The organism is Nocardia sichangensis (genome assembly GCF_047200615.1).
GTDB classification, from domain to species: Bacteria; Actinomycetota; Actinomycetes; order Mycobacteriales; family Mycobacteriaceae; genus Nocardia; species Nocardia sichangensis.
In genome coordinates, this window is record NZ_JBJZOK010000037.1 from 1 (window position 1) to 57,671 (window position 57,671).

The 57,671-nt window shown below is 69.0% G+C and carries 54 protein-coding genes (1 of these 54 running past the window's edge); 22 read left to right on the plus strand and 32 right to left on the minus strand.

What is annotated here, in order from left to right; all coding sequences use genetic code 11:
* Positions 1–139: 139 nt before the first annotated feature.
* Both ACL03I_RS34305 and ACL03I_RS34310 read right to left on the minus strand, forming a co-directional pair.
* Entirely contained in the window at positions 140–1,090 is a 951-nt protein-coding gene (locus ACL03I_RS34305; RefSeq protein WP_412808030.1) for an alpha/beta fold hydrolase, read from the minus strand.
* Positions 1,091–1,273: 183 nt separating this feature from the next.
* Positions 1,274–2,104 (minus strand): SDR family NAD(P)-dependent oxidoreductase, encoded by an 831-nt coding sequence (locus ACL03I_RS34310; protein WP_412808054.1) that lies wholly within the window; start codon positions 2,102–2,104, stop codon positions 1,274–1,276.
* A gap of 296 nt (positions 2,105–2,400) precedes the next feature.
* On the opposite strand from ACL03I_RS34310, the gene pip reads away from it, so the two are divergent.
* Both pip and ACL03I_RS34320 read left to right on the plus strand, forming a co-directional pair.
* Positions 2,401–3,384 carry a prolyl aminopeptidase gene (gene pip / locus ACL03I_RS34315; protein ID WP_412808031.1) on the plus strand — a complete coding sequence of 328 codons (984 nt, stop codon included), beginning with the start codon at positions 2,401–2,403 and terminating at the stop codon, positions 3,382–3,384.
* A gap of 139 nt (positions 3,385–3,523) precedes the next feature.
* A complete protein-coding gene (locus ACL03I_RS34320; RefSeq protein ID WP_355070811.1) occupies positions 3,524–4,408 on the plus strand; it encodes a universal stress protein in 885 nt (294 codons plus the stop codon).
* A gap of 27 nt (positions 4,409–4,435) precedes the next feature.
* On the opposite strand, the gene ACL03I_RS34325 is transcribed toward ACL03I_RS34320, so the two are convergent.
* From ACL03I_RS34325 to ACL03I_RS34335, 3 genes are all read right to left on the minus strand, one after another.
* Positions 4,436–6,670 (minus strand): serine/threonine-protein kinase, encoded by a 2,235-nt coding sequence (locus tag ACL03I_RS34325; protein ID WP_412808032.1) that lies wholly within the window; start codon positions 6,668–6,670, stop codon positions 4,436–4,438.
* A gap of 820 nt (positions 6,671–7,490) precedes the next feature.
* Entirely contained in the window at positions 7,491–7,715 is a 225-nt protein-coding gene (locus ACL03I_RS34330; RefSeq protein WP_364431257.1) for a hypothetical protein, read from the minus strand.
* Positions 7,712–8,170 (minus strand): DNA-directed RNA polymerase subunit beta, encoded by a 459-nt coding sequence (locus tag ACL03I_RS34335; RefSeq protein ID WP_067801851.1) that lies wholly within the window; start codon positions 8,168–8,170, stop codon positions 7,712–7,714. Before ACL03I_RS34335 ends, ACL03I_RS34330 begins: the two co-directional genes overlap by 4 nt.
* 557 nt (positions 8,171–8,727) lie before the next feature.
* On the opposite strand from ACL03I_RS34335, the gene ACL03I_RS34340 reads away from it, so the two are divergent.
* A complete protein-coding gene (locus ACL03I_RS34340; RefSeq protein ID WP_364431263.1) occupies positions 8,728–9,960 on the plus strand; it encodes a helix-turn-helix domain-containing protein in 1,233 nt (410 codons plus the stop codon).
* 138 nt (positions 9,961–10,098) lie between these two features.
* On the opposite strand, the gene ACL03I_RS34345 is transcribed toward ACL03I_RS34340, so the two are convergent.
* The gene (locus tag ACL03I_RS34345) at positions 10,099–10,731 is read right to left on the minus strand and encodes a TetR/AcrR family transcriptional regulator (protein WP_412808033.1); all 633 of its coding nucleotides are present in this window, start codon (positions 10,729–10,731) and stop codon (positions 10,099–10,101) included.
* 75 nt (positions 10,732–10,806) lie between these two features.
* Between ACL03I_RS34345 and ACL03I_RS34350 the strand changes: the two genes are divergently transcribed.
* From ACL03I_RS34350 to ACL03I_RS34360, 3 genes are all read left to right on the plus strand, one after another.
* Entirely contained in the window at positions 10,807–11,694 is an 888-nt protein-coding gene (locus tag ACL03I_RS34350; protein WP_355070800.1) for an alpha/beta hydrolase, read from the plus strand.
* Positions 11,695–11,710: 16 nt separating this feature from the next.
* The gene (locus tag ACL03I_RS34355) at positions 11,711–13,273 is read left to right on the plus strand and encodes a class I adenylate-forming enzyme family protein (protein WP_355070799.1); all 1,563 of its coding nucleotides are present in this window, start codon (positions 11,711–11,713) and stop codon (positions 13,271–13,273) included.
* A 73-nt stretch (positions 13,274–13,346) separates the two neighbouring features.
* Entirely contained in the window at positions 13,347–13,916 is a 570-nt protein-coding gene (locus tag ACL03I_RS34360; protein WP_412808034.1) for a flavoprotein, read from the plus strand.
* 13 nt (positions 13,917–13,929) lie between these two features.
* Here ACL03I_RS34360 and ACL03I_RS34365 read toward each other — a convergent pair whose 3' ends face one another.
* Positions 13,930–14,721, minus strand: coding sequence for a transporter substrate-binding domain-containing protein (locus ACL03I_RS34365; RefSeq protein WP_412808035.1), 792 nt, complete (start codon positions 14,719–14,721; stop codon positions 13,930–13,932).
* A 3-nt stretch (positions 14,722–14,724) separates the two neighbouring features.
* Positions 14,725–15,075 carry a hypothetical protein gene (locus tag ACL03I_RS34370; protein ID WP_355070793.1) on the minus strand — a complete coding sequence of 117 codons (351 nt, stop codon included), beginning with the start codon at positions 15,073–15,075 and terminating at the stop codon, positions 14,725–14,727.
* A 61-nt stretch (positions 15,076–15,136) separates the two neighbouring features.
* On the opposite strand from ACL03I_RS34370, the gene ACL03I_RS34375 reads away from it, so the two are divergent.
* Positions 15,137–16,102: a quinone oxidoreductase family protein gene (locus ACL03I_RS34375; protein WP_355071051.1), complete on the plus strand. Its 966-nt coding sequence runs from the start codon at positions 15,137–15,139 to the stop codon at positions 16,100–16,102.
* 41 nt (positions 16,103–16,143) lie between these two features.
* Here the strand turns inward: ACL03I_RS34375 and ACL03I_RS34380 are convergent, their stop codons facing one another.
* Positions 16,144–16,746 (minus strand): TetR/AcrR family transcriptional regulator, encoded by a 603-nt coding sequence (locus tag ACL03I_RS34380; protein WP_356961802.1) that lies wholly within the window; start codon positions 16,744–16,746, stop codon positions 16,144–16,146.
* Between the two features lie 84 nt (positions 16,747–16,830).
* Between ACL03I_RS34380 and ACL03I_RS34385 the strand changes: the two genes are divergently transcribed.
* Positions 16,831–18,246, plus strand: a complete 1,416-nt coding sequence (locus ACL03I_RS34385; RefSeq protein ID WP_412808036.1) for an FAD-dependent monooxygenase — start codon at positions 16,831–16,833, stop codon at positions 18,244–18,246.
* On the opposite strand, the gene ACL03I_RS34390 is transcribed toward ACL03I_RS34385, so the two are convergent.
* A complete protein-coding gene (locus ACL03I_RS34390) occupies positions 18,239–19,228 on the minus strand; it encodes a heme o synthase (protein ID WP_355070787.1) in 990 nt (329 codons plus the stop codon). The genes ACL03I_RS34385 and ACL03I_RS34390 overlap by 8 nt on opposite strands.
* Positions 19,229–20,013: 785 nt before the next feature.
* Between ACL03I_RS34390 and tkt the strand changes: the two genes are divergently transcribed.
* The 7 genes from tkt to ACL03I_RS34425 all read left to right on the plus strand — a co-directional run bounded on the left by tkt (position 20,014) and on the right by ACL03I_RS34425 (position 29,492).
* Positions 20,014–22,155 carry a transketolase gene (gene tkt, locus ACL03I_RS34395; protein WP_412808037.1) on the plus strand — a complete coding sequence of 714 codons (2,142 nt, stop codon included), beginning with the start codon at positions 20,014–20,016 and terminating at the stop codon, positions 22,153–22,155.
* A gap of 6 nt (positions 22,156–22,161) precedes the next feature.
* A complete protein-coding gene (gene tal, locus ACL03I_RS34400) occupies positions 22,162–23,298 on the plus strand; it encodes a transaldolase (protein ID WP_412808038.1) in 1,137 nt (378 codons plus the stop codon).
* A 3-nt stretch (positions 23,299–23,301) separates the two neighbouring features.
* On the plus strand, positions 23,302–24,876 hold the full coding sequence (gene zwf, locus ACL03I_RS34405) for a glucose-6-phosphate dehydrogenase (RefSeq protein ID WP_355070781.1): 1,575 nt from the start codon (positions 23,302–23,304) through the stop codon (positions 24,874–24,876).
* Positions 24,873–25,781 carry a glucose-6-phosphate dehydrogenase assembly protein OpcA gene (gene opcA, locus ACL03I_RS34410; protein WP_379251893.1) on the plus strand — a complete coding sequence of 303 codons (909 nt, stop codon included), beginning with the start codon at positions 24,873–24,875 and terminating at the stop codon, positions 25,779–25,781. Before zwf ends, opcA begins: the two co-directional genes overlap by 4 nt.
* Complete coding sequence (gene pgl / locus ACL03I_RS34415; RefSeq protein WP_356961795.1) at positions 25,774–26,529, plus strand: 6-phosphogluconolactonase; 756 nt, start codon at positions 25,774–25,776, stop codon at positions 26,527–26,529. The genes opcA and pgl overlap by 8 nt, the downstream gene beginning before the upstream one ends.
* Positions 26,530–26,645: 116 nt before the next feature.
* The gene (locus ACL03I_RS34420) at positions 26,646–28,964 is read left to right on the plus strand and encodes a thiamine pyrophosphate-dependent enzyme (protein WP_412808039.1); all 2,319 of its coding nucleotides are present in this window, start codon (positions 26,646–26,648) and stop codon (positions 28,962–28,964) included.
* Positions 28,965–29,012: 48 nt separating this feature from the next.
* Positions 29,013–29,492, plus strand: a complete 480-nt coding sequence (locus ACL03I_RS34425; protein ID WP_355070773.1) for an SRPBCC family protein — start codon at positions 29,013–29,015, stop codon at positions 29,490–29,492.
* 9 nt (positions 29,493–29,501) lie between these two features.
* Here ACL03I_RS34425 and ACL03I_RS34430 read toward each other — a convergent pair whose 3' ends face one another.
* Together ACL03I_RS34430 and ACL03I_RS34435 are read right to left on the minus strand one after the other, a co-directional pair.
* A complete protein-coding gene (locus ACL03I_RS34430; RefSeq protein ID WP_355070771.1) occupies positions 29,502–30,104 on the minus strand; it encodes a DUF7691 family protein in 603 nt (200 codons plus the stop codon).
* 61 nt (positions 30,105–30,165) lie between these two features.
* Positions 30,166–31,113, minus strand: coding sequence for an alpha/beta fold hydrolase (locus tag ACL03I_RS34435; protein ID WP_459561396.1), 948 nt, complete (start codon positions 31,111–31,113; stop codon positions 30,166–30,168).
* Between the two features lie 96 nt (positions 31,114–31,209).
* On the opposite strand from ACL03I_RS34435, the gene ACL03I_RS34440 reads away from it, so the two are divergent.
* Positions 31,210–32,064 (plus strand): SDR family NAD(P)-dependent oxidoreductase, encoded by an 855-nt coding sequence (locus tag ACL03I_RS34440; RefSeq protein ID WP_355070768.1) that lies wholly within the window; start codon positions 31,210–31,212, stop codon positions 32,062–32,064.
* Here the strand turns inward: ACL03I_RS34440 and ACL03I_RS34445 are convergent, their stop codons facing one another.
* A complete protein-coding gene (locus ACL03I_RS34445; RefSeq protein WP_412808040.1) occupies positions 32,065–32,898 on the minus strand; it encodes a LysR family transcriptional regulator in 834 nt (277 codons plus the stop codon).
* Between the two features lie 69 nt (positions 32,899–32,967).
* Between ACL03I_RS34445 and ACL03I_RS34450 the strand changes: the two genes are divergently transcribed.
* Entirely contained in the window at positions 32,968–34,101 is a 1,134-nt protein-coding gene (locus ACL03I_RS34450) for a YbfB/YjiJ family MFS transporter (RefSeq protein WP_412808041.1), read from the plus strand.
* Here the strand turns inward: ACL03I_RS34450 and secG are convergent.
* From secG to ACL03I_RS34465, 3 genes are read right to left on the minus strand one after another with little or no spacing between them, the layout of a single operon-like run.
* Complete coding sequence (secG, locus tag ACL03I_RS34455) at positions 34,088–34,321, minus strand: preprotein translocase subunit SecG (RefSeq protein ID WP_014351691.1); 234 nt, start codon at positions 34,319–34,321, stop codon at positions 34,088–34,090. The two genes, ACL03I_RS34450 and secG, sit on opposite strands and share 14 nt — an antisense overlap.
* A gap of 55 nt (positions 34,322–34,376) precedes the next feature.
* Positions 34,377–35,975: an MFS transporter gene (locus ACL03I_RS34460; protein WP_397275784.1), complete on the minus strand. Its 1,599-nt coding sequence runs from the start codon at positions 35,973–35,975 to the stop codon at positions 34,377–34,379.
* Between the two features lie 10 nt (positions 35,976–35,985).
* Positions 35,986–36,930 (minus strand): EamA family transporter, encoded by a 945-nt coding sequence (locus tag ACL03I_RS34465; RefSeq protein WP_412808042.1) that lies wholly within the window; start codon positions 36,928–36,930, stop codon positions 35,986–35,988.
* Between the two features lie 254 nt (positions 36,931–37,184).
* On the opposite strand from ACL03I_RS34465, the gene ACL03I_RS34470 reads away from it, so the two are divergent.
* Positions 37,185–37,967 carry an META domain-containing protein gene (locus ACL03I_RS34470; RefSeq protein WP_412808043.1) on the plus strand — a complete coding sequence of 261 codons (783 nt, stop codon included), beginning with the start codon at positions 37,185–37,187 and terminating at the stop codon, positions 37,965–37,967.
* A 9-nt stretch (positions 37,968–37,976) separates the two neighbouring features.
* On the opposite strand, the gene ACL03I_RS34475 is transcribed toward ACL03I_RS34470, so the two are convergent.
* From ACL03I_RS34475 to ACL03I_RS34520, 10 genes are all read right to left on the minus strand, one after another.
* Complete coding sequence (locus ACL03I_RS34475; RefSeq protein ID WP_355070755.1) at positions 37,977–38,618, minus strand: DUF1579 family protein; 642 nt, start codon at positions 38,616–38,618, stop codon at positions 37,977–37,979.
* 139 nt (positions 38,619–38,757) lie between these two features.
* Positions 38,758–39,543, minus strand: a complete 786-nt coding sequence (gene tpiA, locus ACL03I_RS34480; RefSeq protein WP_355070754.1) for a triose-phosphate isomerase — start codon at positions 39,541–39,543, stop codon at positions 38,758–38,760.
* 2 nt (positions 39,544–39,545) lie between these two features.
* On the minus strand, positions 39,546–40,760 hold the full coding sequence (locus ACL03I_RS34485; protein WP_412808044.1) for a phosphoglycerate kinase: 1,215 nt from the start codon (positions 40,758–40,760) through the stop codon (positions 39,546–39,548).
* 5 nt (positions 40,761–40,765) lie between these two features.
* Positions 40,766–41,785 (minus strand): type I glyceraldehyde-3-phosphate dehydrogenase, encoded by a 1,020-nt coding sequence (gene gap, locus ACL03I_RS34490; RefSeq protein WP_040867484.1) that lies wholly within the window; start codon positions 41,783–41,785, stop codon positions 40,766–40,768.
* 199 nt (positions 41,786–41,984) lie between these two features.
* The gene (gene whiA, locus ACL03I_RS34495) at positions 41,985–42,968 is read right to left on the minus strand and encodes a DNA-binding protein WhiA (protein ID WP_043693711.1); all 984 of its coding nucleotides are present in this window, start codon (positions 42,966–42,968) and stop codon (positions 41,985–41,987) included.
* Positions 42,959–44,005, minus strand: coding sequence for a gluconeogenesis factor YvcK family protein (locus ACL03I_RS34500; protein ID WP_355070747.1), 1,047 nt, complete (start codon positions 44,003–44,005; stop codon positions 42,959–42,961). Before ACL03I_RS34500 ends, whiA begins: the two co-directional genes overlap by 10 nt.
* Positions 44,002–44,982 carry an RNase adapter RapZ gene (gene rapZ / locus ACL03I_RS34505; RefSeq protein ID WP_355070745.1) on the minus strand — a complete coding sequence of 327 codons (981 nt, stop codon included), beginning with the start codon at positions 44,980–44,982 and terminating at the stop codon, positions 44,002–44,004. The genes ACL03I_RS34500 and rapZ overlap by 4 nt, the downstream gene beginning before the upstream one ends.
* Before the next feature lie 111 nt (positions 44,983–45,093).
* The gene (gene uvrC / locus ACL03I_RS34510) at positions 45,094–47,103 is read right to left on the minus strand and encodes an excinuclease ABC subunit UvrC (protein WP_412808045.1); all 2,010 of its coding nucleotides are present in this window, start codon (positions 47,101–47,103) and stop codon (positions 45,094–45,096) included.
* A 57-nt stretch (positions 47,104–47,160) separates the two neighbouring features.
* Positions 47,161–47,586, minus strand: coding sequence for a hypothetical protein (locus tag ACL03I_RS34515; RefSeq protein WP_412808046.1), 426 nt, complete (start codon positions 47,584–47,586; stop codon positions 47,161–47,163).
* Between the two features lie 124 nt (positions 47,587–47,710).
* A complete protein-coding gene (locus ACL03I_RS34520; RefSeq protein ID WP_356961777.1) occupies positions 47,711–48,400 on the minus strand; it encodes an HAD family hydrolase in 690 nt (229 codons plus the stop codon).
* A 153-nt stretch (positions 48,401–48,553) separates the two neighbouring features.
* Here ACL03I_RS34520 and ACL03I_RS34525 point away from each other — a divergent pair, with 153 nt between their 5' ends.
* A complete protein-coding gene (locus ACL03I_RS34525; RefSeq protein ID WP_412808047.1) occupies positions 48,554–50,506 on the plus strand; it encodes a gamma-glutamyltransferase family protein in 1,953 nt (650 codons plus the stop codon).
* 89 nt (positions 50,507–50,595) lie between these two features.
* On the opposite strand, the gene ACL03I_RS34530 is transcribed toward ACL03I_RS34525, so the two are convergent.
* The 5 genes from ACL03I_RS34530 to ACL03I_RS34550 form a co-directional block, all read right to left on the minus strand.
* Positions 50,596–51,135 (minus strand): GNAT family N-acetyltransferase, encoded by a 540-nt coding sequence (locus ACL03I_RS34530; RefSeq protein ID WP_412808048.1) that lies wholly within the window; start codon positions 51,133–51,135, stop codon positions 50,596–50,598.
* Between the two features lie 62 nt (positions 51,136–51,197).
* Positions 51,198–51,689, minus strand: coding sequence for a PH domain-containing protein (locus tag ACL03I_RS34535; RefSeq protein WP_412808049.1), 492 nt, complete (start codon positions 51,687–51,689; stop codon positions 51,198–51,200).
* A 2-nt stretch (positions 51,690–51,691) separates the two neighbouring features.
* Positions 51,692–52,171: a 6,7-dimethyl-8-ribityllumazine synthase gene (gene ribH, locus ACL03I_RS34540; protein ID WP_355070733.1), complete on the minus strand. Its 480-nt coding sequence runs from the start codon at positions 52,169–52,171 to the stop codon at positions 51,692–51,694.
* 30 nt (positions 52,172–52,201) lie between these two features.
* Entirely contained in the window at positions 52,202–53,446 is a 1,245-nt protein-coding gene (locus ACL03I_RS34545) for a bifunctional 3,4-dihydroxy-2-butanone-4-phosphate synthase/GTP cyclohydrolase II (protein WP_355070731.1), read from the minus strand.
* 621 nt (positions 53,447–54,067) lie between these two features.
* Entirely contained in the window at positions 54,068–54,691 is a 624-nt protein-coding gene (locus tag ACL03I_RS34550) for a riboflavin synthase (RefSeq protein ID WP_355070729.1), read from the minus strand.
* A 563-nt stretch (positions 54,692–55,254) separates the two neighbouring features.
* On the opposite strand from ACL03I_RS34550, the gene ACL03I_RS34555 reads away from it, so the two are divergent.
* Positions 55,255–55,725, plus strand: coding sequence for a hypothetical protein (locus tag ACL03I_RS34555; protein WP_412808050.1), 471 nt, complete (start codon positions 55,255–55,257; stop codon positions 55,723–55,725).
* A 6-nt stretch (positions 55,726–55,731) separates the two neighbouring features.
* Here ACL03I_RS34555 and rpe read toward each other — a convergent pair whose 3' ends face one another.
* A complete protein-coding gene (rpe, locus tag ACL03I_RS34560; protein WP_355071047.1) occupies positions 55,732–56,388 on the minus strand; it encodes a ribulose-phosphate 3-epimerase in 657 nt (218 codons plus the stop codon).
* Positions 56,389–56,484: 96 nt separating this feature from the next.
* Here rpe and ACL03I_RS34565 point away from each other — a divergent pair, with 96 nt between their 5' ends.
* Positions 56,485–56,907 (plus strand): anti-sigma factor, encoded by a 423-nt coding sequence (locus ACL03I_RS34565; RefSeq protein WP_355070725.1) that lies wholly within the window; start codon positions 56,485–56,487, stop codon positions 56,905–56,907.
* A protein-coding gene (locus ACL03I_RS34570) for an RNA polymerase sigma factor SigF (protein WP_355070723.1) crosses the window boundary here: on the plus strand, positions 56,907–57,671 show its 5' portion. The gene runs 99 nt beyond the window's last position; 765 of the gene's 864 nt are visible here — the first part of the coding sequence; its start codon is at positions 56,907–56,909; the stop codon falls past the right edge of the window. The genes ACL03I_RS34565 and ACL03I_RS34570 overlap by 1 nt, the downstream gene beginning before the upstream one ends.

The window sequence follows — 57,671 nt, forward strand, 5'->3', positions numbered from 1 at the left end:
TTGTTCTGTGGTGTGCTGTGCCGATAGCGGCGGGGCCCCCCCCCCCCCCCCCCGCGTCCCCCACCCCCCCCCCCCCCGCCCCGGGGGGGGGGGGGGGCGGGGGGGGGGGGGCCCCCCCCCCCCCCGCCACGGGTGTGAGCTAGCGCGGTGCGAGGAATCCGGTCAGTTCGAGCGCGACCGCGGCGGGATCGTCCTCATGGACATTGTGTCCGGCGCCCGGAATGATCCGCAGTGTCGAGTGGGGGATCAGCTGAGCGAGCGGCCGAGCCTGTGACAGGTCGACGACATGGTCGTTCTCGCCCCACAGGATCAGCGTGTCGGCTTCGATCGCGCTCGATTCTCGCTGTACTACGGCCAGATCGAGAGTGCGCGGCTGCTTCCACATCGCGGTCCGGTTCTCCGTGCGGCTGAGCGGAGTCCAATACGTGTCCGCCAGCTCATCGGTGAGAATCTCCGGGTGCGCGTAGGCCCCGCGCAGGCCCGCCACGTAGATCTCCTCGGTCATGACGGAGGCGGCGAGCTCGCCCGCACCGGGCTGGCGCATCAGCCGCATGTTCATGTTGAGGTCGGTGTCCAACACGAGCGGCGCGATGAGGACCAGACGATCGACCTGTTCGGGATGCCGTGCGGCCGAATCCACTGCGACCGAACCGTTCAGTGAGTGCGCGACGATGGACGCGCGGGTAATCCCGACCGCGGACATGAACTGCCGCAACGCGTCCGACATGGCCCCCACGTCGTATCCGAAGTCGGCATCGTGCGGCACGGTGTACCCGCTGCCGGGCAGGTCGACGGCATACACGGTGTGCGCGGTGGCGAGAGCCGGAATGATGTCGCGATAGGTATAGGACCACAGCGAGCCGCCTGGCAGGAGAATGAGCGGCGGTCCTTCGCCCGCTTTCCGGTAGTGGAAACGTGCCGTCGCGGTCTCGACGTACTGCCCCTCTGCGAGAAACGTCGAATCGGGCGCTCGGGCTCCGCTCGGTTCGGCCCCGGCCGGCGCCGCCATGTTCACCACCAGCAGAGCCGGCACTATTACGAGCACCTGCCACCATCGAAACCGCTGACGCGGAGACCTGACGACCGACATTCGCACTCCTTCGCTTCGATGCTCACGCCGCTTCGCGAGCCGTACCGGAATGGGGTCGAGTGGACCCCGCTGTTCCACCCACTAGACGCGGGTGCCCGCCGTTTTGTGACGCCGCGGGTGCACCTCCCCCACCCGGAACACGTGTCCAGGTGGGGTTCTGCAGGCCGGTCGCGTCGCACCGAGTCAGGCTGCGGGCGTGTGGCCTTGAGCCGCCGCCGAAAGCTCCTTCCACTCCGCCCAGGTCTCGAGCCGGTCGGCGTAGACCTGCGGAAGGATTTGATTTCCCCCGGAACCGAAGAACACGCGCAAAGGCGGGTTGGCGGAGTCCGCGATCTCGAGCAACGCCCGGCCCGCGGCGGACGGGTCGCCGGAATCGAGGCTCTGCGCGTAGGCGGCGAACGCCGCGCGGAGTCCCTCGTAGCGCGGGTCGGCCTGGGCGTGGACCGCTCCGGCGGCGCCGTCGGTCGCGTAGGAGCCGGGTTCGACCAAGGTCACCTTGACACCGAAGCCGGCGACCTCCTGGGCGAGGGAGTCACTCAGGCCTTCCAGCGCCCATTTGGAAGCGTGGTACGCACCACCGAGCGGCCAGGCGGCGAGACCACCCACCGACGAGATCTGGATGATGTGCCCTCTCCCTTGCTCCCGCAGATATGGCAGCGCGGCCTGGACGACCCATACCGTGCCGAAGAAGTTGGTTTCCAACTGATCTCGCAGTTGCTGCTCGGTCAGTTCCTCGACCGCGCCGAGTAGCCCGTAACCCGCGTTGTTCACGATGACGTCCAAGCGGCCGAAATGCGCGTGGGCATGCTTCACGCTCTCGAAGACTCCTGCCCTGTCGGTCACATCCAGCTCGAGCGGGAGCACCGCGTCGCCGTAGGCGGTGACCAATTCCGCGAGATGTTCGGTACTGCGAGCGGTCGCGGCCACCTTGTCGCCGCGAGACAACGCGGCCGCGACGAAGTTTCGGCCCAGACCGCGAGAGGAGCCGGTGACGAACCAGACCTTGCTCATGATGTCCTTCCGTTCTTTCTGCAGTGGCGAGCGCAGCGAGGAGGACCCCTCACTGCCGATGTCCCGTGCTGCCGCACCGGACGAACACAAGATGTCGCCGACCCGCTCTTCGTAACGAAACCGCGGGGTGACGTGCGTCACCGCCGCCATGTCCGGAGCCGGGCCGACCTGCCGAACACCAGCGGCGGGGCGTGCATCATCCGGCCGGGTCCGATCACGATTCCGACCTACCCTGGCCCGGCAGCGCCCGCTTGCCGAACACCAGATCACCTGGTCGCTCGGCGGTAGTGTGGTCGACCGTGTCCACGCCCGAGCAGCAATCCGATGCGCCGCAGCCTTTTCCCGATATAGAGCCGTATGCCCGCGGGCTTCTGGACGTCGGGGACGGACAGCGCGTCTACTGGGAGACCAGCGGTAACCCGCACGGTAAACCGGCGTTGGTCGTGCACGGCGGACCGGGCGGCGGCGGGCGGCGCGGCTCGCGGAAGAGTTTCGACCCGGCCGCCTACCGAATCGTCCTGTTCGATCAACGTGGCTGCGGCGAGAGTCTGCCGCATGCCTCCGACCCGTCGGTCGACCTCACGCACAACACCACGCATCACTTGATCGCGGACATGGAACGTCTGCGCGAACACCTCGGAATCGACCGGTGGTTGCTCTTCGGCGGTTCCTGGGGATCGACGCTGATCCTCGCCTACGCCCAGCGCTACCCCGAGCGGGTCAGCGAGATCATGCTGGTGGGGGTGACCATGACCCGGCAAGAGGAGATCGACTGGCTCTACCGCGATGTCGCGAAACTCCTGCCCGCACAGTGGGAGACCTTCCGCACCGGCGTTCCCCTCGCCGACCGCCACGGCGACCTCGTCGACGCTTATCACCGACTGATCGAGAGCCCCGACGCGCCGACCCGCGAATCGGCGGCGCGGCGGTGGTGCGCGTGGGAGGACGCGGTGATCGCGCACGAGAACCTCGGCAGCCCAGGGCAATACAGCGCGAAGCCGGACGCGGCGCGAATGGCCTTCGTGCGAATCTGCACGCATTACTTCGCCAACGCGGCCTGGCTGGAGGACGGGCAGTTGCTACGTGACGTGCACCGGCTCACGGGCATTCCCGGCGTGCTGATCCACGGCCGACTCGACCTGAGCGCCCCGCTGTATACCGCCTGGCAGCTGGCCCAGGCGTGGCCCGACGCGGAACTACAGGTCATCGACGATTCCGGGCACACGGGCAGCACGGCCATGAGCGCCGCCGTCCTGCGGGCGATCGCCCGATTCGCTCGGTAGCTCGCTCCGGCCTCGGCCGGGAATTCCGCCCGGTGAGGGTCTTAAGTCCCGACCATCAGGGGCCACCGCCCCCGGTGCGGACCGGGTCCCCGCTGCGAATGTGGAAGACGATCCTGTCGCAGCCGCAAACGGAGACGAAATGAGCACACCAGCCGACCGTCAGTCGATCGTCGTCGGAATCGACGGCAGCCCGACCGCTGTGGGTGCAGCGCGCTGGGCCGGAGCCGTCGCGAATCGGCAGCGCGCCACGCTGGTGCTGCTGGGCGTGGTTCCCGCCCTCGATCACCCCATGACCTCCTCCGCTCTGGCCGAGGTCAATCTGCTACCCGAACTCCGAGCGGCGGCGAAGCAGAAGGTCGAGGAGGCATTCGACGCCGTGCGCGCCGATCAGCCGGACATCGAGATCCACCGGACCGTCGAGGACGGCTCGCCCGCGCGCGAGTTGATCAAGCACAGCGCGGAAGCGCGCATGGTCGTCGTCGCGGCGAAACACCAGGACCGGCTCTCCACGCTGTTGCTGGGATCGACCGCGCTCACGGTCGCGAACAAGGCGGCCTGTCCGGTGACCGTGTGGCGAGGCAGGCTCGACCGGCCACAGCCGGACGAGCGGCCCGTGCTCGTCGGCGTCGACGGGAGCCCGGGTAGTTCCGCGGCGCTCGGCGAGGCGTTCGAGCTGGCGTCCACACTCGGCGTCGAAGTGACCGCCTTGCACGCGTGGAACGACCCGGACCTGCTGCAGTGGACCCCGGTGCCCGACGCGTGGGATGTGCTGGCTCAGCAGGAGGAGGCACTACTGTCCGAATGCTTGGCCGGATGGTGCGAGAAATACCCGGACGTCACGGTCACCAAAGTGGTCGAGAAGAACACGCCCGCGCAGGCGCTGCTCGCACACGCCGAGAAAGCCCAACTGCTGGTGACCGGCAGTCGTGGGCACAACCGCCTCACCGGACTCGTCCTCGGATCGACGAGCCAGAACTTGCTGCATCACGCCGCGAGCCCGGTGGTGATCTGCCGTGAGCGGTAGGACAGCGGTCGTGGGCGTGCGCGCGGATCAGTCCACGTCCGCCGCTGACGCCTGGACCACCCGCTGGAGCGCGCGCAAGTCCGCGTCCAGCGTGCGGAACAGCCAGTACACGGCGACGAACGCGAGCCCGCCGACCGCGCACAACCCGAGGACCGAATCGCGCACCAACGGAAGTTCCTCGGGTTCGAGCAGGCTGAATCCGGCCAGCACCCCGACCAGTGGCACGGACGCCGTGACCGCGAGATAGATCGTGGTTCTGCGGCGCAGCGTGCGGATGACGCCGAAGTCGTGCGCCGTCGTGCGGCTGTAACGCAAATAGATCGGATAGACACAGCGGACGATGTAGAACGTCGACAGGAAGAACGTGTAGGCGACGGAGATGACAGCCGCCATGAAAACGGTCATCGCCGCGTGGATCACCAGTCGCGCCGGAAGATCGGTGAGCCATAGGCAGAGGAACACCCCCGTCACCGTTGCCGTAATCCCGGTCTGAAAGGTGTTCAGCGCACACATGTCCCCCCAGAACAATGTTCGCGACCGCACTCGCGCGAGCAGTGCCTCGTCGTAGCGTCTGCCCTCGCGCAAGCCGCGCGGAATCGCGAGCAGATCACGCGACATATACGCGTAGATCACGATGGACAGCGGGCAGGCGATGAGGACGAAGACGTACACACCCATGTTGAGCTGCGAGTTGGTCGCATCGGGCAGGCGCTCTCTGATCAGGTCCTGGACGTGCACGGCCATGTAGATCGTCGCCAGGCCGACACCGACCAGCGAGGACAACCACAGAACCGGAGTGGGCCTGCTCGCGAGCCGTGCGCGCCAGCTGTCCGGGGGCGGATAGACGAGATCGCGGGCCCGCTGCTCCAGGCACAGGTCGAGTTGTTGCGCCAATTCCGAGCCGGACGAGTAGCGGTCCGCACGGTCGGGCGACAGACATTTCAACAGCACGCGCCGCAGCGCCATGGGGCAGTCCGGGGGCAGCTCCGACAGGAACGCCGGACCGATGGGCCTGCGCCGCAGTGCGATCATGCGGGCCAGCGACGTCTGCGAATCGCCCGCCGACGTCTCGTCCGCGAAGGGGCGGCGCCCGGTGAGCAACTCCCACAGCATGACGCCGAGCGCGAAGATGTCGCTTCGCGTATCCAGTTCCACGGCGGTCGCGGGCAGGTCGGGGTGGCAGGCCTCGAGTTGCTCCGGCGACATGTATGCCAGCGACCCGCCGAAGTACGCCAACGGGCTGGTGCCCCGGACACGTTTGCTGAAGCTGACGTTGAAGTCGGCCAGCTTCGGAATTCCCTCGGCGCTCAGCAGCACGTTCGCCGGTTTGATGTCGCGATGCAGCACCCCACGTTCGGACGCGTGCTCCAGCGCGTCCGCGAGCCGCCGCCCCAGCCACACCACGGTCTCCGGCCAGGTCAGTCCGGCGATCCTGGTCCGGACAGCCGACTCGGTCGGCCGCACCTCGCCCTTGTCGGCGAGCACCTTGTCGATGGCGTCCAGCAGCAGTTGCCCACTGCGACGTTCGGGCGGCGTCGTACGCGACAAGCGCAGCACGTCGAGCAGCGTTCCGCCGGGCAGATACTGCATGTAGAGCAGTTTCAGCTCGCCGTCGGCGATGAGTCGCTGGTCGAAGATGCGCACGATGTACTCGTGGTCGAGCTGGGCGAGCGTCTGCGGCTCGTTGCCGTGGTTGTGCGAGATCTTGACCGCGACCAGTCGCTGCATCGACTGCTGCCGCGCCAGGTACACCTGGGCGAAGGCGCCGACCCCGATGCGCATCAGGAGGTCGAAATCGTCGACTCGATCGCCGACGTCGATGGCGTCGAGCGCGACCTGGGCGCTGGGACGAGCGATCATCGTGCTGCGGTAGTCGCTGGTGATCCGGTCGAGCTCCGGATCGGCCGCCGTCGCGGTGGCGGTGCCGTCCGAATCGGCGGCGTCGCGGCGGCCGCTGCGGCGCATGGCGTGGAATTCCTCGTAGACCAGATCGGCCGGGAACGGAGCGCTGCGCAGCTCGGGGAATTCCGCGCGGTAGTCGATCAGCCGTTTGGGGAAGTGGTAGCGAAGCCAGCGGAACTCAAGGTCCACCTTGATCAATTCGATCAGCATCGTGTGCCGATCGGCCGGTTCGCGGGGCAGATAGGAGGACAGATCGGGCGGGAATCCCGACGCCCAGGCCTCGGAGAATCGCGCCACGGCGGCGGCGAGCGCCGCACGGGTCCGTTCCGCCGAATCGGCGAGATCGATCGGTTCGCGCATCGGTAGCTCGGAGTCAGCCGTTGCCGGTCAGACGGCGGCTACACACGATGCGCCCTTGCCTCGCAGGTGTTCCACATCAGCTCCTTGACGTCGAATTACCCTGCTCAAGGGTATCGCTCCGCGCGCGGGTGTCGCGGCATCCGCGCAAACGCCGCCGATGGATTGCTCAGCGGGCACTCGCGCCCCGCGCTCGACTCGGGTTCGGTCGCCGTCCGATCGTCCGAACTGCCGGGAATGGCAGCGCCGGGGTGGTGCTCGAGACCACTGGTATCCGCTCATCCGGCGGGAACGGGCGGCGAAAACCTCCCACGAGTAGAACGCGCGCCGCGACACCTAGGACACCGCCCCGCACATCTGCACGGCGGCCGATATGCCCGGCAAACCTCGACTTCCTAGGTGCGGCGGGGCCAGCGCTCGACCTGGACACAACGATCCGTCTCCGAGTACACCGGGGCGGTCGACGGAAGACCGGCCGACAGATCGGACGCCGGGCAGCGCCGAGAACACCGGAAGCGCGGTGAGCATGTCCGCCGCGCGCCCGTCGGCCCGGTGAACGCAGCGCTGAGGAAAAGCGCAACCGGGACCGCCCATAAGCGGCGCAACCGGGACCGCCCATAAGCGGACAGGGTGACGCGACGAGTTGGGCCAGGACGGGAACCGGACGCGGACCGCCGGACCTGCGTCAGCGCCTTCGCATCCTGACCCAGCCGAGTGGGCACGATGATGCGGCCGGGTCCCGATTGCACGGGCAGCGCGTCACCCCGCCGAGTCCGGCTCGGCGCTCGGACGCCGCCGCGTGCGCTGCCAGGCCGAGCGCTGCTCACGGGTCGAGGAACAACCGCTCGTTCGGCAGGCGGGGCAGGCCCGTCGGATCGCCCGGGAGCACCGTGGCCGCGTCCTCGTAGTGGCGGGCGCGCCACTCCTGGACGAAGAGTGCGGCAGCGCTCGCACAGGCCACGAAGTTCAGACGCACGTCGTGGAATTGGACCGACACATGGACATCGGGCTCTTCCGGGCGCGGCGACCGCTGCTGCGGCCCGGTCACCACCGGCGTCCCGCGCGTACCCGGATCGCCGCGACGACGACCGAACCCGACGGCCGGAACGTATCGCGCGGCGGTTCGACCCAGACCCGGAAGCACGGCGACCGGTCCGCGGGCGACGGCAGGGCGATCTGCGCGCCGCAGCGCGCGACCGACACGTCCAGCCGGAACAGCTCGGCGAACAAGCCGACTTCGTCGGGCAGGTCCGGCCGCACCAAATAGGTCCAGCGCTTCGAGCGTGGATGCGAGATGATCGGCCCGAGCGCAGACCGCCGGACCTGCAGCAGCGCCTTCACCTCTTGGCCGAGCCGAGCGGGCATGGTGATCGCGCCGACTCTGCCCGCGGGCACGACGATGCGGCCGAGTTCCGGTTGCACGGCCGCCGGAAGCCCGCACTGCCGGTAGAAACGGCACCGGCTGGCCGGGGTGTCGGCCGCCGGATCGCACAGATCGCTCACCGCGTGCCCTCCCGCCCCGCCGCGCCGGGATCACCGACGCGGTGCGAGGCCGTCGCGCGCCGATCGTGTCCGCGCAGCGGTCGCGACGGCATCACGTCGAGGCGCGGTCGGTTGCTATCGGTGCGTCGCGGGCGGCGACGGTGGAGTCGATGTGCGTGGCACTGGACGGCTCGCGCCCGGAAACCGTTGCGACCCAGGTGATCCGCTAGGGATAGCGTGGAGCCGGGCGCGGACGACGACACCGCGCGAATCGCACCGAATTCGTTTCGATCACCGGTCGCCACCGTCGCGATCGCGTCACCATGCCGCTTCACGAACGTGTCGTTCCACGCGAAATCGACTGCCACTCCCCGCATCACGTTTGCCTTCCCCTGCTCATCGCGTTGTGAGCACCCGCGCCTGGAGCGCAACCGTTGTCGCGCGCACCGACGTGCCCGTCCCGAGGGCGAGTGCTCGCGACAGCTTGGCGGGCTGCCGAACCCGCATTGTCCCGGTGCGGGACACCTGGCGGCGCGTCTAGCATGAGGTTTCGATCAGCATCCGGCGAGGGAGAGCCGATGAGCGAGGGTCAGGGGAACGACGAGGGCCGGTACATCGGCCGACAGGTGCGTGCCATTCGCGCGCGCCGTGGGATCTCGCAGCAAGTGCTGGCCGATCGGGTCGGCGTCAGCCGGGGCGCGATCGCCAAATACGAGAACGGCGAGCGCCCCATCGACTCGCGGCGGACCCTGCACGCCCTCGCCCAAGCACTCGGCGTCGCGGTCGGTGATCTGACCGGCGATCAGCACGATCGGTTCGACCCGTCGTCGGCCGGGTTCCACGCCGCGGTGCCCGCCATCGAAACCGCGCTCTGGACGCACGGGAACACCACGGTGGACGGCCCACCACGAAGCCTGGACGAACTCACGGCCGCGACGAAGTACGCGGCCGAACTGCGGCGCGCATGCGACTACGCGAAGCTCGGGCCAATGCTCGCGCCTCTACTGACGGACTGCTACCGCCATACTCGGGACGCGACCGGCATCGACCGGGACCGCGCCTGGGACGCCCTCGCGGCGGCCGCCTATCTCACGGCACAATCGGCGTCGCGGCGCGGGTATCCAGCACTGGCGTGGACAGCCGCGCAGGAAATCGAGCGCGCTACCGAGAAGATCGGGGGCACATCTGGGCCGGCGACAGCCGCCTACACCCGGAGCCAGACGCTCCTGGGGCGCCCCGGCACCCTGCCCACCGCACTTCAGGACGCCGAGACCACCGCCGAGCGGCTCGCGCCGGAGGTGCGCTCGGTCGAGGAAATCGAGACCTACGGCATGCTGCATCTCCAAGCCGCGCTCGTCACCGCTGCGCTGGGCGGCGACCCGGCCGACCACTTGAACGAGGCGGACGAGCAGGTCGCTCGACTCGAGCACGCCGACGCGAACAACACCCTCCTGCGCAACCCCACCTTCGACGCGACGAACGTGATCCTCTGGCGCATGTCAGCGGCAATGGAGAAACGCGAACCAGGCCGAGTCCTCGAACTCGCCCCCACCCTCGACCCGCAAACCATCCCCGCCGAAGGCCGCAGAGCCCAATACTTCGTCGAGATCGGCCGAGCCCACGCCCTGCGCCGCGACTACCACAACTCCCTGCACGCCCTCCTGCGCGCCGAACACATCGCCCCCCAGCAAGTGCGCGGCATGACCCACGTCCGCGAACTCGTCGGCCACATGATGCGCACCGCCCACCGCAACCTCACCACCGGCGACCTCGGCCGCCTCGCCAAACGCATCGGCGCGGTCCCCTCCTGACCCATACCCCGGGCAACATATGCAGCGGCCACAACAGGTTTCAGGTACCACGCGTCCGGCCTCGGCGGACCGGAGATGGGCGACATCCGAACGCAGGTCCGGCGGCATCCGATGCCGCACCCGTTGGCTGGCGGACGTCTAGGTCTCGAGTCCTGCCAGGATTATGCGCATCCCGGCCCGGAATTCGGCTGTCGGGTCGCTCGAGGCGGCGGCGTACGCGATCTCGATGAGCTTGGGGAACTGCTCGGGCGGCAATGCCGCGATCCGGTCGGTGATCGTCGTGAGGTCCTCGTCGCGCGCCACGGATAGCGGGCCGACGAGTTCGGCTTGCGCGTATCCGGTGATGAAGCCGGACACCGCGCGGAACGCCACCAGCAACGCGGTTCCTGATCTGCCGCTACGCGCGAGCGCCTGCAACAGGGCTTCGGTTGGCCGCAGGGTCGCCAGGTCGAGGCTGCGCCGAGTGAGAATCAGTGGGATCGCATGGGGATGTGCGCGCACGGCGCGCCACATTCCCTCGGCGACGGCAAGTACCTCGTCATCCCAGTCCATGGACGGCGTGGCGGCCCAGTGCGCTTCGGCCATGACGGCCTCGGTGACGAGCTGCTCCAAACCTTCCCGTCCATCGACGTAGTTGTAGATCGTCATCGCACCGGTGCCCAGCGCCGACGCGAGACTGCGCATGGTCAACCCGGCCAGGCCATGGTCGTCGACCAAGGCCAGTGCCGCGGCTTGCAGCTGCTCGCGCGCGAATTTCCTGGGGGCGGGCATACTTCTCCTTGTTTAAGTACAACGTACGTGTTTAACTGAGCATGTTCACGTACAACGTACCTATATCGAGGTGTCATGACCATTCGCACCACCTTCCCTTCCGGCCGCGACGAATGCGCGGTGTGGCTGACGCTTCCGGACGGCCCAGGTCCGCATCCGGCCGTGGTGCTCGTCCACGGCGGTGGCGCCACGCACGACATGATGCTGGCCCAGTACGAGAAGTGGTTCTCCGACGCGGGTCTTGCCGTGGTGGCCTTCGACTTCCGCCACCTCGGAGAATCAGGCGGCATGCCGCGCCAGCTGGTGAGTCAGCGCCGTTACGCCGAGGATGTCGACGCCGCCGTGGCTTTCGCCCGCTCCCGCCCCGAACTGGACGCTCACCGGATCGCGTTGTGGGGCACGTCGTTCGGCGCCAGCCACGTGCTGGCCGCAGCCGCACGCCACGACGACCTTCGTGCGGCGGTGGTTCAGTGTCCGGTCTTCAGTGGGCGAGCCGTGGTGTCACGGGCGGGGGTGCGGCATCTGTTGCGGTTCACGGTTCCGATCGCGTCCGACCTGGTGCGTGCCGCACTCGGTCGGTCGCGCCGTTACGTCCCCTTGGTCGGAAAGCCAGGGGACCTGGCGTTCGTGAACCAGCCCGGCGCTCTCGAGGGGTGGCAGTCGGTGACGCCACCGGGTTACGGCTTCGACAACCGGATCACGGCGGCCTCGGGACTGGGCATGTTGTTCTACAACGCCGCGTCCGCCGCGCCGCGCGTGCGCTGCCCGCTGCTGGTGTGCGCCTGCGATCGAGAAAATCTCATCGACCCCGCCATCGCGGGGCGGGTGGCCGCCACCGCACCACGGGCAACCCTGAAGCATTACGACGCCGACCACTTCACCGTCTACCATCCGCCGGCTGTCGATCGGATCGTTGCCGATCAGATCGAGTTTCTCACCACGCATCTCGCGTCGAACGCGTAACGAGAGGAGTGCACCGGTGCAGCGTATTCACGACGTCCTCCATGGGGCGGCCACTACTGCCGCAGATGCTGTCGGCTGGATCGCGGACGACCGGAAGATCCGGTTCGCTGAGATGGACGCATGGTCGGACCGGGTCGCCAGCGGATTGCTGCGGCTGGGCATCCGGCGGGGTGATCGCGTCGCCGTCAACGGGCCCAACACACCCGAGTGGCTAGCGGTGTACTTCGCAGCGGCCAAAATCGGTGCGGTGGTGGTCGGGCTCAGCGTCCGATACCGGGAGACCGAGTTCGCGCGCATCCTCGGCGATTCCGGGTCCCGAGCGGTGGTCACCGTGCCGTCCAGTGAGGGAATCGACTTTCTGCAGATGCTGGCCGGCCTGCGAAATCGTCTTCCGCAGCTGGAAGCCGTAGTGACCTTCGGCGCCGACGGCGACCACCCGCTCGATGAGCTCTGGTCGACATCGGCGGACACCGTGGCGCTCGCTGAAGCCAAGGACGCGGTCCGCGAGGACGATCCGGTCATGATCATCTATACGTCCGGGACAACCGGCCGGCCCAAAGGTGCGGTGCAGACGCATCGCGGCCAACTCGCAGCCGCTACCGCACAAGCGGAGCACATGCGGCTCGGACCTGGCGACACGCTACCGGTCGCCGTGCCGCTCAACCATGTCAGCGGCATCACCTGTTGCGTACTCGCCGCGCTGGTCACCTGCGCCCGCACCGTGCTGCTGCCGACGTTCCAGCCCGCGGCCGTCGCCGACCTGTTCCACTCAGCGGACCTCACGATCTGGGTCGGAGTACCGACCATGCACATTCTGCTACTCGACCGGTCTCGGTTCACCACGGTGGACACAGCCGCGGTTCGGCTCGTGGTCACCGGCGGCGCCAACGCCGAACCAGCCTTGCTGGAACGTTTGACCAGATTCTTTCCGAACGCCACCGTGATGAACCTCTACGGGCTCAGTGAGTCCTCGGGTGCAGTTGTGATGACCCCGTGGGGCAGTGACATGGAGTCGACCGTGCGCGCGATCGGCCGACCGCTTCCGAACGTGCAGATCAAGATCGCCGATGCCGACGGGACCGAAGTCGCCATCGGCGAAGCCGGCGAACTCCTGCTCCGAACCCCTTCGGTCATGGCGGGCTACCACAACATGCCCGCGGAAACGGCCGACGCCATCGGTAGCGACGGCTGGCTGCGCACGGGCGACATAGCCTGGACCGACAACGACGGCTTGATCACCCTGCACGGCCGGGCCAAGGACATGTTCGTCCAAGGCGGATACAACATCTACCCGATCGAAGTCGAGAACATACTGGCGGAGCACCCGCAGGTCCTCATGGCGGCCGGTATCGGTGTACCCGATCCGGTGCTCGGCGAGATCGGCCGCTACTACGTTGTCCTCACGCCGGACGCTCGGCTCGCCGAAGGCGACCTCGAACGATTCTGCGCGGACAGAATCGCGGATTACAAGGTCCCCAAGGAAATCATCATCATGCCCAACCTTCCCTTGACTCCATCCGGCAAGGTGCACAAGGCCATACTTCGCAACGAATCAGCGCAACCGGGCGCCGCGAGCTGACCGGTCCACTGGCGGTGGAGTGATGCTTCCCGTGCCATCCAACCGCTCCCGTCGGCATGGCACCATGAAAGTCGTGGACGCCAACGGAAATCCCGTGCTGTACGCCCTCGTGACCGGTTCGCCCCCCGCCCGCGATGTCGGCAAGTTGATCGCCCTGGCCCAGGCCGACGGCTGGGAGGTGTGCGTCATCGCCTCGCCGTCGGGCACCGGGTTCATCGACGTCGACGCGCTGCGCGCGCAGACCGGTTATCCCGTGCGCAGCCAGTACAAGGAACCCGGCACACCGGATGTGCTGCCACCCGCCGACGGCATCATCGCCGCACCGCTCACCGGCAATTCGATCGCGAAATGGGCTGCGGGGATCTCGGATACGCTCCTGCTCGGTCTGCTGGTCGAAGGGCTCGGCAAGGGCCTGCCCATCGTCGGCGTGCCGTACTCGAACCGGGCGCAGATCGGCTTTCCCGCGATCCAGGAGGGGATGCGCAAACTGTCCGAGTGGGGCGTCACCATCGTGATCGGCGAGGGCGAGCCGCACGAGCGGGGCACCGGAGAGGCGCGCCTGCCCCTCTTCCCCTGGCAGGCGGCCTGGAAAGCGCTCCTCGAGCATCCACGCCGGGACGGGGCCGCACCGAATCGGCCGTAGACAGCGACCCTACTCAGCCCACCGGGGCGTTCGGCCCGATCCACTGGTCGAACAACCGATCCACCGCCCCCGTCGCGAGCTGGGTGGTCAAGTACGCGTCCAGTAAGGCCGCCAGAACGGGATCGTCCTTGCGCACCAACAGCACTTTCCCGAACGAGTCGAACGGCGCTTCGGGATGCAGCACCTGCAGGTCCGGATGCTGACGGACGCGGTAGCGGCCCTCGACCGAATCGGTGACGAACACGTCGGCGCGGCCCTGCTCGATCTCACCGAAGATCGTCAGATTGTCCGGCCACAAGGTGAGTTGCGCGGCGGGGAAGTTCTTGCGCGCGAAATCCTCGTTCGTCCCGCCCCGATTGGCGATCACGCGAACACCGGGACGGTTGATCTCCGCGACGGTCGAGTACGCCGCGCCGTTCGCGCGGTGGGTGATCGGGGCCTTGCCGTCGGTGCCGTAGGTGATCGAGAAGTCCGCGAACGCGCGCCGCGACGGCAGGTCGGAGATACCTCCGACCGCGAGGTCGCAGTTCCTTTCGGCGAAGTCGGTTTTCAGCGTCGCCCAGGTGACGGGCACGAACTCGATCGGACGGCCGAGCAGCGCGGCGAAACCCCGCGCGAGATCGACGTCCACCCCGCGGTGCTCGCCCGCGTCGTCCCTGATCGAGTACGGCGGATAGTCGCCGGGCGTACAGGCGCGCAACGCGTTCGGGGCCTGCGCGGCCGCCGGAGCCGCCACGGCGGCGAGCACCGTCCACCCGGCGATCAGCACCGCGCCGATCCGGCCGAGCAGCGTCAGACTACGCAACGATCACTTCTCGTTGCGCGCCTTGGGGAAACGGGCCTGCTTGGCGACCCAGCCCGCCATCTTGGCCCAGTGCCCCTTGCGCGGGGTGACGATCGAGGTGAGCTCACGATCCCATTCGTCGGCCTCGGTGAGGCCGTCGATCGTGGCGACCAGTTCCTTGGCCGTCTCCAGGTCCGGGACCACCCGGTCACCGAGCACACCGTCGGAACCGACCAGGGTGACCCGCACACCAGCGCGACCGATCGGCTGGAGCACGGCCGTGGCGGAACGTCCGTGATCGGCGACGAACCCCTTGACGGACTCGACGAGGGCGCCCGACAGCTTCTGCGGCGCCGTGGCGGTTTCAGAACTCATGGCACGCAGTTTACCGACCGGTAGGCAGCGTGCCCGCCGCTCGGGTGTAGAACTGGATCTCATGCACGCCATTCAGGTTTCCGAACACGGTGGTCCCGAGGTCCTGAAGTACGTGGAGGTGCCCGATCCGCGGATCGGACCGGACCAGCTCCTGGTCGACACACAGGCGATCGGCGTCAACTTCATCGATACCTACATCCGTACCGGGCGCTATCCGCAGGACGTCCCCTACGTTCCCGGCGCGGAGGGCACCGGCGTCGTCGCCGAGGTCGGCTCGGATGTCACGGAGTTCGCGGTCGGCGACCGGGTGGCCTGGGCCGCCGCCCCGGGCAGCTACGCCCCGAAGGTCGCGGTGCCCGCCGCCGTCGCCATCCGGGTACCGGACGGCGTCGATCCGCCCGTGGCCGCGTCGGCACTGTTGCAGGGCATGACGGCGCACTATCTCATCGAGTCCATCTACCGGCCCGAGCCAGGGGAGGCGGTGCTCGTGCACGCGGGCGCGGGCGGGGTCGGGCTGATCCTGACCCAGCTCCTCAACGCGCGCGGCGTCCGGGTGATCACGACGGTGTCCTCCGACGAGAAGGAGACACTGTCGCGCGCGGCGGGAGCCGACGAGGTGCTGCGTTACGGCCACGGACTGGCCGGTCGCGTGCGCGAGCTCACCGACGGCGTCGGCGTGGCGGCGGTCTACGACGGCGTCGGCGCGGCGACCTTCGAGTCGAGTCTGGCCGCGCTGCGCGTGCGGGGCACGCTCGCCCTCTTCGGGGGCGCGAGCGGCCCGGTGCCGCCGTTCGACCTGCAACGGCTGGGCGGGGCCGGTTCGCTGTTCGTCACCCGTCCCACGTTGATGCACTACATCCGGGACCGCGCCGAACTCACCTGGCGCGCGGGCGACGTCTTCGACGCCATCGCGCGAGGCACGCTGAACATCCGGATCGGCGCGACCTACCCCCTCGCCGACGCCGAGCGGGCACACCGCGACCTGGAAGGCCGCAAGACCACCGGTTCCATCGTCCTGCTGCCGTGAGCCACGGGCGGGGACGGTCCGATGGGCCGTCCCCCGCCCGCTCAGTAGTCGCGGCCGGTGAGACCGCGATAGATGAACCGGGTCAGGCCCTCCACGGCCTGTTCGTCGGTCAGCTCGACGCTCCCCTCTTCCACCGCGGCCAGCAGGCTCTGGGTGAGCATGAACATCATCGCGAGGCTGGCGTCGGGCGTGCTCGGCAGCCGCAGGCCCCGGTCGGCGAATCCTTCGACATGGTCGGCGATGTCCGCCCGCTGTTGTCTGCCGAACCGCGCGACCATCTGCGCGAATTCCTCGTTGACCAGGGCCGCCTGATTCACCGCGCGCAGCACGGGCCCGTGCTCCCGCGCGAAGGTCCAATACCCCGCGACGTGGTAACGCACCGCCTCCGGATCGCTGAAATCCGGGTTGTGATCGGGTCCTTCCGCGCGCTCGTCCCCTGCCGCGGCCAGATCGCTCAGCAGCGCCTGGAGCAGTTCTTCCTTGCTCGCGAAGTGGTTGTAGAACGACCCGGCCGCCCGTCCCGCGGCCGTCGTGATGTCGGTGATCTTGGTGTTCAGGTAGCCGCGCTCGGCGAACAACCGCAGCGCGGCGGCCTTCAACACCTGCTCGGTTTCGGCCGACTTCTCCTTGCGACTCAGCGACACCCACCTCACCTCCTTGACAACGCAACGTACCAAGCATGACACTGAATATGCATTCAGTGAATATTGATTCATCAGGAGTACGTCATGGCACAGCTCGTTCTCGTCGCGGGCGCCGGACCCACCGGCCTCACCCTCGCCCTCGATCTCGCTCGCCGGGACATCCCGGTCCGGATCGTCGACAAGGCGGCCACCTTCTTCGCAGGCTCGCGCGGCGACGGCATCCAGCCGCGCACCCTGGAAGTGTTCGACGACCTGGGGGTATTGGACGCGGTGCTGGCGGCCGGAATGCCGACACCGGTGATGCGCGTACATCTGGGCGGCGAGTTCGTCACCGAACGCCGAATGAGCGAACCGGTCGAGCCGACGCCCGCCGTCCCCTACCCGAACCTGTGGGTGCTCGGCCAGTCCCGCACCGAGGCCATCCTGCGCGAGCGGCTCGCCGAGTTCGGGGTGCACGTGGAACTGGACACCGCGCTGACCGGCTTCACACAGGACGACGACGGCGTCACCGTGACGCTGGAACACGACGGCACGCCGGAGACCGTGCGCGCCGCCTACCTGATCGGCGCGGACGGCGGCAAGAGCACCGCGCGCAAGACACTCGGCATCCCGTTCGAGGGCAGCACCGACGAATCGCTGCGCATGCTGCTCGGCGACGTGCGCGCCGACGCGCTCGACCACGAGGTCGGCTACTGGTTCGCCGCCGCCGACGAGCCGATGCGTGGCATCGCGTTGTCCCCGCTGCCCGGTGGGCGTCAGTTCCAATTCGCCGCCCCGTTGACCGGCGACGCGGAGCCGAGCCTCGAGCTGCTCCAGGAATACGTGGACCGCTATTGCGGACGCGACGACGTCACCCTCACCGACCTGACCTGGGTGACCGTGTGGCGCCCGAATATCCGCCTGGCGCAGCGCTTCCGCGACGGCAGGGTGTTCCTGGCCGGCGACGCCGCGCACGCGCATCCGCCCACCGGCGGCCAAGGCATGAACACCGGCATCCAGGACGCCTACAACCTCGGCTGGAAGCTGGCCGCCGCGCTCGCCGGGGACGACACGCTCCTGGACAGCTACGAGGCCGAGCGCAGGACCGTGGCCGCCAAGGTGCTCGGGCTCAGCTCCGAACTGCTGGACAAACTGGTCGACGGCGACGAGGACGCGATGGAGCGCGGAGCGGAGACCCAGCAACTGGACATCAGCTATCGAGACCCGGCCGAGCGCGGCTGGTTCGCCGTCGGCGACCGGGCGCCGGACGCGCCGGTGAAAGACGAGCACGGACGGCCCGTCCGGTTGTTCGACCTGTTCCGCGGGCCCCACGCGACGGTGCTGTCATTCGGCGCCCAGGCGGAAGCCGGGCCGCACGCGTACGCGGTGGTGCGTCCCGGTGAGCAGGTGGAAGGGCCGCACGTGGTGGATGTCGACGGGCATGCCCACGCGGCCTACGCCGCGGCCGAGGGCACCCGGGTGTTCGTCCGCCCGGACGGCTACGTCGGCGCGCTCAGCTGAAGAAGCTGCCGACGGTGTCCCAGCCGAGCACCGAGTCCACCGCGAGGCCGCAGAACACCACGGCCAGGTAGTTGTTCGACTGGAGGAACAGCCGCAGAGGCTTCACCGACTCGCCGCGCCGCACGCCCGCGTACAGCTGGTGCGCCATGAGCAGGAACCATGCTCCGGCCACCAGCGCCACGGCCGCGTAGATCACGCCGGTGGCGGGCACCAGGGCGAGCGTGGTGAGCACGGTCAGCCAGGTGTAGACGACGATCTGCTTGGTGACGGTCTTCTCCGTGGCAACCACCGGCAGCATCGGCACGCCCGCCGCGCGGTAGTCCTCCTTGTAGCGCATGGCCAGCGCCCAAGTGTGCGGCGGTGTCCAGAAGAAGATGACGCCGAACAGCGCGATGGCGGGCCAGCCGATGCCGCCGGTCACCGCCGACCAGCCCACCAGCGCGGGCATGCAGCCCGCCGCGCCGCCCCACACCACGTTCTGCGAGGTGCGGCGCTTGAGGCCCAGCGTGTAGACGAAGACGTAGAACAGGATCGTGGCGACGACGAGCACGCCGCTGAGCAGGTTGGCCTGCCACCACAGCCAGGCGAACGAGCCCAACCCGAGCACGACGCCGAACACGAACGCGTTGCGGGTCGGCACCGCGTCCCTGGCCAGCGGCCGCTTGGCGGTGCGCTTCATGACCTTGTCGATGTCGGCGTCCGCGACGCAGTTGAGCGTGTTCGCGCTCGCCGCGCCCATCCAGCCGCCGAACAGCGTCGCGAGGATCAGGCGGATGTCGACGGTGCCGCGGTCGGCCAGCAGCATGGTCGGAATCGTGGCGACGAGCAACAGCTCGATGACCCTGGGCTTGGTGAGCGCGACGTAGGCCAGTACCCGTCGAATCAGCCGGGACGGTAGGCCGGGACCCGTGAACCGGTCGGCCAGCGCCGTCGCGGAGGAGCCGTGCGCACCATCGCCACCCGGCTGTTGCCCAATCCGCACTGTCTCTCCTCGCACGCTGTGCATCGCATCCGGCATCGACCAGCAGTGCACTCGTCCCGGTGGTACGGGTGCGCCCGCGCCGGACTTCCGTCCGCCCCGGCGCCCCTTCCGACCGGTGCGGCGCGACTACTACTACAAAGGATGGTAGACCCCCGCCGCGCGCGCCCCTCCCGTCGCCCCCGCGCTAGAGGACCGGAATGTGACGGGGGCGACGGCTCGTTCGGCTCGTCCGCGCCACCCGGTTCGGAGCCCTTGCCCTCCCCTGTCCACGTCCTCGACTCGCGCGGAGCCGTGCGCACGCGCGACGCGGATTCCGCGCCGCGAAAAAAATTCGTCGACTCCACCGAACCCGGCGAACCCACCGCATGCCCCGCACCGCGTGGTGCGGCAACTTTCGCCACCGCACCGGGGCGTGCCACAAAGCAGGCGCTTGCTCAATACTTTCCCATCACACCGAACACGCGCCCTACGAGGGCGTTCACGACCCGTCACGCGCCACGCATGCGCGTGACGCGAGCGCCGAAGACACCCGGCCCACCCGTTCCGGCGCCCCTGGTGCAAGGCCGCCAACACACCGCCGCCGCAGTCGCGGCCTATGCGAAACCACCTGCGAACGCGCAGCGCAACAGGCGCCGCGAAACCAACACAGGGTTAATGGTGTGCCGGTCACCGGGCACATCTAGGGTAAGTGGGTATACCCGGTTAGCACGCCGTAGCTGCCGCGCGATCATCGCCGTCAGAAACCCACCCGCCGTCGACGAACCAATGTCAGGAGAACCTCGGTCGTGTCGATCACAGACGACATCCGCGCCCTCACTCAGCCGAACCACCCGGACGACTGGACGGATCTGGACACCAAGGCTGTCGACACCATCCGGGTCCTGGCCGCCGAGGCGGTGCAGAACGCCGGAAACGGCCACCCCGGTACCGCGATGAGCCTGGCGCCGCTTGCCTACACGCTGTACCAGCGGACCATGCGCATCGACCCGAGCGATCCGAGCTGGGTCGGCCGGGACCGGTTCGTGCTGTCCTGCGGGCACTCCAGCCTCACCCAGTACATCCAGCTCTACCTGGCGGGTTACGGTCTCGAGCTGGACGACCTGAAGAACCTGCGCAAGTGGGGCTCGCTCACCCCGGGCCACCCCGAGTTCCGGCACACCGACGGCGTCGAGATCACCACCGGCCCGCTCGGCCAGGGCCTGGCGTCGGCGGTCGGCATGGCGATGGCGGCGCGTCGCGAGCGCGGACTGTTCGATCCCGCCGCCGCGCCGGGCACCAGCCCGTTCGACCACTTCATCTACGCCATCGCCTCCGACGGCGACCTCGAGGAGGGCGTCACCTCCGAGGCGTCGTCGCTCGCGGGCACCCAGCAGCTGGGCAATCTCGTCGTCATCTACGACGACAACAAGATCTCCATCGAGGACGACACGACCATCGCGTTCACCGAGGACGTCGCCGAGCGCTACGAGGCATACGGCTGGCACGTGCAGGTGGTCGAGGGCGGCGAAGACGTCGTCGCCATCGAGGCCGCGCTGGAAGCCGCCAAGGCCGAGACCGGCAAGCCCTCGATCATCGTGCTGCGCACCATCATCGGCTACCCCGCCCCCAGCAAGATGAACACCGGCACCGCCCACGGCGCGGCGCTGGGCGCCGACGAGGTGGCCGCCACCAAGAAGGTCCTCGGCTTCGACCCGGACAAGAGCTTCGACGTGGACCCGGCCGTCATCGAGCACACCCGCAAGGCCATCGAGCGCGGCCGGAAAGCGCACGAGCAGTGGCAGCAGTCGTTCGACGCGTGGGCCGCGGCCAACCCGGAGAACAAGGCGCTGTTCGACCGCCTCTTCGCGCGGCGCCTGCCGGACAACTGGACCGCGAATCTGCCCAGCTACGAACCGGATCCGAAGGGCATGGCCACCCGCAAGGCGTCCGGCAAGGTGCTCGCCGCGCTGGCGCCGGTGCTGCCGGAGCTGTGGGGCGGTTCGGCCGACCTGGCCGAGTCCAACAACACCACCATGCCCGACCAGCGCAGCTTCGGGCCGGAGTCGATCTCCACCGGCATGTGGAAGGCCGATCCGTACGGCCGCACCCTGCACTTCGGTGTGCGCGAGCACGCGATGGGCGCGATCCTCAACGGCATCGCCCTGCACGGCCCGACCCGTCCGTACGGCGGCACCTTCCTGGTGTTCAGCGACTACATGCGCCCGTCGGTCCGCCTGGCCGCGCTGATGCGCGTGCCCGCGATCTACGTCTGGACCCACGACTCCATCGGTCTCGGTGAGGACGGCCCCACGCACCAGCCGATCGAGCACCTCGCCGCGCTGCGCGCCATCCCGGGCCTGAACGTGGTCCGTCCCGGTGACGCCAACGAGACCACCTACGCCTGGCGCACCATCCTGGAGCGCGACAGCAGCGAGCACAGCTCGCACTTCTCGGTGTCCGAGCCGCCGCACCAGGACGGCCCGTCCGGGCTGGCGCTGACCCGCCAGGACCTGCCGATTCTCGAGGGCACCAGCTACGAAGGCGTCAAGAAGGGCGGCTACATCCTGGCCGAGGCGTCCACGGGCACACCGCAAGTGATCCTGATCGCCACCGGTTCGGAGCTGCAGCTCGCGGTCGCCGCCCGCATTACGCTGGAGGAGCAGGGCATCGCCACCCGCGTGGTGTCGATGCCGTGCGTGGAGTGGTTCGACGCGCAGGACAAGGCTTACCGGGACGAAGTGCTTCCCCCCGCGATCGCCGCGCGCGTCGTCGTCGAAGCCGGTATCGCGATGCCGTGGCACCGGTTCGCCGGTGACGCGGGCGAGATCGTGTCGATCGAGCACTTCGGCGCCTCCGCCGACTACAAGACCCTGTTCCGCGAATTCGGCTTCACTCCGGAAGCCGTCGTTGCCGCCGCGCAGCGCACGCTCGAGAACGTGAAGGGATAAGCGCTCATGGCTCAGAACGAGAATCTCGCCGCCCTCTCGGCGGCGGGAGTGTCCGTATGGCTCGACGATCTGTCCAGGGACCGGATCCAGTCCGGCAACCTGCTCGAGCTGATCGAGACCCGGTCCGTCGTCGGGGTCACCACCAACCCGACGATCTTCCAGGGTGCGCTCAGCCAGGGCCACGCCTACGACGGCCAGCTGAAAGAGCTTGCCGCGCAAGGTGCCGACGCCGACGCCGCGATCCGCACCATCACCACCGATGACGTCCGCGCGGCCTGCGACGTGTTCGCTCCGGTCTTCGAGGCGACCGGTGGCGTGGACGGCCGGGTCTCCATCGAGGTCGACCCCCGCCTGGCGTTCGACACCGACCGGACCGTCGCGCAGGCGGTCGAACTGTGGAAGATCGTCGACCGGCCCAACCTGTTCATCAAGATCCCGGCCACCGAGGAGGGCCTGCCCGCCATCGCGGCCGTGATCGGCGAGGGCATCAGCGTGAACGTCACGCTGATCTTCTCGGTGCAGCGCTATCGCGCGGTGATGGGCGCCTACCTGGAGGGCGTGAAGAAGGCCAAGATCGCCGGTCACGACCCGGCCAGGATCCACTCCGTCGCCTCGTTCTTCGTCTCCCGCGTGGATACCGAGATCGACAAGCGACTGGAGGCGCTCGGCACCGACGAGGCGCTCGCGCTGCGCGGCAAGGCGGGTATCGCCAATGCCCGCCTCGCCTACGCCGAGTACCAGGATGTGTTCGACGGAGGCAAGCACACCTCCACGTTCCTGAACCTGGCCTCCTCGGGCGCGAATCGGCAGCGTCCGCTGTGGGCGTCGACCGGCGTGAAGAACCCGGAGTACGCCGACACGATGTACGTCACCGAACTGGTCGCCCCCAACACGGTGAACACGCTGCCGGAGAAGACGCTCCAGGCGGTCGCCGACCACGGCGTGGTCTCCGGCGACACGGTCAGCGGCAAGGCGGCGGAGGCCGAGGACGTCTTCGATCGGCTCACCGCCGTCGGCGTCGACCTCGACGACGTGTTCGCGGTGCTCGAGCGCGAGGGCGTGGACAAGTTCGAGAAGTCCTGGGAGGAGCTGCTTTCCGCCACCGCCGACGAGCTGAAGTCGGCGTCGACCGGGAACGGCTGATCGATGGCCGGGGCAGCACCCGCGGATCGACCGGACGCAGTCGAATGGCAGAACCCGCTGCGGGACAAACGGGACAAACGGCTTCCGCGCATCGCCGGACCGTGCAGCATGGTCATCTTCGGCGTCACCGGTGACCTCTCTCGCAAGAAGCTGATGCCGGCCATCTACGACCTGGCCAACCGGGGGCTGCTGCCCCCGGCCTTCGGCCTGGTCGGTTTCGCGCGCCGCGACTACGCGGACGAGGACTTCGCGCAGGTGGTGCTGGAAGCGGTCAAGGCGCACGCGCGTACCCCCTTCCGTCAAGAGGTCTGGGACCAGCTCCTGGAGGGCATCCGGTTCGTCCAGGGCACCTTCGACGACGACGCGGCCTTCGACCGGCTCGCCGACACCTTGACCACGCTGGACAAGGAGCGCGGCACCGGCGGCAATCACGCGTTCTATCTGTCCATCCCGCCGAACATGTTCCCGCTCGTGCTCGACCAGCTCTGCGCGCACGGCCTGGCCCAGACCACCGGGCCCGACGCTGCGCGCAAGCCCTGGCGGCGAGTGGTGATCGAGAAGCCGTTCGGGCACGACCTGAAGAGCGCGCAAGAACTCAACGCACTGGTCAACGGCGTGTTCCCCGAGGAGCGGGTCTTCCGCATCGACCATTACCTCGGCAAGGAGACGGTGCAGAACATCCTGGCGCTGCGCTTCGCCAACCAGCAGTACGAGCCGATCTGGAACGCCAACTTCGTCGACCACGTGCAGATCACCATGGCCGAGGACATCGGCCTCGGCGGACGCGCGGGCTACTACGACGGCATCGGCGCCGCGCGCGACGTGATCCAGAACCACCTGCTGCAACTGCTGGCCCTCACCGCCATGGAGGAGCCGATCAGCTTCGAGCCCAAGCAATTGCAGACCGAGAAGATCAAGGTGCTCTCGGCGACCAGGCTCATCGAACCGCTGGACGACACCACCGCGCGCGGCCAGTACACCGAAGGCTGGCAGGGCAGCGAGCACGTGGTCGGGCTGTTGGAAGAAGAAGGCTTCGACCCGAACTCGAAGACCGAGACCTATGCCGCGATCCGGCTGGAGATCGATACCCGCCGCTGGGCGGGTGTTCCGTTCTTCCTGCGCACCGGAAAGCGGCTCGGCCGCAGGGTCACCGAGATCGCGGTGATCTTCAAGCGGGCGCCGCACCTTCCGTTCGACCAGACCATGACCGAGGAACTCGGGCAGAACGCGCTGGTCATCCGGGTGCAGCCGGACGAGGGCATCACCACGCGGTTCGGCTCGAAGGTGCCGGGCTCCAGCATGGAGGTGCGCGACGTCAACATGGACTTCAGCTACGGCGAGGCGTTCACCGAATCATCGCCGGAGGCCTACGAACGCCTGATCCTCGACGTGCTGCTCGGGGAGCCGTCGCTGTTCCCGGTGAACGCGGAGGTCGAATTGTCCTGGCGCATCCTCGATCCGGTGCTCGACCACTGGGCGGGCGACGGCAGGCCGGAGCCGTACGAGGCGGGCACCTGGGGCCCGTCGTCCGCGGACGAGATGATCGCCCGCACCGGGCGGGAATGGCGGCGCCCGTGATCGTCGACATGCCCGACACCAAGACCAGCGAGGTCACCAAGCGCATCGTGCAGTTGCGCGAGAGCAACGGCGTGATCACCATGGGCCGCGTGCTCACGCTGGTGGTGTGCACGCTGGACAGCTCCGAGGCCGAGCACGCGATCGAAGCGGCGAACGAGGCCAGTCGCGAGCACCCCTGTCGCGTGGTGGTGCTCGCGCGCGGCGACCGGGAGGCCGCCACCCGGCTGGACGCGCAGATCCGGGTGGGCGGCGACGCGGGGGCGGCCGAGGTCATCGTGCTGCGGCTGCAAGGCGAACTGGTCAACCACGAGAGCAGCGTCGTCACCCCGTTCCTGCTGCCGGATACTCCGGTGGTGGCTTGGTGGCCGCGCGGAGCGCCGGAGTTCCCGTCGAAGGATTCGGTGGGCCGCCTGGCGGGCCGCCGCATCACCGACGCCACGTTCGCGTCCGATCCCCAGGCGGCGATCAAGAGGCGGCTGCAGTCCTATGCCAGCGGCGACACCGATCTGGCCTGGAGCCGGATCACGTACTGGCGGGCCCTGCTGGCAGCGGCCATGGACGAGCCGCCGTTCGAGTCGGTGGATTCGGTGACGGTGTCCGGGCTGCGCGACGAGCCCGCCTTGGACATGCTGGCCGGCTGGCTGGCCGCCCGGCTGGGCTGCCCGGTACACCGGCGCACCGGCCCGCTGCGGGTCGAACTGCATCGTCCCACCGTCTCCATCGCGATCGAACGACCGCAGACCGGCCGCACCGCGACGCTGACCCGCACCGGCGAACCGGTGCAGCGAATCGCCCTGGCGCGCAGAGAGACGCGCGACTGCCTCGCCGAGGACCTACGCAGGCTGGACGCCGACGAGACCTACGCCGAGGCGCTGGCCGGAATCGAGAAGGTGATCTATGAGTGAGCACACCGATTCGCCGTTCCCCAGCGACACCGTCGAGGTGCATCTCGACACCGAGTCGCTGGTGGCCGCCGCCGCGGCCCGCTTCGTCTCCGTCGTCGTCGCCGCCCAGGCCGAGCGCGGCTCCGCGTCGGTGGTGGTGACCGGCGGCGGGACCGGCATCGCCCTGCTCGAACAGGTGCGCAAGTCGCCCGGCGATATCGACTGGTCCCGAGTCGAGGTGTTCTGGGGCGACGAGCGTTTCGTGCCCGCGAACGACCCCGAGCGCAACGACCTGCAAGCCAGGCAGGCGCTGTTCGACCATGTGCCGGTGGATCCGGCGCGGGTGCATCCGGTGGCCGTCTCCGACGGCGAGTACCCCGACCCGGTGGAGGCCGCCGCCGAGTACTCCGCGACGGTGCACGCCCACCTCGCCGAACACGGCGCGTTCGATCTGCACCTGCTCGGCATGGGCGGCGAGGGACACGTGAATTCGCTGTTCCCGGATACCGACGCGGTGCGCGAATCCCACGAACTCGTCGTCGCCGTGACGAATTCGCCCAAGCCCCCGCCGGTTCGGGTGACATTGACCCTGCCCGCGATCCGCCGCAGCAGGCACGTCGTGCTGGTGGTCGGCGGCGCTTCGAAGGCCGAAGCGGTCGCCGCGGCCATCGGCGGCGCGGACCCGGTGGACGTGCCCGCGGCGGGAGCGACCGGTACGGACTCCACCACCTGGCTGCTCGATCAGGAGGCGGCGTCCGCGCTGCGCTGAGCGCGCTCGCTACCAACTCCTTCCTCTTGTAAATTTGCACATCGCGGCCCTAGTTTTCCGGAAGAACACCGCCGGATAACGCCGCCGAGCGGCGAAGTTTACGAGATGATCGGTCGATGACCGAGCAGGCAGTGGATCTCGACGAACGGTTCCGCACCGCCGTCGCCGCACTCGTCGCCCGCCCCGGCCGTCCGGCGGACCAACCGATCGCACCCGGCGGCGCGATCACCGGTGCGGCGTGCCTCGAACTGTTCGAAGCGCAGGCGACGAGCAGGCATCTCGATCTCGCGGCACGCCGCCTCGGCAGCGCCCGGCGCGGTTATTACAGCATCGGATCGTCCGGTCACGAGGGCAATGCCGCTGTGGCGGCGGCCCTGCGGGTCACCGATCCCGCCCTGCTGCACTACCGATCGGGGGCGTTCTTCGTGCATCGAGCCCGGCGCGTGCCTGGGCTCGACCCGATCCGGGACGTTCTGCTCGGGGTGGCGGCCGCGGCGGCGGACCCGATTTCCGGTGGCAGGCACAAGGTGTTCGGCAGCGCCGCGGCCAACGTCATCCCGCAGACCTCGACCATCGCCTCGCACCTTCCGCGCGCGGTTGGGCTGGCGTTCGCGATCGATCGCGCGGCCCGGCTCGGTGTCGCCGGTCCCTGGCCCGCCGACTCGGTGGTGGTGTGCAGCTTCGGTGACGCGTCGGCCAACCATTCCACCGCGGCCGGGGCGATCAATGCCGCGATCCACACCGCCGGTCAAGGAATCGCCATGCCCATCCTGTTCGTCTGCGAGGACAACGGCATCGGAATCAGCGTTCCCACGCCACCGGATTGGATCGAGCAGGCCTACGGCAGCCGCCCGGGCCTGGCCTACTTCGCCGCGGACGGCTGCGCCGCCCTCGACGCGCTGAGCACCGCGAATACGGCGGCGCGGTGGGTGCGGGACCGCCGCGCGCCCGCGTTCCTGCGGCTGCGGACCGTGCGTCTGCTCGGTCACGCGGGATCCGATGTCGAAACCGCCTATCGCCGCCCCGCCGAGATCGCCGCCGATCTCGCCCGCGATCCGGTCGTGGCCACCGCACGGCTGCTGATCGAGTCCGGAGTGGCCACACCCGCCTGCGTGCTCGACCGCTATGCCGACATCGGCCGCCGGGTCGCCACGGCCGCCGAACTCGCCTCGGCGGAACCGAAACTCGCCTCGGCGGCGGCCGTGATCGCGCCGATCGCTCCCGCCCGCCCTGCGCTCGTGCGCGCCGACGCGCTGCGGACCGAACCCCTCCCACCCAACGAGCGCGAACACGCGGAGACCGAGGACACGATCGCGGGCCGCGGTGCGCCGCAGCGCCGCAATGGCGCCGCGCATACCGAGCCGATGACCTTGGCGCAGGCGATCAACGAAACCCTCGCAAGCCTCCTGGCGCGCGATCGCGACCTGCTCGTCTTCGGCGAGGACGTCGGCCGCAAGGGTGGCGTGTACGGCGTGACGAAGGGTTTGCAGAAGACCTTCGGCGCGCGCCGGGTGTTCGACACCCTGCTGGACGAGCAGAGCGTCCTCGGCACCGCGCTGGGCTCGGCGCTGGCCGGGTTCGTGCCGATTCCGGAGATCCAGTACCTCGCCTACCTGCACAACGCCGCCGATCAGATCCGCGGCGAAGCGGCCACGCTGTCGTTCTTCTCCGACGGCCGTTACCGGAATCCGATGGTGGTGCGGATCGCCGGATACGCCTATCAAAAGGGTTTCGGCGGCCATTTCCACAACGACAACTCGGTGGCCGCGCTACGCGACATCCCCGGCGTCGTGCTCGCCTCCCCGGCCCGGGCCGACGACGCCGCGGCGATGCTGCGCACGTGCGTATCGGCGGCCCGCGTGGACGGCAGAGTGTGCCTGTATCTCGAGCCCATCGCGCTGTATCACACCCGCGACCTGCACCGGCCCGGCGACGACGGCTGGCTGGCCCACCCGTCTCCGGTCGAGCACGCCGAAATCGGCCGCGCACGCGTCTACGGCGACGGCCCCGACCTGACCCTGGTGAGTTTCGCCAACGGCGTGCCGATGAGCCTGCGCGCGGCGCGGCGCTTGGCCCGGCACGGAATCGACGCGCGCGTGCTCGACCTGCGCTGGCTCGCTCCCCTGCCGGTGGACGATCTGCTACACCACGCGCGCGCGACCGGGCGGGTCCTCGTCGCGGACGAGACCCGCCGCGGTGGTGGCGTGTCGGAGGCCGTGTGCGCCGCGCTGGTCGACGCCGGTTTCACCGGCCACCTCGGGCGCGTGACCAGCGAAGACAGTTTCGTGCCGCTGGGTCCGGCCGCCGCGACGGTGCTACTCGACGAGGACCGGATCGAAGCCGCGGCCCTCCGCCTGCTGAGCGACGCGACCAGCACGCGGCCTCGGCGCGCCGAGGCCCGGCATTCCCCGGAATTCGATTCGGCCGGGGAATAGTGGAAATACAGTGAGGACGACGGTGACCAGCAGCGGAAAGGACTCGCGATGACCACGATGTCCATGCTCGGCGAGGTACGACCGGAGCACGAGCACACGGCCGACGGCGACCTGGTGCTCTTGCACTACTTGCGGTCGTTCCACAAGCCCGTGCTGGACGTGTGGTCGGCGGCCACCGAACGGGGCCAGCTCGGCCGCTGGCTCGGCGCCGTCTCCGGCGGCAACGGCAACCTGACCATCGAGCTGTTCGACGGTCCCGTCCCCGGCCCGGTCGCGGTGCGCGTCGACCACTGTCAGGCGCCGCACGAACTGGTCGTGCACATCGACGGTTGCCTGCTCGAAGTCCGGATGACCCAGGTCGGCGTGGTCACCACCGTGGAACTGACCCGCCGCCACGTGAGTCCCGCCGACGCGGGCGCGATCGGTCCCCGCTGGCAGTATCTGCTCGACCGGCTCACCGCCTACCTCGACTACCAGCCACTGCCGCGGTGGTCGGACTATCCGAAACTGGCCGGGGAGTACCGCTAGGCCCACGGCTCAGTAGAAGAACCCGGCGACGCCCCAGCCGGGACGGGCCTGCGCCTCCCGGATCCACTCGACGCATGACTCGATGGCGGCGAGTACCTCGTGGTCGACCTCCTCGCGCTGCGGGGGCGTGGTCGACTCCCACTGCACGAGCGCTTCCGCGCACTGCTCCGGCGTCCATTCGCCGTAGCCGGGCAACTCGTCGGGCTGCGGTAGCGACGGCGGCAGCGAGTGGTACATGAACGCGCGGACGCTGACCGCTTTGATGCCGAGCGTGGCCAAGCCGTCGTCGATGTGGTCCAGCCAGCGACCACGGAACGCCGAGAAGTAGCGGTTGTCCACGAACCGGCCGTAGAACTGGCAGATCGTCTGGTAGGCGTAGCCGTACTGGAAACCGTAGGCCGGGTCGAACGGGCCGCCGTCGATGACGGCGCGCACCGCCTCGTAGCGAGTGGGCGCACCGGCCGCGATCTCCTCGGCGAACCAGTCGTCGTCATGGGTGAGCTGGGCTTTGAACCGGCCGCCGATCATCCGCCGGAGCTTGTCGTCTCCGCACCCGATGGCGCCCTTGATCCGGTCCAGCTCGACGACGTAGATGCTCAGGCTATAACTCATTCACCGAACATTAGCGGTGCCCACCGACACCGAACGCCGCTGAGCCCGAACGCGTTTCGGCTCAGGCCGGAAGCCCGGCCGGATGCGCGGCCAGATGGGCGAGATGAGTGGTGAGCAACGCGTTCACCTGCTCGGTCCGCTCCAACTGGACGAGGTGGCCCGCGCCGCCTATCTCGGTCACCGCGCGCAGGTCGGCGACGTGCCCGCGCATGGTCGCCAGCGGATCGCGGCCGCTGAAACCTTCCATGTCGGGATCCCGGTCGCCGTACAGGAAATAAGCGGGCGCGGTGACTTTCGCGTCCGCGTAGTCGGCGGTGAGCTCCCAGTTGCGATCCAAGTTGCGGTACCAGTTCAGTCCGCCGGTGAATCCGGTGCGTTCGAAATCCCGTGTCAGCACGTCCAGCTCGTCCGCGCCGAGCCAGCGCCACGGCAGCGCGGGCGCCTCCGGCAGCACGTCGAGATAACCGGTGCCCTCCGCCGGGAAACGCCAGGTGTCCAGGTAGTGATAGTCGGCGCTCAGCGCGTAGTACACGCGGGCGAGGAACTCCCGGGGACGTGCGCCGAGTTCCTCGTCCGCCGGGCCGGGGGTCTGGAAGTAGTGCAGGTGCAGGAAGTGCCGGGCCGCCGCCTTGGCCCACAGCTGCGACGGAGCACGCGGCGGGCGTGGCGCGAACGGATTGTTCAGCACGATGATGCCGCGCACCCGCTCCGGCGCGCGTAATGCCAGTTCCCACACCAGCGCCGCGCCGAAGTCCAAGCCGACGAACACCGCCTGCTCGGCGCCGATGTCATCGAGCAGAGCGAGCAGATCACCGCAGACCGCGCGATTGGTGTACTCCTCCGGATCGGCCGGGACATCGGTCTGTCCGTAACCGCGCAGATCCGGCGCGATGGCGCGATACCCGGCCGCCGCGATCGCGGGCAGCTGGCGGTGCCAGATGTACCAGGTGTGCGGGAAGCCGTGGCAGAAGACCACCGGCTGTCCTGTTCCCTGCTCGGCGACGTGCATACGGACCCCGCCGGTCGTCACGAACCGATGCGTCAGCTCCACTCGGGCCTCCAAAGCCTAGAACACGTTATCGTTTCACGGTAATGTTCCGGTTTCGTGAGCGGAATACCCGAAAGGCTCGAAGGCAAGGTCGCGGTGGTCACCGGCGCCAGCCGCGGCATAGGCAAGGGCATCGCACTGGAGCTGGGCGCCGCGGGCGCCACGGTGTTCGTCACCGGCCGCTCGGCGGCGCAGGGACGGCTACCCGGCACCGTACACGCCACGGCCGCGGAAATCGATGCCGCAGGCGGGAGCGGCATCCCGTTCGTGTGCGACCACCGCGACGACGACGCGGTGGAGCGGCTGTTCGAGTTGATCCGCACCGAGCACGGCAGGCTGGACGTGCTGGTGAACAACGTCTACAACTCCCCCGCCGCGGCCCGCTGGCTGGGCAAGCCGTTCTGGGAGGTCCCGCCTGCGGCATGGGACGAGTCGTTCGACGTGGGCGTCCGATCCCATTACGTGGCAAGCTTTTTCGCCGCGCCCCTGTTGATCGAGTCGGGCGGGCTGATCGTCAATATCTCGTCGCCAGGCGCGCGCCGGTACATGCACAACGCGGTCTACGGCGTCGCGAAATCCGCCGTGGACCGGCTCACCGCCGACATGGCGCACAACCTCGCCGGTACCGAGGTCACCGTGGTCTCGCTCTGGCCCGGCATCGTGGACACCGAACTGCTGCAACTGGTTCCGGCCGGCACCGACGGCAGGCGGCTGGTCACGCTGCCCGGCGAGGGCACCTTCGATCTCGGCGACGCGCAGACACCGCGCTTCACCGGCCGCGCCGTCGTCGCGCTCGCCACCGACGCGGGGCGTCGCTCCCGCACCGGGTTGCCCTGGCCGGTAGCGGATCTCGCCGAGTACTACGGGTTCACCGACATCGACGGGCGCATTCATCGCGTCGACCGACCGTGATCAGAGCACCCCGAGAAAGCGCTGCACCGAGCGTGGCGGGACCGGCCTGGCGCGCCACGCCACGTACACGTGCGAGGGCGGCGCGTCGGGGATGTCCAGATAGACCACGCCGGGGTGCGGCGCCCTGGTGCGCGCCAGATCCGGCACCACGCCGATACCGCGATCGGCCGCCACCAACTCGATCCATTCGTCGAAGTTCGTACAGGTGATGACGACGCGATCCGGGTCGACCGGCTGCCAGGACGCCGCGTCGGTGGTGCCCGAGACGGTGTTGACCACCAGCGGCCGATCGGCCAGTTCCGACCAGGACAGGCGCGGCGCACGCGCCAGCGGCGAGTGGGTGGCCACCGCGAGCACCCGCCGTTCGGTCGCGATGATCCGCGACGCCAGGTGACGCGGTAGCCGGGCCTCCTTGCGATAGATGGCGATATCGACCGTCCGCTCATCGAGCGCGGCGAGCGGATCGTCCACGCGCCGTAGGGTGATCCGGCCGCCCTGTTCCTCGTAACGACGACGGGTCGCGGCGAACCAAGCGTCCGGCAGCAACCAGGAGAATCCGACGTCCAGCGTGGCGCGCGAACGCAGTTCCGCGGCGACCCCGTCGACGTCGGCCAGGATGCGGCGGGTGTGGGCCAGCAATTCGGCGCCCTCCGCGGTGAGCGCGAACCGCCGGGACGTGCGCTCCACCAACCGGCAGTCGACCGAGCGCTCCAGTTGCTGGATCGTCCTGGTCAAGGCGGGCTGGCTCAGGTGCAGCCGGGTCGCGGCGCGGGTGTAGTTCGCCTCCTCGCACAATGCGAGGTAGGCCCGCAGATGCCGCAACTCGATATCCATGCGTCGAGCGTATACATCGTGCGTGGAAAGCATTTCCGGAGCGCCGCCCTGCGCTCTTACGGTCGAACCGTGACCACTGTTGCCCTCGCCGCACCCCAGCGCCGCGGCCGCGCTCCCGCGGTGGCCGCGGCATCCGGCCTGGCCGCCGCGATGGGGGTGGGGCGCTTCGTCTACACCCCCTTGCTACCGCTCATGGTCGACGCGCACCGCATCACCGCGCACGACGGCGCCTTGATCGCGACCGCGAACTACGCCGGTTATCTGCTCGGCGCGCTGCTGCTCACCTGGCGTCCGGCGCTGCACGACCGCAGGGTCTTCCTGGCGGCGGCAGCGCTGCTGATCGCGAGCGAGGCGCTGATGGCGGCGCCGGGGCCGATCCTGTTCCCCGCCGTGCTGCGCCTGGTCGCTGGCGTCGCCAGCGCGGTGATCTTCGTCGCTTGCGCCGGTTTCGCGAGCCGTCCCGGCAGCGGCAGGCAGTCGGCGGGAATAGTGTTCGGCGGCATCGGATTCGGCATCGCGTGGACCGGCCTGCTGGTGCTGGCGTTGCGGCCGGTGGTGTCCTGGCAGATGTTGTGGCTGGTCTCCGCGGCGCTCACCGCGGTCCTGCTGATGCCCGTGTGGCGCTTGGATATTCGTCCCGGGCAGCGCGTCCCACGCGGTGCGGCACGCGGCTCGCGCGTCTGGCGCGCCCTGCTCGTCGCCTACTTCCTGGAAGGCCTCGGGTACATCGTGATCGGAACCTTCGCGGTGGCGGCGGTCAGCGCGGAACGCGGGCCGGTGGCCGGCTCGGCGATGTGGATCGTCGTCGGCGCGGCAGCCTCGGTCTCGACCGTGCTGTGGAGCGTGGCCGCCCGGCGCTGGTCTCCGGCGCTGCTGTTACCCGTCGCGTTGGCGGCGCAATGGGTATCGGCCGTGCTCCCGGCCGTGTCCGGCGCGCTCTGGGCCGCGGTGACGGCGGCGGCCGTGTTCGGCGGGACGTTCGTCGGCATCGTCATGCTCGCGATGCGGGTCGGCGCCGAGTTGACCGATGGCGCCGCGGCGCCGCTGACGGCCGGTTACGGTGCGGGCCAGATCCTCGGCCCCGTGATGGTGGCCCCTGTGCTCGGGACGAGCTATTCCGCCGCGTTCGTCATCGCCGCGGTGGTGCTCGGCGCGGCGGCGCTGACGGCAGGAGCGGTGACCGCCGGGATCAGGCGAACTTGATCTCCAGGCCGATGCCGAGGATGGCGATCAGCCAGATGAGGCCGGTGAAGATGGTGACGCGGTCGAGGTTCTTCTCCACGACGGTGGACCCGGACAGGCTGGACTGCACGCCGCCGCCGAACAGGCTGGACAGACCTCCACCCTTGGCGCGGTGCAACAGCACCAGCAGCACCAGCAGCACGCTGGTGATGATCAGGAGGATATCCAGGAACATCCGCATGCCGGACAGTGTATGCGGTCGATGCGACGGCACCGAATCAGGCACTCGGCGGGCGCTAGCGCCGGTCGACCGCGACCAGATGGGTGACCTGCTCCGCTTCGTCGGCGCGGAACTTCGCGACGGCCTCTTCCCGCAGCTGGTCCTGAGCGGTGAGCCGGACCTGGTGCTGGTGCATGTGCTCGGCCCAGGACCGCACGACGAACGCCTCGACATACCGGTCGATCACCCCGACGTCGCGATACAGGCGCCATTCCATCGCTCCGGTGCGCTGCCGGGACCGCCCGACGAAGGCCATGGCGGTGAGGAATTCCTCGACGCACCCCTCCGGGACGTCGTAACCACGCAGGATCAGCACCGGGCCGTCGTCGGGATCGGGTTCGACAACCAGCTCGGGTTCCGGCCAGAACGCCGAAGGGGTGAGATCGAGCAACTCGGGATCGTTGCGGATGGGCAGCCACACCGTGCTCACCGCGCAGAACGCCAGCAGCCCGGCGGCCCACAGCAGCGCGGGCACCGAGCCGATCGCGCCTGCGACCACGCCCCAGACCAGCGAGCCGATCGCCTGCCCACCCATGAAGACCAGCAGATACACCGACAGCCCTCGGGCACGCACCCAGGACGGCAGCAGCAGCTGCATGGTCGAGTTCATGGTGGACATCGCCAGCAGCCAGGCCAGTCCCGCGAACACCAGCAGCAGCAGTACCACCGGCACGACGTGCAGCAGCGCGGTGCCCGCCGTGGCCAGTCCGAACAGGATCGCGGCGGTGGTCAACCGCTGTGTGGGGGTCAACCACGCGCGCAACCGTGACAGCGCCGCGGCGCCGAGCACCGCGCCGATGCCGAGGGCGCCGAGCATGAGGCCGTACCCGGACGACGACAGCCCGAGTTGATCCCGCGCGATCACCGGCAGCAGCGCCCACACCGCGCTGGCGGGTGCGATGAACAGGATCGAGCGCAACAGCACCCGGCGAATGGCGGGCGCCGCGCGGATGAACCTGGTGCCCGCCTGCAAGGCCGCCAGCGGACGCTCGGTGGGCAGGCGCCGATCGGTCGCGGGGCGGCGCCACACCGTCAGCACCGCGACGATGCCGACGAAAGACACCGCGTTCAACCCGAACACCAGCGTCGGCCCGGACAGCGACACCAGCACACCGGCCAGCGCCGGACCCACCGCCCTTCCGATATTGATGTTCATGCTGCCCAGCGCCGACGCCGCCGGGATCTGCTCGCGCGGGACCAGTTCCGGCTGGATCGCCTGCCAGGCCGGTGCGGTCAGCGCCTGACCGCAACCGAGCAGGAACAGCAAGGTGAGCAGCACCGCCGGCGTGGTGTGCCCGGTCGCGGTCGAGACCGCGAGGACCATGGCCAGCACCGCCATCGCGGATTGCGCGCCGAGCAACAGCCTGCGCCGATCCAGCAGGTCGGCGATCACGCCGGACGGAATGGCCAGCAGCATCACCGGAAGCGTGATCGCGGTCTGCACGAACGACACCAGCGCCGCCGCATTGGGCTGGTCGACCATGATCCACTGCGCGCCGACGGTCTGCATCCAGGTGCCCAGGTTCGACACCAATTGCGCCACCCACAGCGCCCGGTAGATCGGAGAACGCAGCGGCGCCCACGTGGAAATCGGGAGCGTCGCGGCGGTCGTCACTCGCCGAAGCTTAGTCGTGGGACAGACACCGCCCCGACGCCGCATCCGGCGCCTGTGCCGCCGGTCGTGCCTGGGTCGCCGCGAGCAGCACCGCGGCGATCAGCAAGGCGGCGCCCGCCAGTCCCGACGCGGTGAGGCGTTCGCCCAGGACCACCGCCGCCAGCACCGCCCCCGTCAGCGGCTCGAGCAGGGCGAGCACCGCGGCGATCCCTGGACCGGCCGCCGCCAGCCCGCGGAAGTACAGGGTGTAGGCCACCGCGGTCGGCGCCAGCCCGAGCAAGAGCACCAGCGCGACGCTGCGAGGCGTCAGGTCGAACGCCACACCGCTGGTAGCCGCGAGCGGAGCCAGCAACAGCGCGCCTCCGGTGAACCCGAGGCCCGTGGTGGTCATCGCGTCGAGCCCCGGTACCGGCGCCGCGTTGATCACGGTGACCGTCGCGAACGCCGCCGCGGCCGTCGAGGCGAGCGCCGCACCCGCCAGCAACCCGCCCGCGCCCGCGTGGCCGGTCGGCACGCCGACCAGCAGAGCCAGTCCGCAGAGGGCGATGCCGATGGTCGCCGCCCTGCGCCGGTCCACCGCACGCCTTCCGGTGCAGTGCTCGAGCACGGCGACGACCACCGGCGACATGCCGATCGTGAGCAATGTGGCGAGGCTCACCGACGACGCCGTCACGGCGCCGAAATAGGCGCCCTGGAAAATCGCAGCGAGTCCGGCCACCGCACCGATCCGCCGCCACGCCAGGGGATCTCGCGGCCACGGCCGCCGCGTTCCCGCGAGCAGGACCACCAGCAGCAGCCCGCCGACGGCGAGGCGGCAGGTGGCGACCGCGACGGGCGACATGCCGGTGGCCCGGTGCAACAGCGTGCCGAGTAAACCGCCGGTGCCCCAAAGGATTCCGGCGCCGACGAGGTGGACCAGCCCGGAACGGCCGGCCGAGGATACAGATGAGGACATGAAGGATCGCGCTCCTGCGACAAAAGGGATGGGGTCGCGGAAGCGAGGTGCACAGCGATGCCGAGAAGCGCGCGCTCACCGATCGGTGGCGCGCTGGATACCTACACCTCGCTCAGGAGGCGGGCGGCGGGGTGATGGGGAAGCATCGGTGCACGGCACAGATGCTAGTACGAGTACGAGGCGTGGGGGCGAGTCATCGACGCCGCGACCGTCGAAATCCGGGTGCGACGGCGCATCATCGGTAGCATCGCCGCATGGTGGCACACTTGGCGCGGCTGGGACCCGTCGTCCTGCTCGCCCTCTGGGCGATCACCGGGTGCTCGAGCGGCGAACCGAAGCGGGGCGCCGACGAACCGACCCCGGCGGGCCGCACCTTCCTCTCGACCGATGTCCAGGGCGCTCCGATTCCCGGGGGCGGTCCGCTGACGCTCGGTTTCACCGACAGCCGCATCGCCGCGGACGCGGGCTGCAACAAGTTCACCGGCGCGGTCTCCTTCGACGACCACGTCCTCCACGTGTCCGGCCTGGCCACCACCCTCATGGCCTGCGAGGACGATCGGCGCGGCGCCGACGAGTGGCTCAGCGGGCTGCTGAATTCCGAGCCCAGCTGGCGGCTCGAGGACACCCGGCTCACGCTGCACAGCCCCGATCGCACCGTGACTCTGCTCGACAAGAAGATCGTCCGGCCGGACAAACCGGTCAAGGGCACGCAGTGGCTGGTCACCGCGCTCATCACCGACAACAGCCAGGTCCGCTCACGCGCTCTCGACGAGGCGCAGCCGACGCTCGTCATCGCCGAGGACAACGGCGTCTCCGGCAACGCCGGATGCAACCGCATGACCGGCAGCGCCGAGGTGTCCGGCACCCGGATCACCTTCCGGATCGCCACCACGAAGATGATGTGCTCGCCGGAGGTGATGGAGGTCGAGCAGGCCGTTTTGAAAGCCCTGGACGGCAAGACCACCGCCACGGTGGACGCCGACACGCTGACCGTGCGCAACGACAACGGCGCGGGACTGGTCCTGCACGCGCAGTGAACGTGCCCGCTACTTCTTCCGCGTGAGTACCACGCGATCAGCGACCCGCTCCGCCTCGCCGGGCGGCGCGAAGTAGATCTCCATCACCACCCGGTCGGCCGACTCCGGCCGGATCACCGTGCGCATAGGGATGGTCTTGCCGACGAACTGCGGCCCGAGCACACCGGGGTCGGTGAATTCCCCGGCCATGACGATATCGGTGTCGCCGCCACTGTTCTTCGCGCCCTTGTAACTCATCGTCATCGGCGTGACGCTGTCGACGGTCGTCCACTCGTAGCGGTTATCCGTCGGTGCGAATCCGAGCAAACCGAGCCGATAGTACGGCTTGTCGCCGAAGACTCCCGTCGCTTCCTCCCGCAGGAAATTACCGCCGGTCTCGGCGATCCATACCCACCGCGAGACTATCTCGCTTCGGATCGGGTTCTCCGCCGTGCCGCCCGCGATGTAGGTCGACTTCTCGCCCTTCCACTCCCCCACCAGCTGGTTCAGCCTGCGGTGCCCGGCGTCCTGCTGCTGCACCGCTGCCGGGGTGGCCTGCGCCGCGTCTTGGTGGACGTGATCGTCATGCGAGGCGTCCCCGGAACAGCCGGCGAGGGTGGCCAGCGCGACGAGCGCGACCGGGAGTGCGGCGTACAGCTTGCGTGCTATCACGGAAATCCTTGTCCGACTGGCGAATCGAGCTGCGTTATCATCGCATGGCCGGATGGGGCCCGCGGTTCACCGTTGGGAAACGCCGAACAGCCCGGCATCGCGGGAGCGGCGATACCGGGCTGTCGCGTGTAGCGCCGTATCAGGGCAGGGGGCCGCCCGCGGCGATGGCGGAGAGAGTGGCGAATTCGTCACCCTTGAGCGAAGCGCCGCCGACCAGTGCGCCGTCGATGTCGCTCTGCGCGACCAGTTCTCCGACGTTCTTGGCGTTCACCGACCCGCCGTAGAGCACGCGGACGCCCGCCGCGACCTCCGGCGAGGCGAGCTTCTCGAGTTCCCCGCGGATCGCGCCGCAGACCTCTTGCGCGTCGGCGGGGGTCGCGACCTTGCCGGTGCCGATCGCCCACACCGGCTCGTAGGCGATGACGACCTTCGAGATCTCTTCCGCCGTCAGGCCTTTCAGCGAACCGCGCAGTTGCTCGAGGTTGTACTCGACGTGCGTGCCCGCCTCGCGGACGTTCAAGCCCTCGCCGATGCACACGATCGGGGTGATCCCGTGCTTCAGCGCCTGCTTGGCCTTGGCCAGCACTGTGGCGTCGTCCTCGTTGTGGTACTGCCGCCGTTCGGAGTGCCCGACCACGACGAAGGCGCACCCCAGCTTGGCGAGCATGCTCGCGCTGATCTCGCCGGTGTAGGCGCCCGACTCGTGCACCGAGACGTCCTGGCCACCGTAGGTGAGCAGGAGCTTGTCCCCTTCGACCAGCGTCTGCACGCTGCGGAGGTCGGTGAACGGCGGGATCACCGCCACGTCCACCTTGTCGAAATACTTCTCCGGCAGGGCGAATGCGATCTTCTGCACCAGGGCGATGGCCTCGAGGTGATTGAGGTTCATCTTCCAGTTGCCCGCGATGAGCGGTTTGCGTGCCATGCTCAGCCCTCCAACACCGCGATACCGGGCAGTTCTTTGCCCTCCAGGTACTCCAGCGACGCGCCGCCACCGGTGGAGATGTGCGAGAAGCCGTCCTCGGGCAGGCCGAGCGCCCGCACGGCCGCGGCCGAGTCGCCGCCGCCGACCACGGTGAACGCGCCCTTGCCGGTAGCCGTCACGATCGCCTCGGCCACCCCGCGGGTGCCCGCGGCGAACTTCTCGAACTCGAACACGCCCATCGGCCCGTTCCAGAACACGGTCCGCGCCTCGGTCAGCAGCGCCGAGAAGCGGTCAACCGAATCCGGGCCGATGTCCAGGCCCAGCCAGCCGTCCGGGATCTCGTGCGCGGGCACGATTTTCGTCTCCGCGTCCGCGGCGAACTTGTCGGCCACCACGATGTCGCGCGGCAGGTGGATGACGTCGGCGTACTGCTCGAGCAGTCGCTTGCAGGTGTCGACCATCTCTTGCTGCAACAGCGAGGCGCCTACCGAAAGGCCCTGTGCGGCAAGGAAGGTAAAGCACATGCCGCCGCCGATCACCAGCGTGTCGACCTTCGGCGCGAGCGCTTCGATGACCGCCAGTTTGTCGGAGACCTTGGACCCGCCGAGCACGACCGCGTACGGCCGGTCCGGCGTCTCGGTCAGCTTGGCCAGTACCTCGACCTCGGCCGCGACCAGCTTGCCCGCGTAGTGCGGCAGCGACTGCGCGACGTCGTACACCGACGCCTGCTTGCGGTGCACCACACCGAACCCGTCGGAGACGAACGCGCCGTCGTCGCCGACCAGCTCGACCAGCGCCGCGGCCAGCTTGGCCCGGTCGGCGTCGTCCTTGCTGGTCTCGCGCGGGTCGAAGCGGATGTTCTCCAGCAGCAGCACGTCGCTGTCGGTGAGGCCCTCGGACCGCGCGAGCGCGTCCTGGCCCACCACGTCACCGGCGAGCTGCACGTTGCGGCCCAGCTCCTCGGCGAGCCTGGCGGCCACCGGCGCCAGCGAAAGCTTCGGGTCCGGTCCGCCCTTCGGCCTGCCGAGGTGCGCGGTCACGACGACTTTGGCGCCCGCTTCGGCGAGCGCCTTGATGGTCGGCGCCGAGGCGATGATGCGGCCCGGGTCGGTGATCTGTCCCTGGTCGTCGAGGGGCACGTTCAGATCGGAGCGCACCAGTACGCCCCGGCCCTCGACACCCTCGTCGAGCAGATCCGCGAGTGTCTTGACAGCCATGCGCGTCAGAGCGACTTGCCGACGAGGCCGATGAGATCGGCGAGACGGTTGGAGTAGCCCCACTCGTTGTCGTACCAGGACACAACCTTGACCTGGTTGTCGATCACCTTGGTGAGCGGCGCGTCGTAGATCGAGGAGGCCGGGTCGGTGACGATGTCGCTGGAGACGATCGGGTCGGTGTTGTACTTCAGGATGCCCTTCAGCGGGCCCTCGGCGGCGGCCTTGTAGGCGGCGTTGATCTCCTCGATCGAGGCCGACTTGCGCAGGGTGGCGGTCAGGTCGGTGACCGAGCCCGTCGGCACCGGGACGCGCAGCGCGTAGCCGTCCAGCTTGCCCTGCAGCTCGGGCAGCACCAGGCCGATGGCCTTGGCGGCGCCGGTGCCGGTGGGCACGATGTTCAGCGCGGCGGCGCGGGCGCGGCGCAGGTCGCTGTGCGGGCCGTCCTGCAGGTTCTGGTCCTGGGTGTAGGCGTGGATGGTGGTCATCAGGCCGTGCTCGATGCCGAACTCGTCGTTGAGCACCTTGGCCAGCGGGCCGAGGCAGTTGGTGGTGCACGAGGCGTTGGAGATGATGTTCTGGCTGCCGTCGTACTTGTCGTCGTTGACACCCATGACGATGGTGATGTCCTCGCCCTTGGCCGGCGCGGAGATGATCACCTTCTTGGCGCCCGCGGCCAGGTGGCCCTTGGCCTTGGTGGCATCGGTGAAGATGCCGGTGGACTCGACGACCACGTCGACGCCCAGGTCACCCCAGGGCAGCGCGGCGGGGCCCTCCTTGATGGCCAGCGCCTTGATCCGCTGGTCGCCCACCACGATGGTGTCGTCGCCGTCGAGCGAGACGTCCTGGGGCAGACGGCCCAGGATCGAGTCGTACTTGAGCAGGGTCGCGAGGGTCGCGTTGTCGGTGAGGTCGTTGACCGCGACGATCTCGATGTCGGTGGTGCCGAGCGCCTTCTGCGCCTCCACCGCCCGGAAGAAGTTACGTCCGATACGACCGAAGCCGTTGATGCCTACACGGACAGTCACGTTATCGCTCCTCAACTTTCCAGCGGATCATTCCGATGTCCACTCACACTAACGTCCTGCCGTGACCTCTCCGACACGCACCTGGCTTTCGTGAGCGCGGGGATGCCTGGTCAGACGCCCGACCAGGACGAGTTCCGGCCGCCGGAAACGCCGCGATCCCCGCGCCGGGGGCGGCGTGGGGATCGCGGGAAACGTGAGCTCAGGCTTCGTCGAGCAGTTCGGCCGTGACGGCCGATTCGGTGTCCGGTACGCCCAGTTCCTTGGCCCGCCGGTCGGCCATCGACAGCAGCCGCCGGATGCGGCCCGCGACAGCGTCTTTCGTCATCGGCGGATCGGCGAGCTGGCCGAGTTCCTCCAGCGAGGCCTGCCGGTGCTGCACTCGCAACCGGCCTGCGGCGGCGAGATGATCGGGCACGTCGTCGCTGAGGATCTCCAGCGCGCGTTCCACCCGCGCCGCCGCGGCGACCGCGGCACGCGCCGAGCGGCGCAGATTGGCGTCGTCGAAGTTGGCCAGCCGATTCGCGGTCGCGCGCACCTCGCGGCGCAGCCTGCGCTCCTCCCACACCATCCTGGTGCCGTGCGCGCCCATCCTGGTCAGCAGCGCGCCGATCGCCTCACCGTCGCGCACCACCACGCGATCGGTGCCGCGTACCTCCCGCGCCTTGGCCGTGATGCCGAGCCGCCGGGCCGCGCCGACCAGCGCCAGCGCCGCCTCGGGGCCGGGGCAGCTGACCTCGAGGGCCGAGGAACGTCCGGGCTCGGTGAGCGAGCCGTGGGCGAGAAACGCACCGCGCCAAGCGGCTTCGGCGTCGGCGATGCTGCCGCCGACCACCTGCGCGGGCAGGCCGCGCACCGGACGGCCGCGGACATCGAGCAGACCGGTCTGCCGGGCCAGCGCCTCGCCCTCCTTCGACACCCGCACCACGTACCGGGAGGTCTTGCGCAGTCCACCCGCGCCGAGCACGTGCACGTCGGAGCCATAGCCGTAGAGCTCGAAGATCTCCCGGCGCAGCCTGCGCGCGATGGACCCCATGTCCACCTCGGCCTCGACGATCACCCGGCCGCCGACGATGTGCAGGCCACCCGCGAAACGCAGCAGAGCGGACAGTTCCGCCTTGCGGGAACTCACCTGCGACACCGTGAGCCTGCTCAGCTCGTCTTTCACATCGGCTGTCATCGCCACGGGACGCGCTCCTTTCCACCCAACCCGGAACGCACATCCTGACCCATGTGCCGTCCCTCGACTCGAAGCCCTGCCATTTGCGGCCGAGGTTGCCGGATCAGTTGATCCAGTGCGGCGGCAAGCTTTCCGGGGTGATGCCGGTCCGTTCCCGCTTCGGCGACATCGGAGAAGGTTACTCGTGCCCGCAACTGTTCGGCAGCCCTGGCCACATGTTCCCGCTCGCGGCCCTCCGGCACGCAGCCGGAATCGACCAGCACCTCATCGACGACGAATTCCGGTGCGTGCTGGGACAATACATGCAAATGCCGCTCCGCGGAGAACCCCGCGGTCTCCCCCGGCTCCGCGGCGAGATTGAGCACCAGCACTTTCCGCGCCCTGGTGTACACCAGGGCCTCCCGTAGCTCGGGGACGAGGACGTGCGGAATCACGCTGGTGAACCACGATCCCGGGCCCAGCACCACGACATCGGCGTGTTCGATCGCCGAGGTCGCCTCCGGACCGGCCGGTGGATCGGACGGAATCAGCCGCACCCGCCGCACCTTACCCGGCGTGGTGGCGATGGCAACTTGGCCGCGAATGCACCGGCTCACCCGCGGATCGGCCTCCAGCCCGGATACATCCGCCTCGATGTCCAGCGCGATCGGCGACATGGGCAGCACCCGGCCGGTGATGCGCAACATGCGGGCGACTTCGTCCAGGGCGGCCACCGGATCGCCGAGCACCTCGGTGAGCCCGGCCAGGATCAGGTTGCCCACGGAGTGCCCGGCCAGCGCGCCGGTTCCGCCGAACCGATGCTGCACGGTCCGCGTCCAGACGCCGTCGGCGTCCGCGGCCAAAGCGGCCAGCGCCATCCGGAGATCGCCCGGCGGCAGCACCCCCAACTCGGCGCGTAGTCGCCCCGAGGAGCCGCCGTCGTCGGCGACGGTGACCACCGCGCAGATCTTCCTGGTCAGCCGCCGCACCGCGGTCAGTGTCGCGTACAGGCCGTGTCCGCCACCCAGCGCGACGATGCTGGGATTGGATTCCCAACCGGTCATTCTCGCCCCAGATCTCGATGCACGACCCGGACCACGTCGGCGGACTCCTCCGCGCCGCCGGTGACCTCGCTCATCAACTCGCCCAGTGCCTCGGCAATCGCGACGCTCCGGTGCTTGCCTCCGGTGCAGCCCACTGCGACCGTCATGTATCGCTTCCCCTCTTGGCGGTAACCGTTCGTGGTCAGCTCGACCAGGTGGTGGCAGGTACGCAGGTAATCCTCCGCACCGGGACGCGACAGCACGTACTCGCTGACCACCGTCTCCTGACCGGTATGTTCCCGCAACTCCGGTATCCAATGCGGATTGGGTAGAAAACGGACATCTAACACCATGTCGGCGTCCAGCGGAACTCCGTACTTGAAGCCGAACGACTGCACGGTGAGCTGCAACGCGGAGGGCGCGCCGCCGCCGTAGGCCTCCTCCATCTTGCGGTGCAGCTGATGGATGGACAGCTCGGTGGTGTCGATCACCAGGTCGGCGGCGGCCTTCACGGCGGACAGCCGCACCCGCTCGGCGGCGATGCCTGCCGACAGCGTGCCGTCCTTGCTCTCGCTCTGCAGCGGATGCCTCCGCCGCGCGAAACCGAAACGGCGGATCAGCACGTCATCGGATGCCTCGAGGAAGAGGACCCTGGTGCGCACGCCGAGCGTCCGCAACTGCTCGGTGACCACCGACAGATCACCGGTGAAGAACCGGCTGCGCACGTCCATGACCAGCGCGAGACGGCGGATCGGCGGCTTGGCGGAGGCACCCAGCTCCACCATCCGCCCGAACAGCTCTGGGGGCAGGTTGTCGGCCACGTACCAGCCGAGGTCCTCGAGCACACGGGCGGCGGTGCCTCGGCCCGCGCCAGAGAGCCCGGTCACGATCACGACCTCGACCTGCGGGTTCGCCCCGCCGACGGCGCTGGACGAGGCCACTCGTCCCGCGCTCGTCGGCGGGTTGCCCGCACTGCTGTTCGATTCGACGCGTGTCATGTCCTACCGGATCCGTCTCTGGGGTGCCTTCCGATCATCGCGCACCGGTTTCGGTATCGGCCGCAGACACAACGTACGCGAAACCGAAACTTCCGGTGCACTGTCGACTGACTATTCGGACTCGAGCGCCGCAAGGACCGCTTTCGCGGTCGCCAACCCGATGCCGGGCACCTCGGTGATCTCCTCTACCGTGGCCTGCTTCAGCTTGGCCACCGATCCGAAATGGGTGACCAGCGCGGTCCGGCGCGCCGTTCCGAGCCCCGGCACCGAGTCCAGGGCCGAAGCGGTCATCCGGCGGGAGCGTTTGCTGCGATGGAACGTGATGGCGAAGCGGTGCGCCTCGTCGCGGACCCGTTGCAGCAGATACAGCGCCTCGCTCGTGCGCGGCAGGATCACCGGGTCGCTCTCGCCGGGCACCCACACCTCCTCGAGCCGTTTGGCCAGGCCGACCACCGCGACATCGGTGATGCCCAGCTCGTCGAGCACCTCGGCCGCCGCGGCGACCTGGGGCGCGCCGCCGTCGACGACGAACAGGTTGGGCGGATAGGAGAACTTGCGCGGGCGTCCGGTGGTGGGATCGATGCCGGGACGGGAGGTGAGGTCCAGCGCGTCGTCGTCGCTTCCGGTCGCGGCGAGGTCCTCGTGCTCCATCATGTCGCGCTCGCGACGCAACTTGAGGAACCGGCGGCGGGTCACCTCGGCGATGCTGCCGACGTCGTCGGAGCGGCCTTCGCCCGCCGCCTCCCGGATCGTGTAGTGGCGGTACTCCGACTTGCGGGCCAGACCGTCCTCGAAGACCACGAGCGAGGCGACCACATCGGTCCCCTGCACGTGGCTGACGTCGACGCACTCGATGCGCAGCGGCGCGGTGTCCAGCTCGAGGGCGTCCTGGATCTCTTGCAGCGCTTGCGATCTCGACGTCAGATCGCCCGCTCGCTTCAGCTTGTGCTGGGCCAGCGCCTCCATCGCGTTGCGCTGCACGGTCTCGGCCAGCGCCTTCTTGTCCCCGCGCTGGGGCACGCGCAGCTTCACCGCCGAACCGCGCAGGTCCGACAACCACTGCTGGATCTGCTCGACGTCGGCGGGCAACTCGGGCACGAGTACTTCCCGGGGCACCACGGCGGCGGGCTGCTCGTCGGCCGCCTGCTCGGCCACCGCGACCTGCTCGCCGTAGAACTGGGTGAGGAACTGCTCGACCAGCGCGGCGAGTTCCCCGCCCGCCTCCGGGACGTCGACCGCGTCGCCCGACTTGTCGACCACCCAGCCGCGCTGGCCGCGCACTCGGCCGTCGCGCACATGGAAGACCTGCACCGCCACTTCCAGTTCGTCGGTGGCGAAGGCGATGACGTCGGCGTCGGTGCCCGTGCCGAGCACCACCGCCTGCTTCTCCAGCGCGCGGCGCAGCGCCTGGACGTCGTCACGCAGCCGGGCGGCGGTCTCGAAGTCCAGGTCTTCGGCGGCCGCGTGCATGCGGCGCTCCAGCTCCCGGACCAAGCGATCGGTGCGGCCTGCGAGGAAGTCGCAGAAGTCGTCGACGATCGCGCGGTGTTCTTCGGCGCTCACCCGCCCGACGCACGGGGCCGAGCATTTGTCGATGTAGCCGAGCAGGCAGGGGCGCCCGATCTGACTATGCCGCCGGAAGACTCCGTTGGAGCAGGTGCGCGCGGGAAACACCCGCAGCAGCAGATCGAGCGTCTCGCGGATGGCCCAAGCGTGCGCGAAGGGGCCGAAATAGCGGACGCCTTTGCGGCGCGCGCCGCGGTAGACGAACAACCGCGGATATTCCTCGTTCAAGGTGACGGCGAGTACCGGGTAGGACTTGTCGTCGCGGTAGCGGACGTTGAAGCGCGGATCGAACTCCTTGATCCAGTTGTATTCCAGCTGCAGCGCCTCCACCTCGGTGGAGACGACCGTCCACTCGACGCTCGCGGCCGTGGTGACCATCTGCCTTGTGCGTGGATGCAGCCCGGCGACGTCGGCGAAATACGAGTTCAGCCTGCTGCGCAGGCTCTTGGCCTTGCCGACGTAGATGACCTGCCGATGGGCGTCCCGGAATTTGTAGACACCGGGTTCGACGGGGATCGTGCCCGGCGCGGGCCGGTACGTCGCTGGATCTGCCACCCATCCAGCGTATAGACCGGGACCGACAGCCCGGCCGACGGCGGCTCCCGGCTGCGGTCATGGCACGGGGACGCCGAACCAGCCCTTGGCTTCCGGACGGCACAGCAGGTGCACGACGGCCACCGAGGTAGCCACCGAGTACCCCGCGGCGACGACGCCGACGACGGGCGGGACGCTCGCGAGGTCCCTGATCGCCCAGCACCCGACGACCGCCTGCAGGAGCGCCAGCGCGATCGTCAGCTTGCGGACGGCCGGCGCGCCCTCGGCGAATCCGAGCACGAGCAGCCCCAGCGCCCACGCGACGCAGAACTGGGTGGATGCCGTGGCGGCCGCGTCGCCGCCGCACGTCAGATTCATCAGCACGGGATAGGCGAGTCCGAATCCCGCCATCCCGGCGACGGCTTCCCGCACGTCCCGAACCGCCGCCGGCATGGCCGTTTCCACGCCGACGGAGGGCTCCTCACCGGAGAACGCCAAGCTCACAGCCGTACCCCCGTTGGTACCGAACCTTCCGGCGCACCTTCGAACACGCCGGAATCGCACCGTAACACGGTGACATCCCGCACATCTCGACTTCGGCAAATGAACCGGGCGGGATCCGGGCGGGTTACTCCACGAGACCGTGCCGCCGCAGCGCGGCCAGCAGCGCGTCCGGGCGCTCGGTGGTGGGAAGGGCCTCGACCAGAGCGAAGCGGCTGCCCAGCGCCTCGGCGCCGCCGTCGGCCTCGGCGCTGTCGCCGATCATCAGCGCGGCCTCGGCGGCCACACCCAGTTCGCCCAAGGCGGAACGGAAGATCTCCGGATCGGGCTTCATGACACCGACCTCGTAGGAGAGGGTGAACGCGCCGACCAGCCGATCCCAGCCGCGCGCCGCGAACGACGGACGGATGTCGAACGGGATATTGCTCACCACCGCGACCGGAACGCCCTGCGCCGCAAGCAGATCGAGGACGGCTTCGCTGTCGGGGTACGGCGTCCACTCCAGCGGGTCCAGCAGCCGGGCGTACAGTCGTTCGGCGTCCTCGTCGGTGGGCACTCCCGATGTGCGCAGCACCTTCATCATCACCTTGCGATGCAGCGCGGGGTCCAGGTCGCGGTGGTCCCAGGCGTACTGCGTCTCGTCGTCGAATTCGATGACGTGGTGGACCGGCGCCGTCATCCGCCGCATGATCTCGGCCTTCTCGTCCACGTCGAACGCCTGCCCGTCCGGCCGCGTCAGGTCCGCGTACCAGGATTCGTCGGCCTCCAGGCGGAACAAGGTCCCGGAGAAGTCGAACAGCACCGCCTCGATCGCCACTCGGCCCAGCCTACCGGCCGAGCATGGCGCACCGCCGGTGCACGCGGCGACCACCCATACCGTCTCGACCTCGACACACGCTGCGGCCAGGGGGATTTCGCCGGTGGGAAGGAAACCGGCGCGGCTGTCGGTACCGAGCGTTAGAGTCCCGGCATGGGGCGCAAGCGAGGAACTTGGGTCGCCGCGGCGGCGGCGTTCGCACTAACCGTCGGCATGGCCACCGCCTGCACGTCCGGCGAGAGCCAGGCGGGCGGCGTCTGCGAGACGGTGCCGAACGGCACGCCGGTGTCGGCCACCGCGGCGGGGCCCGCGGGCAGCGGCACCAAGGATCTCAGCACCAACCCGGAGATAGCGACCGGCTATCGCGCGAACATGACGCCGGTGCGTACACATACCTTCGCGGTGTCCACGGCGAACCCGCTGTCGACGAAAGCCGCGTGTGAGGTGCTGCGCGACGGTGGCACCGCGGCCGACGCGCTGATCGCGGCGCAGACGGTGCTCGGCCTGGTCGAGCCGCAGGCGTCCGGCATCGGCGGCGGTGCGTTCCTGGTCTACTACGACGCGAACACCAAGTCCGTGGACGCCTACGACGGCCGCGAGGTGGCGCCCGCCGCGGCCACCGAGAACTATCTGCGCTGGATCAGCGACATCGATCGCACCGAACCCAAGCCGAACACGCGGGCCAGCGGCCGCTCCATCGGCGTGCCCGGCGTACTTCGGATGCTCGAACTGGCGCACCACGACCACGGCAAGACCGCGTGGCGCGACCTGTTCGACCCCGCCATCGGACTGGCAGATCAGGGCTTCCCGATCAGTCCCCGCCTCGCGGGACAGATCGCGGAGTCGGCCAAGGACCTGGCCGCGGACGAAGACGCCAAGGCGTATTTCCTCAACCCGGACGGTAGCCCGAAGGCCGCCGACACCGTCCTGACCAACCCCGCCATGGCCAAGACGCTCGGCGCCGTCGCCACCGAGGGCGCGCAGGCCTTCTACACCGGCGCCATCGCCCAGGACATCGTCGCGGCCGCGGGCCGGGCCTCCGGCGGGCGCACTCCCGGCCTGATCGCCACCCAGGACTTGGCCGGTTACCAGGCGAAGAAGCGCACCGCGCTGTGCACGAACTACCGCGAGCACGAACTCTGCGGCATGCCGAGTCCCTCGTCGGGCGGCATCACCGTCGCCGCGACCTTGGGCATCCTGGAGAACTTCGACCTGGCCGCCCTGCGTCCGGACAACATCGACCGCAACGGCGGCAAGCCCAACGCCCAGGCCGTGCACTTGATCACGGAGGCCGAACGGCTCGCCTACGCCGATCGCAACAAGTACGTGGCCGACACGGATTTCGTGCCGCTGCCGGGCAATTCGGCGCAAACCTTGCTGAATCGCGACTATCTGCGACAGCGTGCCGGGCTGATCGATCCGAACCGCAGCATGGGTACCGCGCAGCCGGGTGACTTCGGCCCCGTGCCGCTCGGCGTCGGCCCGCAACCGCCCGAGCACGGCACCAGCCACATCTCGGTGGTCGACAAGTACGGCAACGCCGCGGCGATGACCACCACCGTGGAGTCGGCGTTCGGTTCGTTCCACCTGGTCGACGGCTTCGTGCTGAACAATCAGCTCACCGACTTCAACGCCGACCCGCTCGGCGCCGACGGCGTGCCGATGGCCAACCGGGTCCAGCCGGGCAAGCGCCCGCGCAGCTCCATGAGCCCGACGCTGATCTTCGGCAAGGCGCCCGACGGCTCGCGCGGCGAACTCACGCATGTCGCGGGCTCGCCCGGCGGTTCGGTGATCATCCAGTTCGTGGTGAAAACGCTGGTCAACATGTTCGACTGGGGCCTGGATCCGCAGCAGGCGGTCTCCGCGGTCGCGTTCGGCGCTGGCAACAGTCCGTCCACCGGTATCGGCGGTGAGCATCCGGCGATCAACGCCACCGACAACGGCGACCACGACCCGCTGGTGCTGCGGTTGCGCCAACTGGGCCATCAGGTCTCGGTGGCGCCCCAGTCCAGCGGCCTCAGCGCCCTGAAACGCAACGGCTCCGACGGCTGGATCGGCGGCGCGGATCCGCGACGAGAAGGCGCGGTCCTCGGCGATACGCATTGATCGAACCAGCGGGCTCGGTCGCGACCGCCCGTCCGCGTCCCGGCTGTGGCACATCGAGTGATCGGCGTGCCCGCCGGGGCGCACTGCGGCTATTTACTCCAAACCATGGGATACACGATCGGACCTCGGCCGATCGGCAGCTCACCTTGCCGCACGAAACCGAATCGCTCGTAGAAGGGCACCGTGCCGCTGGTGTTCGAGATGAGGAAACAGTCCTCCTCGGCCGCCGCCAACCGACGCTCGAGCAGCGCGCTCGCCAGTCCCCGGCCCTGTGCGCGGGGCAACGTCCCGATGGCGGCCAGATACAGATGCGGTGCCGCCGGTCGCGCATGCTCCATGTGCCGCCCGGCGGCCAGCGCCCGAGCGGCGCTCGACCCCAAGGCGCGCAGTAAGGTCAACGGCTTCGCCGTCGGTGACACCACGTGCGCCGGTTCCCACAGCGCCACACAGGCGAGGTTGCCCTCCGCGTCGTGCGCGAGGTCGACCAGACCGTTCTCCCGGCGCGACGCGATGCGCGAATCCCAGAACGGCGGCAACGCTTTCCGCCGCCGTGACGCTCCCGGCCAGAAGTAGGTCATCAGTGGATCGTCGGCGAAAGCCGCCGCGAGGACGAACGCACCTGGCTCCATGGCGGCGAGGTTAGATCAGCACGCGGGGCCGCGCGAGCCGGATGGCCGCACACCGCACCCGATCACTTCCTCCCGGAATATTTCGCGCCCAGTTCCCGCAACCGGGCCATCGCCCGCGCCGCGTGCTCCTTGTCGTTCGAGCGGATCGCCAGCAGCGGGACGTAGTCGTCGTCGACCAACTCCAGGCGCGCCCAGGACTTCCGATCCGGGAACGACACGCCTCGGATATAGGCCCAGGGAAAATCTTTGTCGCCCAGAATATTTCGCACCGACACGCCCCGCGCGCCGACCCGCACCCGTGGCCTGGTCAGTAACAGCACGGCCGCGGCGCCGAGCACACCGATCCCGATCATCGCGAGCTGATCGGCCACCCGGAAGTTGACGCCGGTGGACCCGGTGCGCAGCCAGATACCACCCACGGTGAACGCGGCCGCCACCAGCACCGCCGCGATCCAGGCCGTCCGCACCGCGCGCCGGGGCCGCACCTCGAAATCCCACTCCGACGTGTCGTCGGCCGGGCCCACGTTCCTGCGAAAGATGCGAACGACCGGCATCGCTACGCGGACTGTCGCAGAGCGCGCAGTGTCAGCGCGGCGTCCAGCGCCGCGGCGGCCGCCTGCTCGCCCTTGTTCTCTTGGGACTCCGGCAGCCCGGCCCGATCCAGGGCCTGCCGCTCGTTGTTGGTGGTGAGCACTCCGTTCGCGACCGGCGTGCCCTCGTCCAGCGAAACCCGGGTGAGCCCCGCGGTCACCGCGTCGCAGACGTACTCGAAATGCGGGGTGTCACCGCGGATCACCACACCGAGCGCCACCACCGCGTCATGCGACTTGGCCAGCTCCTGGGCCACCACGGGCAGCTCCATCGCACCCGCGCAGCGCACCACCGTGATCTGCTGGACGCCCGCGTCCTTGGCCACCCGCTCTGCGTTCGCCAGCAAGGTGTCGCAGATCTGGGTGTGCCAGCGCGAGGCGACGATGCCCAAGGAGAGGTCCTTGGCGTCCGCCAGCGCGAAAGTCGGTACCCCGGTACCGCTCATCGATGTCCGCCTTTCGAGTCTGTTCGCAGTTCAGTGGGCGGTCTCGCCGAGATCCAGCTCGTCGAGGCCGATCAGGTCGTGACCCATTCGGTCCCGCTTGGTGCGCAGGTAGCGCAGGTTCTCCGCGTTCGCGCGCAACGGCATCGGCACCCGCTCGGTGATCCGCAGGCCGTAGCCGTCCAAGCCGACCCGCTTGGCCGGATTGTTGGTGAGCAATCGCATCGACCGGATGCCCAGATCCACCAGGATCTGCGCGCCGGTGCCGTAATCGCGGGCATCCGCGGGCAGGCCGAGTTCGAGATTCGCGTCGACCGTGTCGTGGCCGGAGTCCTGCAGCTGGTAGGCCTGCAACTTGTGCATCAGGCCGATGCCGCGGCCTTCGTGACCGCGCATGTACAGCACGACACCGCGCCCCTCGGCCGCCACCATCTCCAACGCGGCATCCAGCTGCGGACCGCAGTCGCAGCGCAACGATCCGAACACGTCACCGGTCAGGCACTCCGAGTGCACGCGGACCAGGATGTCGTCGCCGTCGGTGATGTCGCCACGCACCAGCGCGACGTGCTCGACCTCGTCGTAGATGCTCTGATAGCCGACGGCCATGAACTCGCCGTGCGCGGTGGGGATGCGCGCCTCGGCCACGCGCACCACATGCTTCTCGTGCCTGCGCCGCCACGCGATCATGTCCGCGATCGAGATCAGCGCGAGCTCGTGCTCGTCGGCAAAGACGCGCAACTCCTCGGTCCGGGCCATGTGGCCCTCGTCCTTCTGGCTGACGATCTCGCAGATCACGCCCGCCGGACGCAAGCCGGCCATGCGTGCCAGATCCACCGCGGCTTCGGTGTGACCCGGCCTGCGCAGCACACCACCATCCTTGGCGCGCAACGGCACCACATGGCCGGGCCTGGTGAAATCGTCGGCCTTCGCGTCGGCGTCGGCCAGCAACCGCATCGTGGTGGCGCGGTCGGCGCCGGAGATACCGGTCGTGACACCCTCGCGCGCGTCCACCGAGACGGTGTAGGCGGTGCCGTGCTTGTCCTGGTTCATCGCGTACATCGGCGGCAGGCCGAGCCGATCGCAGTCGTCGCCGGTGAGCGGCACGCAGATGTAACCGGACGTGTAGCGGATCATGAAGGCGACCAGTTCCGGGGTGGCCTTCTCCGCCGCGAAGATGAGGTCGCCCTCGTTCTCGCGGTCCTCGTCGTCGACGACGACGACCGCCTTACCGGCGGCGATATCGGCGACTGCGCGCTCGATGCTGTCGAACCTGGTCACGTCTGCTGTGCTCCATCTCGAAATAGGTGCCTCACCACAGTACTGTGCTGAATTTGCCGCGACTGCGTCGCGGCGTGTTCGCGGCCCCTTTGTGGCTCGCGTCCGAGCGACCGCCGCTGGCGACTGCGTCGCGGACGCGGCGGCCACTCGGACGCGAGCCGGGCCGCGAACGGCGCATGCTCGGTCTCGCTTCGCTCGAAAAACGGGGTCGAGGTGCGCTGAGCGCTCAGTGCTGCGATCAACCGACCCGTATGTTCGCCGCGGCCCGCCACCCGGCACGAAAACCGTCGACTGCCACGGTGTCGAGGCCCGGGTTCGTAGCGTCCATCCGCACCTGTCGGTTGATAAATGGGAAGTGTCTCCGCCCCGGGCTCGGAGACAGGTCGTGCCCGGTCGGTCTCGCCTCGCTCGGAGATCGGAGTGACGGCGATTCGCTCGGAGATCGGAGTGATGACGATCCGACCTGTCGAGACGATGTTCATCGAACCCGCACGGTCGGCGATCACCGTGACTCCGTGTGCGGGTGACGGCTCGGATGACGGCGTCGCGGCAGCTCTATTACGCATGCGATTCCCGCCGCGCAGCCTCGTGGGCGGGCGGGGACGAGCGGTGCGGGCACTGTCAGCCGCGCTGCTGGAGGCGTTCGACGTACTTGGCGATCACGTCGACTTCCAGGTTGACGGTGGTGCCGACGGTGGCGAAGCCGAGGTTGGTCAGGGAGAGCGTGGTGGGGATGAGGGAGACCTCGAACCAGTCGCTGCTGCCGGTCTCGGCGGGCTCGTCGGAGACGCCGAGGCCGGAGACGGTGAGCGAGATGCCGTCCACGGTGATCGACCCCTTCTCCACGACGTAGCGGGCGATGTTCTCGGGCAGCGAGATCCGCACCACGTCCCAGTTGTCCGACGGAGTGCGCGAGAGCACGGTGCCGGTGCCATCGACATGGCCTTGGACCAAGTGGCCGCCGAGCCTGCTGTTCAGAGCGGCGGCGCGCTCGAGATTCACCTTGGCGCCGACGTCCAGCTTGCCGATGCTGGAGCGATTGAGCGTCTCCGCCATGACGTCGACGGTGAACGAGTCGCCGCCGACCACCTCCACGACGGTCAGGCACACTCCGTTCACGGCGATCGAATCACCGTGCCCGGCATCGGAGGTCACCAGCTTGCCCTTGATCGTCAGCCGCGCGGCGTCGGTCAGCTGCTCGCTGGCGACGATCTCGCCGAGTTCCTCGACGATGCCTGTGAACATGTGCTGTGACTCCTGTCGCGTCGTTGTCTTCCGGTTGCGGAACAGCGCGGCACCCGGCCGCTATTCCCGCACCTCCTCAGCCTAGTGACGCGGGGTCGCCGTAGACAGCCGCGTTCCGTGCCCGCCGAGGGCGGACCGGGACCCGCGCCGGAACCGACCGCAGGGCGGGCCGAGGCGGGCGGAACCGGCCGGTCCCACCGAAAATGGAACGAAATATGTCCACACCCGCCGTGATCACCCGGACGGACGACATATCCATGATTATTCTGCGGCATTTGGCGTACCGCACGAATTAATTTACCCCGCAGAGAGTTTGCGGATTCATTCTCGATACTCGAACGAAACACGGTTATAACGCAGATTCCGCGCTCGGACGGCGCGGGAGGCGATACCGTTACGCGGCTGACTTCTCGCGTTCAACTTTCCCGACCATGCAGTCCAATGACACGCTCTACCAGGGAACATGCCCGACAAGCGGGAAGCCTGCCACACGATGTTCACTCCTCGAGAAAGCCGGAGAACACAGTGGGACAAATTGGGTCGAACGCAGCTGGGGGCGCAGTGTGACCACATTTCTCGATTCGACGCCGGAAGTTCGCTGCTCACGGTATCGGCGCGAATTCCAGCTGCCCGCATCGATGGATCCCGGTTCGCACCGCATTCTCCTGCACATCGGTGTCGACTACGGCGCCGTCACCATGCCCGCCGAACTCGGCGAGCAGGTGCTACGGCGACTCGCCCAAGACGGAATCGCCGGGCCGGTGGTCGACCATCCGCGAGCCAAGCATTGGACGTTCCTCACCGGCCCCGCCGGGCCGGACGCCGTCAGCCCGGCGGTCTCGGCCGAATTGTTCCGCCTCTACGCCGCGGTGGCCTGCGCGGGCAGCCAAGTGGTGCTGCCCTCACCGGACGACGAGCGCACCGGGTATCGCTTGTGGATCCGGTCACCGGAGGCCGGCGCCCGCCGCCCGCCGATCAGCGCGGTGATCGAGACGATCCGCGCGGTCGCCGCGCGTGGAACGCGGACCGGCTAGCACCGTTCAGCGGGCCCACGCCGAGGCCGCCTGGCCGCGCAGCTTCTCCACGGTGGCGGCGGGGTCGGCGGTGCTGTAGACCGCGGAACCGGCGACGAAGCAGTCCACACCTGCCTCCGCGGCCGCCTCGATGGTGTCGGCGTTGATCCCGCCGTCGATCTCGACCAGCAGCCGCAGCTCACCGGCATCGACCAGGTTCCGCACGACGCGCGCCTTCTGCAGCACCTCCGGAATGAACGACTGCCCGCCGAAGCCGGGTTCCACGCTCATCACCAGCAGCGTGTCGAATTCGCGCAGGATCTCCAGGTACGGCTCGATCGGCGTGCCCGGCTTCACCGAGAGCCCTGCCTTGGCGCCCGCGGCGCGGATGTCGCGGGCCACCGCGATCGGATCGTCGGTCGCCTCCGCGTGGAAGGTCACGTTGTGCGCGCCCGCCTCGGCGTACGGCGGCGCCCAGCGGCCCGGATTCTCGATCATCAGGTGGCAGTCGAGGGGGATCTCGGTCGCCTTCAGCAGGCTCTCCACCACCGGGAGGCCGAGCGTGAGATTCGGCACGAAGTGCGCGTCCATCACGTCCACGTGCAGCCAGTCGGCGCCTGCGACGGCCGCCGCTTCGTCCGCGAGGTGCGCGAAGTCTGCGGACAGGATGGAGGGGGCGATCATCGGAGCGGCCGGACGCGGGTGAATCGGGTTGGACACAACGCCGGAGTCTAACGGTACCCAGGGTTGTCCAGCGCGGGAGTGGGTAGCCTGCATAGGGTGATCAATATTTCGGCGGAACAGGGGCTCTACAGCACCCCGGTGGAGATTCGGGTGGCGGCGTCGGTGACACAACTGCCCATCGTGCGTGGGCTCGCCGAAACACTCGTCCTACTCAGCGATTTCACACTGGACGAGGTGGCCGATATCCGGCTGGCCGTCGACGAGGTCTGCTCGACCCTGATCGCGGTCGCCGCCCCGGAATCGAGCCTGAACTGCCGTTTCACCGTCGGCGACACCGTGTTGCTCGTCCGGGTCGACGGCCTGGCGGAGAAGCCGGGGCTGCCCGATCAGCGCAGCTTCGGCTGGCACGTGCTGCGCACCCTCACCGACTCGGTGGAGGCGACCCAGGATTCGTTCGACGCGACGGTCTCCGGATATCCGACGACGGTCGAGTTCCGTCGGGTCCGGGGGAAGGCGTAGTGGCGGACGAAGACACCGTGTACGACTCCCAGCGCGACGACGACGCCGACACGCTGACCACCGAGGACGAGACCGATGCCGAGGAGACCCTGGAGGCGGCGGGCGCGGTTCCCGGTTACGACGATGTCGGATTGCTCTTCGAGCAGCTCGCCTCCAGTGAGGCGGGGACCGCGCGGCACAGCGCGCTGCGCGCGGAACTGATCAGCCGCTGCATTCCGCTCGCCGACCACATCGCCAGGAAGTTCAGCGGGCGTGGTGAGCCGTTCGACGACCTGACCCAGGTCGCCCGGGTGGGGTTGGTACACGCGGTGGACCGTTTCGACGTCGAGCGCGGCTCCAACTTCCTGTCTTTCGCGGTGCCGACCATCATGGGTGAGGTCCGCCGGTATTTCCGCGACAACACCTGGGCGATGCGAGTGCCGCGGCGTGTCAAGGAGACTCACCTACGCATCGGCGCGGCGATCGACAGTCTCTCCCAGACTCTCGGCCGCTCGCCGACGGCGAAGGAGATCGCCGCCGAGCTGGACGTCGACCCGGACGAGGTGACCCAGGCGGTCATCGCGGGCAACGCCTACCAGCCGAGTTCGATCGACGCGGCCACGCTCGGCCGCGACACCGACGCCTCGCTCCTGGACACCCTCGGCGAGGAGGAGTCCCAGTTCGATCGGGTCGAGGAGTACGTCGCGATCCGTCCGCTGCTGGCCGGGTTGCCGGAGCGGGAACGACGCATCCTCACCATGCGGTTCTTCGAATCGATGACCCAG

Coding starts and splice junctions, on each gene's coding strand:
- tal (WP_412808038.1), top strand. CDS start 22,162: ATGGCTCAGAACGAGAATCTCGCCGCCCTCTCGGCGGCGGGAGTGTCC.
- ACL03I_RS34345 (WP_412808033.1), bottom strand. CDS start 10,731: ATGCCCGCCCCCAGGAAATTCGCGCGCGAGCAGCTGCAAGCCGCGGCA.
- ACL03I_RS34375 (WP_355071051.1), top strand. CDS start 15,137: ATGCACGCCATTCAGGTTTCCGAACACGGTGGTCCCGAGGTCCTGAAG.
- ACL03I_RS34550 (WP_355070729.1), bottom strand. CDS start 54,691: ATGTTCACAGGCATCGTCGAGGAACTCGGCGAGATCGTCGCCAGCGAG.
- ACL03I_RS34425 (WP_355070773.1), top strand. CDS start 29,013: ATGACCACGATGTCCATGCTCGGCGAGGTACGACCGGAGCACGAGCAC.
- ACL03I_RS34350 (WP_355070800.1), top strand. CDS start 10,807: ATGACCATTCGCACCACCTTCCCTTCCGGCCGCGACGAATGCGCGGTG.
- pgl (WP_356961795.1), top strand. CDS start 25,774: ATGAGTGAGCACACCGATTCGCCGTTCCCCAGCGACACCGTCGAGGTG.
- ribH (WP_355070733.1), bottom strand. CDS start 52,171: ATGAGCGGTACCGGGGTACCGACTTTCGCGCTGGCGGACGCCAAGGAC.
- ACL03I_RS34325 (WP_412808032.1), bottom strand. CDS start 6,670: ATGCGCGAACCGATCGATCTCGCCGATTCGGCGGAACGGACCCGTGCG.
- ACL03I_RS34500 (WP_355070747.1), bottom strand. CDS start 44,005: ATGACCGGTTGGGAATCCAATCCCAGCATCGTCGCGCTGGGTGGCGGA.
- ACL03I_RS34430 (WP_355070771.1), bottom strand. CDS start 30,104: ATGAGTTATAGCCTGAGCATCTACGTCGTCGAGCTGGACCGGATCAAG.
- zwf (WP_355070781.1), top strand. CDS start 23,302: ATGGCCGGGGCAGCACCCGCGGATCGACCGGACGCAGTCGAATGGCAG.
- ACL03I_RS34470 (WP_412808043.1), top strand. CDS start 37,185: ATGGTGGCACACTTGGCGCGGCTGGGACCCGTCGTCCTGCTCGCCCTC.
- ACL03I_RS34535 (WP_412808049.1), bottom strand. CDS start 51,689: ATGCCGGTCGTTCGCATCTTTCGCAGGAACGTGGGCCCGGCCGACGAC.
- ACL03I_RS34465 (WP_412808042.1), bottom strand. CDS start 36,930: ATGTCCTCATCTGTATCCTCGGCCGGCCGTTCCGGGCTGGTCCACCTC.
- tpiA (WP_355070754.1), bottom strand. CDS start 39,543: ATGGCACGCAAACCGCTCATCGCGGGCAACTGGAAGATGAACCTCAAT.
- ACL03I_RS34530 (WP_412808048.1), bottom strand. CDS start 51,135: ATGGAGCCAGGTGCGTTCGTCCTCGCGGCGGCTTTCGCCGACGATCCA.
- secG (WP_014351691.1), bottom strand. CDS start 34,321: ATGCGGATGTTCCTGGATATCCTCCTGATCATCACCAGCGTGCTGCTG.
- rapZ (WP_355070745.1), bottom strand. CDS start 44,982: ATGACACGCGTCGAATCGAACAGCAGTGCGGGCAACCCGCCGACGAGC.
- ACL03I_RS34385 (WP_412808036.1), top strand. CDS start 16,831: ATGGCACAGCTCGTTCTCGTCGCGGGCGCCGGACCCACCGGCCTCACC.
- ACL03I_RS34435 (WP_459561396.1), bottom strand. CDS start 31,113: ATGCACGTCGCCGAGCAGGGAACAGGACAGCCGGTGGTCTTCTGCCAC.
- ACL03I_RS34305 (WP_412808030.1), bottom strand. CDS start 1,090: ATGTCGGTCGTCAGGTCTCCGCGTCAGCGGTTTCGATGGTGGCAGGTG.
- ACL03I_RS34340 (WP_364431263.1), top strand. CDS start 8,728: ATGAGCGAGGGTCAGGGGAACGACGAGGGCCGGTACATCGGCCGACAG.
- ACL03I_RS34420 (WP_412808039.1), top strand. CDS start 26,646: ATGACCGAGCAGGCAGTGGATCTCGACGAACGGTTCCGCACCGCCGTC.
- rpe (WP_355071047.1), bottom strand. CDS start 56,388: ATGATCGCCCCCTCCATCCTGTCCGCAGACTTCGCGCACCTCGCGGAC.
- ACL03I_RS34485 (WP_412808044.1), bottom strand. CDS start 40,760: ATGGCTGTCAAGACACTCGCGGATCTGCTCGACGAGGGTGTCGAGGGC.
- ACL03I_RS34445 (WP_412808040.1), bottom strand. CDS start 32,898: ATGGATATCGAGTTGCGGCATCTGCGGGCCTACCTCGCATTGTGCGAG.
- ACL03I_RS34525 (WP_412808047.1), top strand. CDS start 48,554: ATGGGGCGCAAGCGAGGAACTTGGGTCGCCGCGGCGGCGGCGTTCGCA.
- ACL03I_RS34370 (WP_355070793.1), bottom strand. CDS start 15,075: ATGAGTTCTGAAACCGCCACGGCGCCGCAGAAGCTGTCGGGCGCCCTC.
- ACL03I_RS34320 (WP_355070811.1), top strand. CDS start 3,524: ATGAGCACACCAGCCGACCGTCAGTCGATCGTCGTCGGAATCGACGGC.